This is a genomic window from Mycobacterium sp. DHQP2018-32-09 (genome assembly GCF_058148405.1).
The window spans coordinates 1-56970 of the sequence record NZ_JBYVYK010000009.1; the positions used below are offsets into that span (position 1 = coordinate 1).

At 70.1% G+C, this 56970-nt stretch carries 53 protein-coding genes, 1 tRNA gene and 1 other RNA gene (1 of these 55 only partly in view); 31 read left to right on the top strand and 24 right to left on the bottom strand.

All coding sequences use genetic code 11. The annotated features are described in order from the left end of the window. Nucleotides 1–453: hypothetical protein (locus AC30CM_RS06430; RefSeq protein ID WP_490116008.1), on the bottom strand; the 453-nt coding region annotated here is incomplete at its 3' end. On the opposite strand from AC30CM_RS06430, the gene AC30CM_RS06435 reads away from it, so the two are divergent. Both AC30CM_RS06435 and AC30CM_RS06440 read left to right on the top strand, forming a co-directional pair. Continuing rightward, nucleotides 437–1588 (top strand): hypothetical protein, encoded by a 1152-nt coding sequence (locus tag AC30CM_RS06435; RefSeq protein WP_490116009.1) that lies wholly within the window; start codon nt 437–439, stop codon nt 1586–1588. The two genes, AC30CM_RS06430 and AC30CM_RS06435, sit on opposite strands and share 17 nt — an antisense overlap. Next, nucleotides 1585–2328, top strand: coding sequence for a M15 family metallopeptidase (locus AC30CM_RS06440; protein ID WP_490116010.1), 744 nt, complete (start codon nt 1585–1587; stop codon nt 2326–2328). The genes AC30CM_RS06435 and AC30CM_RS06440 overlap by 4 nt, the downstream gene beginning before the upstream one ends. A 45-nt stretch (nt 2329–2373) precedes the next feature. Here the strand turns inward: AC30CM_RS06440 and AC30CM_RS06445 are convergent, their stop codons facing one another. From AC30CM_RS06445 to AC30CM_RS06455, 3 genes are read right to left on the bottom strand one after another with little or no spacing between them, the layout of a single operon-like run. Then, the gene (locus tag AC30CM_RS06445; protein ID WP_490116107.1) at nt 2374–2808 is read right to left on the bottom strand and encodes a DUF5078 domain-containing protein; all 435 of its coding nucleotides are present in this window, start codon (nt 2806–2808) and stop codon (nt 2374–2376) included. Nucleotides 2809–2858: 50 nt separating this feature from the next. Continuing rightward, complete coding sequence (locus tag AC30CM_RS06450) at nt 2859–5765, bottom strand: MMPL/RND family transporter (protein WP_490116011.1); 2907 nt, start codon at nt 5763–5765, stop codon at nt 2859–2861. Further along, the gene (locus tag AC30CM_RS06455) at nt 5762–6193 is read right to left on the bottom strand and encodes an MmpS family transport accessory protein (RefSeq protein WP_490116012.1); all 432 of its coding nucleotides are present in this window, start codon (nt 6191–6193) and stop codon (nt 5762–5764) included. Before AC30CM_RS06455 ends, AC30CM_RS06450 begins: the two co-directional genes overlap by 4 nt. A gap of 257 nt (nt 6194–6450) precedes the next feature. Here AC30CM_RS06455 and AC30CM_RS06460 point away from each other — a divergent pair, with 257 nt between their 5' ends. Next, entirely contained in the window at nt 6451–6825 is a 375-nt protein-coding gene (locus AC30CM_RS06460) for a DUF732 domain-containing protein (protein WP_490116013.1), read from the top strand. A 57-nt stretch (nt 6826–6882) separates the two neighbouring features. Here the strand turns inward: AC30CM_RS06460 and AC30CM_RS06465 are convergent, their stop codons facing one another. Then, nucleotides 6883–9378, bottom strand: a complete 2496-nt coding sequence (locus AC30CM_RS06465; protein ID WP_490116014.1) for a glycogen/starch/alpha-glucan phosphorylase — start codon at nt 9376–9378, stop codon at nt 6883–6885. Nucleotides 9379–9401: 23 nt separating this feature from the next. Here AC30CM_RS06465 and AC30CM_RS06470 point away from each other — a divergent pair, with 23 nt between their 5' ends. Genes AC30CM_RS06470 through AC30CM_RS06480 form a run of 3 tightly spaced genes read left to right on the top strand, consistent with a single transcriptional unit; the run spans nt 9402 to nt 11854 of the window. Further along, nucleotides 9402–10010 carry a hypothetical protein gene (locus tag AC30CM_RS06470; protein ID WP_490116015.1) on the top strand — a complete coding sequence of 203 codons (609 nt, stop codon included), beginning with the start codon at nt 9402–9404 and terminating at the stop codon, nt 10008–10010. Continuing rightward, a complete protein-coding gene (locus AC30CM_RS06475) occupies nt 10001–10759 on the top strand; it encodes a potassium channel family protein (protein WP_490116016.1) in 759 nt (252 codons plus the stop codon). Before AC30CM_RS06470 ends, AC30CM_RS06475 begins: the two co-directional genes overlap by 10 nt. A 21-nt stretch (nt 10760–10780) precedes the next feature. Next, nucleotides 10781–11854 (top strand): NAD(P)H-dependent amine dehydrogenase family protein, encoded by a 1074-nt coding sequence (locus AC30CM_RS06480; RefSeq protein ID WP_490116108.1) that lies wholly within the window; start codon nt 10781–10783, stop codon nt 11852–11854. Nucleotides 11855–11864: 10 nt separating this feature from the next. Here the strand turns inward: AC30CM_RS06480 and AC30CM_RS06485 are convergent, their stop codons facing one another. The 3 genes from AC30CM_RS06485 to AC30CM_RS06495 form a co-directional block, all read right to left on the bottom strand. After that, nucleotides 11865–12944 (bottom strand): class I SAM-dependent methyltransferase, encoded by a 1080-nt coding sequence (locus AC30CM_RS06485; RefSeq protein ID WP_490116017.1) that lies wholly within the window; start codon nt 12942–12944, stop codon nt 11865–11867. Nucleotides 12945–13163: 219 nt separating this feature from the next. Next, complete coding sequence (locus AC30CM_RS06490) at nt 13164–13769, bottom strand: MBL fold metallo-hydrolase (RefSeq protein ID WP_490116109.1); 606 nt, start codon at nt 13767–13769, stop codon at nt 13164–13166. A gap of 20 nt (nt 13770–13789) precedes the next feature. Continuing rightward, nucleotides 13790–14875: an S-(hydroxymethyl)mycothiol dehydrogenase gene (locus AC30CM_RS06495; protein WP_490116018.1), complete on the bottom strand. Its 1086-nt coding sequence runs from the start codon at nt 14873–14875 to the stop codon at nt 13790–13792. Nucleotides 14876–14973: 98 nt separating this feature from the next. Between AC30CM_RS06495 and AC30CM_RS06500 the strand changes: the two genes are divergently transcribed. From AC30CM_RS06500 to AC30CM_RS06515, 4 genes are all read left to right on the top strand, one after another. Next, nucleotides 14974–15750 (top strand): dioxygenase family protein, encoded by a 777-nt coding sequence (locus AC30CM_RS06500; RefSeq protein ID WP_490116019.1) that lies wholly within the window; start codon nt 14974–14976, stop codon nt 15748–15750. Nucleotides 15751–15760: 10 nt separating this feature from the next. Continuing rightward, on the top strand, nt 15761–16486 hold the full coding sequence (locus AC30CM_RS06505) for a chemotaxis protein CheY (RefSeq protein ID WP_490116020.1): 726 nt from the start codon (nt 15761–15763) through the stop codon (nt 16484–16486). Then, nucleotides 16483–17307: a serine hydrolase domain-containing protein gene (locus AC30CM_RS06510; protein WP_490116021.1), complete on the top strand. Its 825-nt coding sequence runs from the start codon at nt 16483–16485 to the stop codon at nt 17305–17307. The genes AC30CM_RS06505 and AC30CM_RS06510 overlap by 4 nt, the downstream gene beginning before the upstream one ends. Before the next feature lie 113 nt (nt 17308–17420). Then, entirely contained in the window at nt 17421–17936 is a 516-nt protein-coding gene (locus AC30CM_RS06515) for a DUF3145 domain-containing protein (RefSeq protein ID WP_490116022.1), read from the top strand. A 66-nt stretch (nt 17937–18002) separates the two neighbouring features. Here the strand turns inward: AC30CM_RS06515 and AC30CM_RS06520 are convergent, their stop codons facing one another. Together AC30CM_RS06520 and AC30CM_RS06525 are read right to left on the bottom strand one after the other, a co-directional pair. Beyond that, complete coding sequence (locus AC30CM_RS06520; RefSeq protein WP_490116023.1) at nt 18003–18920, bottom strand: diacylglycerol kinase; 918 nt, start codon at nt 18918–18920, stop codon at nt 18003–18005. Next, entirely contained in the window at nt 18921–20522 is a 1602-nt protein-coding gene (locus AC30CM_RS06525) for an FAD-binding oxidoreductase (protein ID WP_490116110.1), read from the bottom strand. It lies immediately after the preceding gene. 20 nt (nt 20523–20542) lie between these two features. Here AC30CM_RS06525 and AC30CM_RS06530 point away from each other — a divergent pair, with 20 nt between their 5' ends. Beyond that, nucleotides 20543–21130 (top strand): TetR/AcrR family transcriptional regulator, encoded by a 588-nt coding sequence (locus tag AC30CM_RS06530; RefSeq protein ID WP_490116024.1) that lies wholly within the window; start codon nt 20543–20545, stop codon nt 21128–21130. Then, entirely contained in the window at nt 21127–22662 is a 1536-nt protein-coding gene (locus AC30CM_RS06535; RefSeq protein WP_490116025.1) for a glycerol-3-phosphate dehydrogenase/oxidase, read from the top strand. Before AC30CM_RS06530 ends, AC30CM_RS06535 begins: the two co-directional genes overlap by 4 nt. Before the next feature lie 69 nt (nt 22663–22731). Here AC30CM_RS06535 and AC30CM_RS06540 read toward each other — a convergent pair whose 3' ends face one another. The 7 genes from AC30CM_RS06540 to aceE all read right to left on the bottom strand — a co-directional run bounded on the left by AC30CM_RS06540 (nt 22732) and on the right by aceE (nt 32292). Further along, nucleotides 22732–24153, bottom strand: a complete 1422-nt coding sequence (locus tag AC30CM_RS06540) for an acyl-CoA carboxylase subunit beta (RefSeq protein ID WP_490116026.1) — start codon at nt 24151–24153, stop codon at nt 22732–22734. 56 nt (nt 24154–24209) lie between these two features. Next, a complete protein-coding gene (kasB, locus tag AC30CM_RS06545) occupies nt 24210–25460 on the bottom strand; it encodes a 3-oxoacyl-ACP synthase KasB (protein ID WP_490116027.1) in 1251 nt (416 codons plus the stop codon). Nucleotides 25461–25495: 35 nt separating this feature from the next. After that, nucleotides 25496–26746 carry a 3-oxoacyl-ACP synthase KasA gene (kasA, locus tag AC30CM_RS06550; protein WP_490116028.1) on the bottom strand — a complete coding sequence of 417 codons (1251 nt, stop codon included), beginning with the start codon at nt 26744–26746 and terminating at the stop codon, nt 25496–25498. Beyond that, nucleotides 26743–27039 (bottom strand): meromycolate extension acyl carrier protein AcpM, encoded by a 297-nt coding sequence (gene acpM / locus AC30CM_RS06555; protein ID WP_490116029.1) that lies wholly within the window; start codon nt 27037–27039, stop codon nt 26743–26745. Before acpM ends, kasA begins: the two co-directional genes overlap by 4 nt. A 101-nt stretch (nt 27040–27140) precedes the next feature. Then, nucleotides 27141–28049, bottom strand: a complete 909-nt coding sequence (locus AC30CM_RS06560) for an ACP S-malonyltransferase (protein ID WP_490116030.1) — start codon at nt 28047–28049, stop codon at nt 27141–27143. Nucleotides 28050–28200: 151 nt separating this feature from the next. Next, on the bottom strand, nt 28201–29403 hold the full coding sequence (locus AC30CM_RS06565) for a PucR family transcriptional regulator (protein WP_490116031.1): 1203 nt from the start codon (nt 29401–29403) through the stop codon (nt 28201–28203). Nucleotides 29404–29502: 99 nt separating this feature from the next. After that, nucleotides 29503–32292, bottom strand: a complete 2790-nt coding sequence (gene aceE / locus AC30CM_RS06570; RefSeq protein WP_490116032.1) for a pyruvate dehydrogenase (acetyl-transferring), homodimeric type — start codon at nt 32290–32292, stop codon at nt 29503–29505. 148 nt (nt 32293–32440) lie between these two features. Here aceE and AC30CM_RS06575 point away from each other — a divergent pair, with 148 nt between their 5' ends. The 6 genes from AC30CM_RS06575 (at nt 32441) to AC30CM_RS06600 (ending at nt 37021) form a co-directional block, all read left to right on the top strand. Next, the gene (locus AC30CM_RS06575; RefSeq protein ID WP_490116033.1) at nt 32441–33025 is read left to right on the top strand and encodes a hypothetical protein; all 585 of its coding nucleotides are present in this window, start codon (nt 32441–32443) and stop codon (nt 33023–33025) included. 97 nt (nt 33026–33122) lie between these two features. Next, nucleotides 33123–33542, top strand: a complete 420-nt coding sequence (locus AC30CM_RS06580; protein WP_490116034.1) for a DUF3052 domain-containing protein — start codon at nt 33123–33125, stop codon at nt 33540–33542. Next, nucleotides 33542–34006 carry a peroxiredoxin gene (locus AC30CM_RS06585; RefSeq protein ID WP_490116035.1) on the top strand — a complete coding sequence of 155 codons (465 nt, stop codon included), beginning with the start codon at nt 33542–33544 and terminating at the stop codon, nt 34004–34006. The genes AC30CM_RS06580 and AC30CM_RS06585 overlap by 1 nt, the downstream gene beginning before the upstream one ends. Nucleotides 34007–34053: 47 nt before the next feature. Then, nucleotides 34054–34125: transfer RNA gene (locus AC30CM_RS06590), tRNA-Val, on the top strand. Nucleotides 34126–34213: 88 nt separating this feature from the next. After that, a complete protein-coding gene (locus tag AC30CM_RS06595; RefSeq protein ID WP_490116036.1) occupies nt 34214–34549 on the top strand; it encodes a hypothetical protein in 336 nt (111 codons plus the stop codon). 267 nt (nt 34550–34816) lie between these two features. After that, a complete protein-coding gene (locus AC30CM_RS06600) occupies nt 34817–37021 on the top strand; it encodes a S9 family peptidase (protein ID WP_490116111.1) in 2205 nt (734 codons plus the stop codon). Here the strand turns inward: AC30CM_RS06600 and AC30CM_RS06605 are convergent. Then, nucleotides 36972–37730: a MerR family transcriptional regulator gene (locus AC30CM_RS06605; protein ID WP_490116037.1), complete on the bottom strand. Its 759-nt coding sequence runs from the start codon at nt 37728–37730 to the stop codon at nt 36972–36974. The two genes, AC30CM_RS06600 and AC30CM_RS06605, sit on opposite strands and share 50 nt — an antisense overlap. A 315-nt stretch (nt 37731–38045) precedes the next feature. On the opposite strand from AC30CM_RS06605, the gene AC30CM_RS06610 reads away from it, so the two are divergent. From AC30CM_RS06610 to AC30CM_RS06625, 4 genes are all read left to right on the top strand, one after another. Next, nucleotides 38046–39425 carry an MBL fold metallo-hydrolase gene (locus AC30CM_RS06610; RefSeq protein WP_490116038.1) on the top strand — a complete coding sequence of 460 codons (1380 nt, stop codon included), beginning with the start codon at nt 38046–38048 and terminating at the stop codon, nt 39423–39425. 76 nt (nt 39426–39501) lie between these two features. Continuing rightward, a complete protein-coding gene (locus AC30CM_RS06615) occupies nt 39502–39876 on the top strand; it encodes a YidH family protein (RefSeq protein ID WP_490116039.1) in 375 nt (124 codons plus the stop codon). Further along, nucleotides 39873–40193 (top strand): DUF202 domain-containing protein, encoded by a 321-nt coding sequence (locus tag AC30CM_RS06620; protein WP_490116040.1) that lies wholly within the window; start codon nt 39873–39875, stop codon nt 40191–40193. The genes AC30CM_RS06615 and AC30CM_RS06620 overlap by 4 nt, the downstream gene beginning before the upstream one ends. 446 nt (nt 40194–40639) lie before the next feature. Further along, nucleotides 40640–42529 (top strand): glycoside hydrolase family 5 protein, encoded by a 1890-nt coding sequence (locus tag AC30CM_RS06625; RefSeq protein WP_490116041.1) that lies wholly within the window; start codon nt 40640–40642, stop codon nt 42527–42529. Nucleotides 42530–42538: 9 nt separating this feature from the next. Here AC30CM_RS06625 and AC30CM_RS06630 read toward each other — a convergent pair whose 3' ends face one another. From AC30CM_RS06630 to AC30CM_RS06640, 3 genes are read right to left on the bottom strand one after another with little or no spacing between them, the layout of a single operon-like run. Continuing rightward, on the bottom strand, nt 42539–43414 hold the full coding sequence (locus AC30CM_RS06630; RefSeq protein ID WP_490116042.1) for an SURF1 family cytochrome oxidase biogenesis protein: 876 nt from the start codon (nt 43412–43414) through the stop codon (nt 42539–42541). Then, on the bottom strand, nt 43414–43926 hold the full coding sequence (locus AC30CM_RS06635; RefSeq protein WP_490116043.1) for a low molecular weight protein-tyrosine-phosphatase: 513 nt from the start codon (nt 43924–43926) through the stop codon (nt 43414–43416). The genes AC30CM_RS06630 and AC30CM_RS06635 overlap by 1 nt, the downstream gene beginning before the upstream one ends. Next, nucleotides 43919–44566, bottom strand: coding sequence for an HAD-IA family hydrolase (locus tag AC30CM_RS06640; protein WP_490116044.1), 648 nt, complete (start codon nt 44564–44566; stop codon nt 43919–43921). The genes AC30CM_RS06635 and AC30CM_RS06640 overlap by 8 nt, the downstream gene beginning before the upstream one ends. Nucleotides 44567–44596: 30 nt before the next feature. On the opposite strand from AC30CM_RS06640, the gene AC30CM_RS06645 reads away from it, so the two are divergent. The 3 genes from AC30CM_RS06645 to AC30CM_RS06655 are packed head-to-tail and all read left to right on the top strand — an operon-like array spanning nt 44597 to nt 47579. Next, complete coding sequence (locus tag AC30CM_RS06645) at nt 44597–45730, top strand: Nif3-like dinuclear metal center hexameric protein (RefSeq protein ID WP_490116045.1); 1134 nt, start codon at nt 44597–44599, stop codon at nt 45728–45730. Beyond that, nucleotides 45727–46464: a zinc ribbon domain-containing protein gene (locus tag AC30CM_RS06650; RefSeq protein ID WP_490116046.1), complete on the top strand. Its 738-nt coding sequence runs from the start codon at nt 45727–45729 to the stop codon at nt 46462–46464. Before AC30CM_RS06645 ends, AC30CM_RS06650 begins: the two co-directional genes overlap by 4 nt. Continuing rightward, entirely contained in the window at nt 46461–47579 is a 1119-nt protein-coding gene (locus tag AC30CM_RS06655; protein WP_490116047.1) for a bifunctional RNase H/acid phosphatase, read from the top strand. Before AC30CM_RS06650 ends, AC30CM_RS06655 begins: the two co-directional genes overlap by 4 nt. A gap of 7 nt (nt 47580–47586) precedes the next feature. Here AC30CM_RS06655 and AC30CM_RS06660 read toward each other — a convergent pair whose 3' ends face one another. Next, entirely contained in the window at nt 47587–48162 is a 576-nt protein-coding gene (locus tag AC30CM_RS06660) for a helix-turn-helix domain-containing protein (RefSeq protein WP_490116048.1), read from the bottom strand. Nucleotides 48163–48209: 47 nt separating this feature from the next. On the opposite strand from AC30CM_RS06660, the gene AC30CM_RS06665 reads away from it, so the two are divergent. Together AC30CM_RS06665 and rnpB are read left to right on the top strand one after the other, a co-directional pair. Next, nucleotides 48210–49799 (top strand): FAD-dependent oxidoreductase, encoded by a 1590-nt coding sequence (locus tag AC30CM_RS06665; RefSeq protein WP_490116049.1) that lies wholly within the window; start codon nt 48210–48212, stop codon nt 49797–49799. A gap of 35 nt (nt 49800–49834) precedes the next feature. After that, nucleotides 49835–50239: RNase P RNA component class A (gene rnpB / locus AC30CM_RS06670), an RNA gene on the top strand. 6 nt (nt 50240–50245) lie between these two features. Here rnpB and AC30CM_RS06675 read toward each other — a convergent pair. Continuing rightward, complete coding sequence (locus AC30CM_RS06675) at nt 50246–51769, bottom strand: CYTH and CHAD domain-containing protein (RefSeq protein ID WP_490116050.1); 1524 nt, start codon at nt 51767–51769, stop codon at nt 50246–50248. A gap of 219 nt (nt 51770–51988) precedes the next feature. Between AC30CM_RS06675 and AC30CM_RS06680 the strand changes: the two genes are divergently transcribed. Continuing rightward, a complete protein-coding gene (locus AC30CM_RS06680) occupies nt 51989–52768 on the top strand; it encodes an enoyl-CoA hydratase/isomerase family protein (RefSeq protein WP_490116051.1) in 780 nt (259 codons plus the stop codon). Nucleotides 52769–52775: 7 nt separating this feature from the next. Here the strand turns inward: AC30CM_RS06680 and panB are convergent, their stop codons facing one another. Next, entirely contained in the window at nt 52776–53627 is an 852-nt protein-coding gene (gene panB / locus AC30CM_RS06685; protein ID WP_490116052.1) for a 3-methyl-2-oxobutanoate hydroxymethyltransferase, read from the bottom strand. Between the two features lie 154 nt (nt 53628–53781). Here panB and AC30CM_RS06690 point away from each other — a divergent pair, with 154 nt between their 5' ends. The 3 genes from AC30CM_RS06690 to AC30CM_RS06700 all read left to right on the top strand — a co-directional run. Then, entirely contained in the window at nt 53782–55191 is a 1410-nt protein-coding gene (locus AC30CM_RS06690) for a WS/DGAT/MGAT family O-acyltransferase (RefSeq protein ID WP_490116053.1), read from the top strand. 45 nt (nt 55192–55236) lie between these two features. After that, nucleotides 55237–56748: an alpha/beta hydrolase gene (locus AC30CM_RS06695; RefSeq protein ID WP_490116054.1), complete on the top strand. Its 1512-nt coding sequence runs from the start codon at nt 55237–55239 to the stop codon at nt 56746–56748. A gap of 102 nt (nt 56749–56850) precedes the next feature. Then, nucleotides 56851–56970: the beginning of an alpha/beta hydrolase gene (locus AC30CM_RS06700; protein WP_490116055.1), read on the top strand. Its footprint extends 1407 nt past the window's final position; 120 of the gene's 1527 nt are visible here — the first part of the coding sequence; its start codon is at nt 56851–56853; its stop codon lies off the right edge, out of view.

The following is a 56970-nucleotide window of genomic DNA, read 5'->3' on the forward strand; positions in this document are numbered from 1 at the left end:
CGCGCCGGCGGCCCCTGCCGCACCCGCCAAGCCCGTCGCGCCGGCGGAGCCCTCGGCTCCGGCCGCGTCGGTGGAGCCCGTCGCACCCGCGAAACCACCGGCAGCACCGGCAGCGCCGGCGCAGCCGGCCGAACCCGCCACACCGGCAGAACCCGTCACTCCGGCCAAACCGGCCAAGCCGGCCGAACCCGCCACACCGGCCCAGCCGTCGAATGCGGCCCCGGCGCCTGCGGCGCCGTCCACCACGTCGACCAATACGCCGTCCAACACGTCGACCAACACGACGGCGACGAAGGCGACCCAGGCCCCGTCGAGTGCGGCCCCGGCGACCCCTGCTACGCCGGCTCCGACGAGCGCAGCACCGACCCCGTCGGCCCCCGCGACGTCAGGCCCGGCGTCGACGCCCGCGGCGCCCTCCGACGCCGCGACGCCCTCCGTGACGCCACTGCCCACGACCGTCACGTTCCCCGAGTCGTCGCCCGACGCCAACCGCGCACCGGGCGCGCCTAACCCCACGCCCGGCAGCGCCGAGCCCGGACGCCCTGGCGGCGAGACGACCCCGTCGGCTGCCGACCCGTCGGACGGCGAGTCGTCGGCCAAGCCCGAACCCACCACGCCCGGCGGTCGGTCGTCGGAACCCACCGCGTCGTCGGACGTCTCACCGGCCGCCCGCGCCATCGAGACCGTCGAACCCCAGACCCTGCAGGCACCGGTGCAGGACGTGCAGATCGCGAAGACCGCGAAGGTGGTGGAACTGCCCGACCCGGCGCCCGCGCCCGTCGCCGACGTCAAGGCCCTCGCCGACGCCATCCAGCTGCCGAAGCTCGACGCCCCCGCACCGCGCCTGGCCGCGGCGTGGCAGCGCGACGTGCGGCAGTGGAGCCCCGACTGGATCGCCTACGACGAGTACTACCGGCCCGTGCTGGCCAACCCGTACCGGGACCCGGTGCGCATCGTCTACGAGTACCAGAACGCCCCGCGCATCGTGGACATCCCGCCGCTGTCACGCATCGTGCTGCAGGTCGCCGAGTACGCGGCCTACAGCTTCACCGCCGTCGTCATGAACGCCGTCAACACCGCGGTCTCGACCACCGTCAACACGGCCGTGAACCTCGCCGTGGGCACGTTCTTCGGCGGAGGCTTCCTGCCGGGCATCGGCCTGCCGATCCCGCTGCCCCCGCCGCCGCTGCTCAGCTACGCCAACGTGCCGGTGTTCGTGAACTACGCGCAGCAGCAGTACGAACCCTTCCGCGTGCAGCGCATCGTCGACATGGGACCCGACACCCGGTGGGGCGAGAACAAGGTGCTGCTCGACGGGGTCACCCCGGCGTGGGGCGAGTGGACCCAAACCCCGGCGGGCGAACGGCAATTCGAGGTGCACCGCACGCAGCAGTTCCCGGGACTGGATGCGCCCAGCCAGGCGCCGCTGCCTGGTGACTACAAGTTGCGGCTCCTCTCGGAACAGACACCCGCGGGTGGCATGAACCGCAGGGACGTCTACCTGATGGCGGCGGCCGGACTGTGCGCGGCACTCAGCGTCGGTGCCGTCTGCTGGGCCATGGCCCTGGGACGCCGCCGCGGCGCATGAGGTCGACGGTCGCGGTGGTGGGTGTCCTGATGGCCGCCGCCACGACCGTGCAGTGCTCGTCGCCGGACACGTCGACGGCACCCGCACCGCCGGCGGCGACGACCCCGGCCGCCCCGGCCGTGCGGCCGAATCCCGGGGCATCGCCGGAGTTCGCCACCACGGTCACCGCACCGCCCGACGTGCCCACGCCGGCGACGGTGTTCCCGGTCACCGCGGCCGAGTTGGGTGCCACGTGGCGGCCGGGTTGCCCCGTCGCGCCCGAGGACCTGCGGCGGGTGAGCCTGGACTACGTGGGGTTCGACGGCACGACCCATCGCGGGGACCTGGTGGTCCACCGAGACCGGGTGGATGCGGTGATCGACGTGTTCGGCGAGTTGTACCGCCTGCGGTTCCCGATCGAGCGAATGCAGACCGTCGACCACTATCCCGGCGCGCAGGACGAGCTGTCGATGCGCGACGACAACACGTCGGCGTTCAACTGTCGCGACCTACCGAACGGCGGTTTCTCGCAGCACGCCATGGGCCGGGCGGTGGACGTGAACCCGCTGCGCAACCCCTACCTGAGTGGTTCCGGCGACCTGCAGCCCGCCACCGCGGGCGAATGGCTCGACCGCAGCCGCTCCGACCCCGGCCTGCTGCACGACGGCGACCCGTACGTCACCGCGTTCACCGCACGCGGGTGGACCTGGGGCGGCCATTGGCGAGACCCCAAGGACTATCAGCACTTCGAGATGCCATGACTCGCCGACGGGAGCACCGTCGTGCTCCCGTCGACGAGCAGCTGCCTAGCGGGCGACGGGCCAGTCCCACACGGACATGTCGCCGCGCGGGTAGTTCATGCACACGTCGGTCGCCTTGGCGACCACGCCCTTGTTGTTGAAGAACACCTTCGCCCAGTTGCCCCAGCGGGTGGCCACCTGCTCGTAGTAGACGTTGGTGGCGGTGTCCTCGGAGTACTGGCGACGAGCCGCGGCATCCAGCGAGTAGAACCAATGGATGCGATCCTCGGCCATCTGCTGGACGTCGGCGGGCCGGTTGCTCTTGTCGATCATGTAGCGCTCGAAGTACACCGGGCTGGTGTCGCGCGCGGCCGCCAGGTACTGCTCGGCGTCGCACTGCGTCTCGATCTGCCGCTTCGGGATGGGGAAGTCGTCGGTGGCGTCCGCCGCCGCCGGACCGGCGAACGTGGTCGCCGCGACGCCGCAGGCGGCCACGATCATGCCGCCACGAAGTGCCCACTGGTGCATGTTCTTCATCTTGCTCCTCCTCGTCACGCGGTGTGCGCCGGTTCCGGATCTTTGGGGGGCGGTGTCGGCCACTTCGCCGGCAACGGTCGGTTGCGCACGTTGGTGGGCCACCAGAACCACTTGCCCATCAACGCGGCGATCGACGGCGTCATGAACGAGCGCACCACCAGGGTGTCGAACAACAGGCCGAGGCCGATGGTGGTACCCACCTGACCGATCACCGTCAACTCGCTCACCGCCATCGACATCATGGTGAAGGCGAACACCAGGCCGGCCGACGTCACGACCGTGCCGGTACCGCCCATCGACCGGATGATGCCGGTCTTGAGCCCCGCGTGGATCTCTTCCTTGAACCGGGACACCAGCAGCAGGTTGTAGTCCGCACCCACGGCCAGGAGGATGATCACCGACATCGCCAACACCATCCAGTGCAGTTCGATGCCCAGGATGTGCTGCCAGATCAACACCGACAGGCCGAACGACGCCCCGAGCGACAGCACGACGGTGCCGACGATCACCGCCGACGCCACGACGCTGCGCGTCAGGATCAGCATGATGATGAAGATCAGCGCGAGCGCCGAGATCCCGGCGATCATCAGGTCGTAGACGTTGCCGTCCTTCATGTCCTTGTACGTCGCCGCGGTACCCGCCAGGTAGATCGTCGACCCCTCCAGCGGCGTGCCCTTGATGGCTTCCTTCGCCGCGTTCTTGATCGCGTCGATGCGGGCGATGCCGTCGGGGCTCATCGGATCGCCCTCGTGGCTGATGATGAACCGCGCCGACTTGCCGTCGGGGGAGATGAAGTTCTTCATGCCCCGCTTGAAGTCCTCGTTGTCGAAGATCTCCGGCGGCAGGTAGAAGGAGTCGTCGTTCATCGAGGCGTCGAACGCCTCACCCATCGCCGAGGAGTTCTCCTGCGCGGCGTCCATCTGGTCCTGCATGCCCTTCTGCGTGGCATACATCGTCAGCATCATGGTCCGCATGGTCTTCATGGTCGAGATCATCTCGGGCATGAGCGCGACCATCTGCGGCATCAAGGTGTCCAGCCGCTCCATCAGCGGCAGCAGCTGCTGGATGTCGTCGGTCATGGTGTTGATGCCGTCGAGGGTGTCGAAGACCGACCGGATGGCCCAGCACACCGGGATGTCGTAGCAGTGCGGTTCCCAGTAGAAGTAGTTTCGGATGGGCCGGAAGAAATCGTCGAAATTGGCGATGTTGTCGCGCAATTCGGCGATGTCGATGGTCATGTCCTTCATCTTGGCGACCATCTCGTGGGTGGTGTCGGCCATCTGCTTGGTCAGGCTCGACATCTTCTCCATGGTGTTGACCGTCTTGGTCATCTCGTCGGCCTGATCGAGCATGTCCGACATCCGGTCCTGCAGGTACTTCTGGTTCATCGTCTGCGTCGTGCCCTGCATGGAGATCAGGAACGGGATCGACGTGTGCTCGATGGGCTTGCCCTCGGGCCGCGTGATGGTCTGCACGCGCGCGATGCCCTCGGTGCGGAAGATGGCCTTGGCGATCTTGTCGATGACGAGGAAGTCGGCCGAGTTGCGCAGGTCGTGGTCACTTTGGACCATCAGCAGCTCGGGGTTCATCCGGGCCTGGTCGAAGTGCCGGTCGGCGACCGCGTAGCCCTCGTTGGCGGGCAGGTCCTGCGGGAGGTAGTTGCGGTCGTTGTAACTGGTCTGGTAGCCCGGCAGCGTCAGCAGACCCACCAGGGACAGCGCGATGGTGGCGACCAGGATCGGCCCCGGCCAGCGGACCACGGCTGCGGCGATCCGCCGCCAGCCGCGCGTGCGCAACGTGCGCTTGGGTTCGAGGATCTTGCCGAAGCGGGTGGCGACGGAGATGATGGCCGACCCCATCGACAGGGCGGCGACGACGCACACCACCATGCCGAGTGCCAGCGGGACGCCGAGGGTCTGGAAGTAGGGCAGCCGCGTGAACGACAGGCAGGCGGTGGCGCCGGCGATCGTCAGACCCGAGCCCAGCACCACGTGCGCGGTGCCGCGGAACATCGTGTAGTACGCCTGCTCCTTGCTCTCGCCCATGCTTCGGGCTTCCTGATATCGCCCGATGAGGAAGATCGCGTAGTCCGTCGACGCTGCGATGGCCAGCGTCACCAGCAGGTTGGTGGCGAAGGTCGACAAGCCGATGATGTCGTGCCAGCCGAGGAAGGCGATGATGCCGCGTGACGCCGTCAGCGACAGCACCACCATGACCAGCACCAGCAGCACCGACACGATGGAGCGGTACACCAGCAGCAGCATCACGATGATGACCGTGAAGGTGGCCGCCTCGATCAGCCGCAGGCTGCGGTCGGCGGCGATCTGCTGATCGGCCATGAGCGCGGCCGGACCGGTGACGAACGCCTTGACACCCGGCGGCGCAGGCACGCTCTCGACGATGTTCTGGACGGCCTCGATCGACTCGTTGGCCAGCGATTCGCCCTGGTTGCCCGCGGTCTTGACCTGCACGTAGGCGGCCTTGCCGTCCGAGCTCTGGGCGCCGGCGGCGGTCAGCGGGTCGCTCCAGAAGTCCTGCAGCGACTGAACGTGCTTGGGGTCGGCGCGCAGCTTCTCGATGATCTGGTCGTAGTAGTCGTGCGCCGCCTGGCCGAGGGGCTGCTCGCCCTCGAGCACGATCATCACCGAGCTGTCGGAGTCACCCTCCTGAAAGGCCTTGCCGGTGGCCTTCATCGAGATCATCGACGGCGCGTCCTGCGGGCTCATCGAGACCGCGCGCGCCTTGCCGACATCCTCCAGCTGCGGCACCGACACGTTGAAGAACGCGATCAGTGCGATGCCGACGAACAGAACCGGGACCGCGAACGTCCGCAGGAACCGGGGGATGAACGGCTTGGGGAAGTCCGGCTCGGGCTGGGCGCCGAACGCGTCGGTGGTCGCGTCCGAGGTCGGGGAACTCATGCAGACTTCACCAAGCAGAAGGTCTGGGCGTTCACGCCGGTGGACGTCCTCTCGTCTTTGACCTCGTCGTCGACGGTCACGCGGCACGTGATCGAACTACCGTCACCCTGGGCGACGATGTTCGGCTGTGCGGCGGGGGCGGTGGTGCTCAGCGTCAGGCTCCACGGCAGCATGGCGCCGTCGATGCGCTGCGGCTTGGCGTCGAGGTCCAGGTAGTTGATGTCCGCGTAGGCGCCGGGCTCACCGAAGATCTCGTACTTGACGATCTTCGGGTCGAACGGCTCGGGATCGTCGGCGAATTGCACGGGCGTCACCGTGATGCCGTCGGCGCCGAAGAAGGTGCGCACCCGGTGCACCGTGAACCCCGCGACGGCGACCACGATGGCGATCAGGATGGGAATCCATGCCTTCTTCAGCAGGCCCGTCACCGTTCCACCTTTTCCGTCTCGTCGCCGTTCCACACGCGACTGCATGGTTCTGCATTGTCGCGGATGCCATCGATTAGCTAATGTAACCGAGAGCTTAGCTTGCTTAAGTTACTCGTGGCGACCACCACTCCCGCCGCTGTCCTGTGACACGGGCCACCGCCCGTGGGCGGCGATGAGCTGGGGTTGCGACCAAAGTCAATCACGTCGGCCGTCGGATGGGGAAAAGTCCACACATGCGTACACACGGAATCCGCTGGATGAGAGCAGTGACCTTCGCGACGCTCGGCGCCGCGGCCCTGGGCTTCGCCGCACCGGCGCACGCCGACCCGGACTCGGACTTCGCCAACGAACTGCACTCATACGGCATCTACGGGCAGAAGGACTACAACGCCTGGCTCGGGAAGATCGTCTGCAAGCGGATGCGCACCGGGCTCGACGGTGACGCCACCGCCGCGGCCCGCTTCCTGAAGATCAACCTGCACAAGGACAGCACCGAACAGCAGGTCTACGACTTCCTGGGCGCATCGATCCGCTACTATTGCCCCGACCAGCAGGTGGTCCTCGACCGCCTGGCGGGCGTGCCCGCTCCCGCGCCGGCGCCTGCGGGCGCGCCGCTGCCCGCCGAGGGCTGACCCCACCAGCGATCGACCCCGCCTCGACGCGTCGTAGGCGGGGTCGACCACTCGGTGCTATCGGCGCACCGTCACCGGGCCGACGTTCCAGATGTCGTCGCAGTATTCGGCGATGGCGCGGTCGGAGGAGAACGTGCCGCTGCGCGCGGTGTTGAGGATGGACATCCGAGTCCACGTCGCCGTGTCGCGCCAGGCCGCGCCGACACGGTCCTGGCAGTCCACGTAGGCGCGGTAGTCGGCGCACACCAGGAACGGGTCGTCGTACCGGAGATCGTCGACGAGCGGGCGGAACACCTCGGCGTCGCCACCCGAGAAGCGGCCGCCGGCGATCGCGTCGAGCGCCGCGCCCAACTCCGGATCGGCCGCGATGACGTCGGCGGGCCGGTAACCGTCCTGCAGCAGCCGCTGCACCTCGGTCACCGTCAGACCGAACAGGAAGAAGTTCTCGGCACCGGCCTGCTCGCGCATTTCGACGTTCGCGCCGTCGAGCGTGCCGATGGTCAACGCCCCATTCATCATGAACTTCATGTTGCCCGTGCCCGACGCCTCCTTGCCCGCCGTCGAGATCTGCTCGCTCAGGTCGGCGGCCGGATAGATCAGGTGGGCGTTCTGGACGTTGAAGTTCGGCACGAATGCCACCTTCAGGAACCGGTTGACGTCCGGATCGTGGTTGACGGTCTGGCCCACGGCGTTGATGAGCTTGATGATGCGCTTGGCCATGAAGTACCCCGGCGCGGCCTTGCCGCCGAACACCAGGGCCCGCGGCGCGATCTCCAAGCCCGGGTTGGCCTTCAGTCGGAGGTACTGCGTGACGACGTGGAGCACGTTGAGATGCTGCCGCTTGTACTCGTGGATGCGCTTGACCTGCACGTCGAACATCCAGTCGGGATCCAGGTCCACCCCGGTCTCGGTGCGGACGAAGTCGGCAAGGCGAGCCTTGTTCGCGTGCTTGACCGCTCGCCACCGAGCGCCGAACTCCGCGTCGTCGGCGAGCGGCTCGAGGCCCCGCAGCCGGTCCAGGTGGGTCAACCAGCCGTCACCGATGGTGCGGTCCAGCAGGCCGCGCAGACCCGGATTGGACAGCGCCACGAACCGTCGCGGTGTCACGCCGTTGGTCTTGTTGGAGAACCGCTCTGGCCACATCTCGTAGAAGTCCTTGAGCACGCTGGTCTTCAGCAGCTCCGAATGCAGCGCGGCGACGCCGTTGACGGCATGGCTGCCGACGGTGGCGAGATGCGCCATGCGCACGCTCTTGCCGCCGTCCTCGCCGATGAGCGACATCCGGCGCAGCCGGTCCTCGTCGCCCGGGAACGCCGCGCGCACCTGGTCGAGGAAGCGTCGGTTGATCTCGTAGACGATCTCCAGGTGCCGCGGCAGGCACTCGCCGAACATGCCCAGCGGCCACGTCTCCAACGCCTCGGGAAGCAGCGTGTGGTTGGTGTAGCCGAAGGTCGCGACCGTGATCGCCCACGCCTCGTCCCAGCCCATTCGCCGCTCGTCGAGCAGCAGCCGCATCAGCTCGGCGACGCCGATCGACGGGTGCGTGTCGTTGAGCTGGATGGCGAAGCGGCTGGGCAACTCTCGAACCGAGACGTCGGCGAGGTCGTCGACGATGTGCAACACGTGCTGCAGCGAGCACGACACGAAGAAGTACTGCTGCAGCAGACGCAGCCGCTTGCCCGCCTCGGGCTCGTCGTTGGGATACAGCACCTTGGTGACGGTCTCGGAGGTGACCTCGTCCTCCACGGCCCGGTAGTAGTCGCCGATGTTGAACGCGTCCAGCGCGAACGATTCCACCGCCTGCGCACTCCACAGCGTCAGCACGTTGCAGGTGTGCACGCCGTAGCCCTGGATGGGCGTGTCGTAGGCGACGCCCTTGATCACCCGGCCGGGCACCCAGCGCACCCGGTCGGCGCCGTCGTCGTCGACGTAGTGCTGGGCGAACCCGCCCCAGTTCACCCGGTAGCTCACGTCGGGCTTGGCGATCTCCCACGGGTTGCCGTTGCGCAGCCAGTTGTCGGTCTTCTCGACCTGCCACCCGTCCCGGATCTCCTGGTCGAAGATGCCGTACTCGTAGCGGATGCCGTACCCGATGGCCGGCCGCTCCAGCGTGGCCAGCGAGTCGAGATAGCAGGCGGCCAACCGGCCGAGGCCGCCGTTGCCGAGACCCGGTTCCTCCTCGCACGCCAGCACCTCGTCGAGATCCTGGCCCAGCTCGGTGAGCGCCTCGCGCACCGGCTCCTCGATGCCCAGGTTGATCAGGTTGCTGCCGAGCTGCGGGCCCATGAGGAACTCCGCCGACAGGTAGCACGTCACCTTGCGGCCGAGATCGAGCGACGTCTGCGTCGACGCGACGCGGTTGTCCTGCATGCGGTCCCGCACCGCCAGCGCCGTCGCGCGATAGAAGTGCTCGGGCCGCAGCGCGGCGGCCGGCCGCCCCACCGAGTACCTCAGGTGGTCGACGATGCCGCGCTTGAGCGCATCCGCCGACAGCCCGGTACGGCTCGGCTCGCGGGGAACGGTCTGGGCATCGATCGGCACGACGTCGGTCACGCGTGTCAGTGTGGCATCCGGGGGTGAACGCGACCTGGACGTCGAGTGTCACCATCTCGGCACCACCGGTGCCCCGCACTGCGATACTGCTGGGCATGACGATGCTGCGCGCCCTCACCGTGCTCGCCATCGGTGCGACGGCGGCCTCGGCGCTCACCCTCGCGCCCCCCGCCGCCGCCGACCAGGTGATCCAGGGCGTCTACGCCTACCAACAGGGTGACCTCGCCATGGAGTGGACCGTCACCCCCAGCTGCGTGCCGACCGTCGGCGACCTCCGCGAACCCTTGCAGTTGCCGGTGGCGTGCCGCCTGCACGTGACGCCGTCCTCGGACAAGATCGCCGGCGGCGACGCGCGGCTGACCAGCGGGCTCTGGCAGTACACCACCGGCCGCAAGGATGCGGTGACCTGCCCCGACGGCGAGGGCACGGCGACGGCGACCGAGACCATCGAGTTCGACGATCGCACGCTCACCGGCACCCGCATGGTGTCCTGGCCCGACGCCTGCGACGGCGCACTGGCCGCCGATCTGGTGAAGTATCCGTTCACGCTGAGCTACGTCAGACCGTTGGCCTCGCCCGTCGACCTGACCCCGCTCATCTGCGAGCCCGGCGGCCTCAGGAGATGTTTCTGAGTTCGGACGTCCGGCTGCACCGGTACGAACGCCGTGCCGAATGGCCCCTGGCCATCGTCGCGTTGCTGTTCCTCGCCGACTTCTCGGTGCGCGTGCTGGCACAACCCCAGGGCATCGCCCACCGCGTCGTCGACGCCGTCTTCTTCGCGACCTACGGCGTGTTCGTCGTCGACTACGCGATCCGGTTCTTCCTCGCCGAGCGGCGACTGCGGTGGTTCGTCCGGCATCTGCTGGACTTCGCGATCATCGCGCTGCCCGCTCTGCGGCCGCTGCGACTGCTGAGCCTGGCGGTCGTCGTCGAGGTGCTGCAACGCGCCATCGGCCACACCATCCGCGGCCGCGTCGCCGTCTACGCGGCGTGCGGCGCCGTCGTGATCGTCTACGGCGCGGCCCTGGCGATGCTCGACGCCGAACGCAACGCCCCCGGCACGCACATCCACGACTTCGGCGACGCACTGTGGTGGTCGGTGGTCACGGTGACCACCGTCGGGTACGGCGACATGGTCCCAGTAACGGTCGAGGGCCGACTGGTCGCGCTCGCGGTCATGGTCGCCGGCGTCAGCCTCCTCGGTGTCGTGACCGCGACGCTGGCGTCGTGGATCGTCGAGCGCGTGGCCGAGGAGGACACCGCCGCCCAGGCCGCGACCGTCGACCACATCGAGGCCCTGCGCGACGAGATTCGTCAACTGCGAGAGGCATTGCCGCCCGCTGCCTATCGTGAGGATCGGGTTCCGAACGAAGGGGTGTAGGACAGGCCGGTGAGCGAACGCATGGTCAAGCGGGTGGTGGTCTGGGGCACGGGCTTCGTGGGCAAGATGGTGATCGCCGAGATCGTCGACCACCCGCTGTTCGAGCTGGTGGGCGTCGGTGTCAGCAATCCGGCCAAGGTGGGCCGCGACGTCGGCGAGATCTGCGGGCTGGGGCGCACCCTCGGGCTACAGGCCACCGACGACGTCGACGCGCTGATCGCGCTGCGGCCCGACGCGCTGGTGCACTACGGCCCGACGGCGGCGCAGGCCGACGACAACCTGACCCTCATCACACGGTTCCTGCGTGCCGGCATCGACGTCTGTTCCACCGCCATGACGCCCTGGGTCTGGCCCGCCATGAAACTCAACCCGCCCAACTGGATCGAGCCCGTGACGCAGGCCTGCGAGCAGGGTGGGGCGTCGTGCTTCACCACCGGCATCGATCCCGGATTCGCCAACGACCTGTTCCCGATGACCCTGATGGGCCTGTGCGGCGAGGTGCGCACCGTGCGGGCCTCCGAGCTGCTCGACTACACCAACTACGAGGGCGACTACGAGTTCGAGATGGGCATCGGCAAGCCGCCCGAGCACCGGCCGCTGCTCGAGAATCCGGACATCCTGGTCTTCGCTTGGGGGGCAACGGTTCCCATGATCGCCCACGCCGCGGGCATCGAGCTGGACGACATCACCACCACGTGGGAGAAGTGGGTGACTCCCGTCGAGGTCGAGACCGCCAAGGGCATCATCGCGTCGGGCAACGTCGCCGCCGTGCGGTTCACCATCAACGGGGTGTACCGGGGAGACACCAGGATCTCACTCGTTCACGTCAACCGCGTGGGCGTCGGCTCGGCGCCGGACTGGCCGACGGGCAACGACCGCGACGTCTATCGCGTCGACATCGACGGCAGCCCCAGCATCTCCCAGGAGACGGCGTTCCGCTTCACCGACGGATCGGGCCGCGACGCCGCGGCCGCCGGCTGCCTGGCCACCGGGATGCGCGCACTCAACGCGGTGCCTGCCGTCAACGACCTACCGCCAGGGTGGGTCACCGCGCTCGACCTTCCGTTGATCCCCGGCCGCGGCACCATCCGCTGACCGCCCGACGTCAGCGGGTGGCGGCCTGCTTCTCGACCACCAACCGCACCAGGGGAATCCGCATCTCCACCGGATCGAGCGCCAGACGTTCGGCGACACCTCGCTCCACCTGCTCGAAGAACGTCTCGCGGTCACGCTCCGCGTCCAGGGCCGTGGCCAACGTCGTGAGCAGCACCGCCCGCAGGAACGCCGCCCACTGCCTGCCGAACGCCATCGCGTGCCCGTCGGAGCGGTACTGCCGGTAGAAGCGATCCTCTGCGTCGAAGGCCGACAAGTGGGTGATCGAACACTTCTCGAACGTGCCGGAAGGAGCGAACGGGGACTCGAAGTCCTTCGCGGACCGGCCCACGATGGGCACCGACATCCGTGACAGTTCCTCCTGCGTCAGCGCACCGGCGGACACCATGTCGGCGAGCGTGCCCAACAGCGCGTCCAGCAGCGGTCGGAACCCCAACTCGCCGTCGTCGTCGACGCCCAGCGTCAGCACCACCAACCGGCCACCGGGACACAGTTCGCGGCCCCGGAACGCCACGAACTCGTGCCAGTCGTGGGCCGCCTGACGTGCGTACGCCGAACGCACCGACGCGTCGGAACTGTAGGCGGCGAACAGGTGATCGCCCGCGGGGGCGGGGGTGCCGCCCACCCAGTGCAGCGCCCACGACGACCAAGCCAGGTTGACACTGTCCGATGGCAGGATCTGGGTGAAGTACGAACGCCCCACCGCCGAGGCGAAGGCCGCCCGATCGTGCTGCAGGTAGCTGTCCGGATCGTTGCCGAGCGTGCGGAACAGCGCCGTGAAGTCGTTGTCGGGCAAGTCGGTGTGCGTCACCAGGACCGACTGCTCGGGCCGAGTGCGCTTGCGCAGCACCGCGATCGCCGCGCAGATGGGCAGCACCGAATTGTGTCCGGTGCCCGCGCCGTAGTCGGCGATCACGATCGGCCGCGGCGACCGGGGGATCGGTACCTCGGCCGCCGCCGTCTCGAACAGCTCGATGGCCTGCCGCAACCCGGCCGCGCGCAGCCGGGAGGCGGCGCTGTAGAAACCACTGTCCCTCGACTCGGGACGGACGACGGGGGTCGACTCGGGCATGGAGAAACGGTAGCCGCCCCGCGCGGATCGCGTCGGACAGTCCGTGGCCGTGCCCGATGGGCGTCCGTGGTTGTGCCCGACGGGCCACTTCCTCCGTCAGTGGCCGTGCTCGATGGGCCACTTCCTCCGTCAGTGGCCGTGCTCGATGGGCCACTTCCTCCGTCAGTGGCCGTGCTCGATGGGCCACTTCCTCACGCTGCTCGTCCCTCGCAGCATTCGTCAGTGGCCGCGCGTCACCCACTCGTCGTAATGCACCAGCTCCCCACCCACCGTCGTCGTGTCGCCGTGCCCGGTGTACACCACGGTCTCCTCCGGCAGCACTCCCAGCCGGCCCTTGATCGACTCGAGGATGGTGCCGAAGTCCGAGAACGACCGCCCCGTGGCGCCCGGCCCGCCCTGGAACAAGGTGTCACCGGAGAAGACGGCGTTGAGTTCGGGAGCGAACCAGCACACCGAACCGGGGGAGTGCCCCGGGGTGTGGATGGCGCGGATCTCGATCCCGCCGACCTCCAGGGCCAAACCATCGTGCACGCCGCGGAAGTCCTTGTCCGGGTGCGTCATCCGCCACAGGACGTCGTCGGCGGGGTGCAGGAGGACGGGGGCGTCCAACGCCTCGCCGAGTTGGGGTGCGACCGTCACGTGGTCGTTGTGCCCGTGCGTACAGACGATCGCGACGACGTTGCGGCCGTCGACCGCTGCCACGATCGGCTCGGCGGTGTGGGCGGCGTCGAAGACGATGACGTCGTTGGCGTCGCCGACGAGCCAGATGTTGTTGTCGACGTCCCAACTGCCGCCGTCGAGTTCGAACGTGCCGCTGGTGACCAGACGCGAAACGTTGGTGGCGGTCACAGGATCACCACCGAGCGCAGCACCTCGCCGGCGTGCATCCGATGGAAGGCATCCTCGATGCCCTCGATGCCGATGCGTTCGGAGACGAACTTCTCCAGCGGCAGCCGGCCCTGGCGATACAGGCTGACCAGGGTGGGGAAGTCGCGCTCGGGCAGACAGTCGCCGTACCAGGACGACTTCAGCGAGCCGCCCCGAGAGAAGAAGTCGATCAGCGGCATCTCGAGGGTCATGTCCGGTGTCGGCACCCCGACCAGGACCACGGTGCCTGCCAGGTCGCGTGCGTAGAACGCCTGCTTCCAGGTCTCGGGGCGGCCCACGGCGTCGATCACGAGGTCGGCGCCGAAGCCGTCGGTGAGGTCGGCGATGGTCTCGACGACGTCGAGGTCGGAGGCGTTGATGGTGTGCGTGGCGCCGAACTGCCGTGCCCAATCCAGCTTCTTGTCGTCCCGGTCGACCGCGATGATCTTCTTGGCGCCCACCAGCGCCGCACCGGCGATGGCGGCATCACCGACACCGCCGCACCCGATGACCGCGACCGTGTCGTCGCGGGTCACCGCACCGGTGTTGATCGCCGCGCCGATGCCTGCCATCACGCCGCACCCCAGCAGCCCCACCACGGCCGGGTCGGCCTCGGGATCGACCTTGGTGCACTGACCCTCGTGGACCAGCGTCTTGTCGGCGAAGGCGCCGATGCCCAGCGCCGGCGTCAGCTCGGTGCCGTCGGTCAACGTCATCTTCTGGGCGGCGTTGTGGGTGTCGAAGCACAGGTGCGGACGGCCCCGCTTGCAGGCGCGGCACTGTCCGCACACCGCACGCCAGTTCAACACCACGAAGTCGCCGACCTCGACGGCGGTGACGCCCTCGCCGACGGCCTCCACGGTGCCGGCGGCCTCGTGGCCGAGCAGGAACGGGAACTCGTCGTTGATGCCGCCTTCGCGGTAGGTCAGATCGGTGTGGCACACCCCGCATGCGATGACGTCGACGACGACCTCACCGGGCCCGGGATCGGGGATGACGATGTCGACCAACTCGACGGGCTGCTGCTTGCTTCTCGAGATCACGCCGCGCACTGTCTGACTCATGCCTACAACCTAATGCCTCGTCGCGGGCCCGGGGCCGCGACGCGGGTCGCGAAATCGTGCCCGGGAAAAGACCGGCCGACGGTGTCGTTGTGGGTGCCGTGACGGCAGCCCCGGTCCTCTTCCTCTCGCATGGCGCACCCCCCTTGGTCGGCGACGCGACGTGGGTGGCGCAGTTGAGCGCGTGGTCGACCGAGTTGGCACGTCCCTCGGCGATTCTCGTGGTGTCGGCTCATTGGGAGGCCGCACCGCTGGCCATCGGGTCGACGGATCCCCGCACCCCGCTCACCTACGACTTCACGGGTTTCCCGGAACGCTTCGGCCGCGTCACGTACGCGCCTCCGGGCGCCGTCGGCCTCGCCGCCGCCGTCGCGGCCCTGATGCCCGACGGGGAGCCGGTGGTGCACGACCGCCGGCGCCGGCTCGACCACGGTGCCTACGTGCCGCTGACGGTGATGTACCCGGAGGCCGACGTGCCCGTGCTGCAGATCTCGCTGCCCACCCTCGATCCGGAACGCCTGCTCGCGCTGGGGCGCCGCCTGCGCCCGCTGCGCGACCAGGGCGTGCTGATCATCGGGTCGGGCTTCACGACGCACGGGCTGCCGTTCCTCGACGACTGGTCGCCGGCGGCCACGCCGCCGGGGTGGTCGGTCGAGTTCGACGGCTGGGCCGCCGAGACGCTCGCCGCCGGTGACGTGGACGCGCTCGTCGACTTCCGGGCCAAGGCGCCCGGCATGCCGTACGCGCACCCCACCGTCGAGCACTTCGCGCCGCTGTTCGTCGCGCTCGGCGCGTCGAACGATGCGGGACAGAGCCCGCGGCAGGTGGTGGACGGCTTCTGGATGGGGCTGGCGAAACGGTCGGTGCAGCTGGTGTGATGGCATCAGCATGGACACCGTGATCGACGACCTCACCGAAGCCCGCACCGCATGGCGGCGCGGCGACTGGCGCGGCAGCCGCGCCGCCTACGTCCGGGTCGACGGGGTGGGCAGCATGGCGCTCGACGACCTCGACGCGTTCGCCGCCGCAACCTGGCGGAGCGGCGACGTCGGGGAAGCGGTCCGGCTGGCCGAACGCGTCTACGACCGGTTGGCCAGGACGGACCCGGCGGCCGCGGCGCGCAAGGCCGCCGACGTCGCGCTGGCGTGGCACGTGCGCGGCCATGACGTGGTGGCGCGGACGTGGATCGACCGTGCCCGCCTGCTGCAGACGCGCGACGGCGCCGTCGTCGGCTATCTCGCCTACCTGGACGCGGCCGCGGCGTTGGCCCGCAACACCTCCGCCGACCGTGCCGCGCTGGCCCGTTCGGCGGAGGTGTTGCGGGCCACCGCCGCAGACTCCACGCTGGCAGTGCTCCGTGACGTCGTGGTGGGATTGGCGGCCCTCGTCGAGGCGCGCGCCGCCGACGGTGTGCGGCTCCTCGACGCGGTGCTGCTGCCCGTCATCGACGAGCGCGTGCCGCTGGAATGGGCGGGCGACGTCTACCGCACCGTGCTCGGTCCCGGGGCGCGCTTCGCCGACGACGACCACCTCGCCTCGTGGCGGCGGTCGCTGCGCGCGTGGTGCGACGACCGCGCGCTGACGGTCGACGCGGTACTGCGCGCGCCGCGATGAGTGCACTCGAGGCGCTGACCGGTTGGCCGGTGCCGACGTCGGCGGCCGCGGTCGTGGGGCCCGACGGCGTGCTGGCCTCGCACGGGGACGTCGACCGCCGGTTCGCGCTGGCCTCGGTGACCAAGCCGCTCGTCGCGCGCGCCGTGCACGTCGCGATCGAAGAGGGCGCCGTCGACCTCGACACGCCGGCGGGGCCGCCCGGCTCGACGGTGCGCCACCTGCTCGCGCACACGTCCGGGCTGGCGATGCGTTCGGGGGACGTGATCGCGGCTCCGGGCACTCGACGCGTCTACTCCAACGAGGGCTTCGCGGTGTTGGCCCGCACCGTCGCCGACGAGTCGGGCATCGAATTCGACGAGTATCTGACCGAGGCGGTGTTCGGCCCGCTCGGCATGTCGGCGACGGTCTTGCGCGGCGGGGCCGACGCCGCGGGGTACGGCGTCGAGTCGACGGTGGTGGATCTGGCCCGCTTCGCGGGCGAGCTGTTGCGTCCCGCGCTGGTGTCGGCGGAGCTGCATGCCGAGGCGACGACGGTGCAATTCCCGGGTCTGGACGGCGTGTTGCCCGGGTTCGGTACGCAGCGGCCCAACGACTGGGGCCTGGGCTTCGAGATCCGGGACGGCAAGTCGCCGCACTGGACGGGGTCGGCCAACGCGCCGGCCACCTACGGCCACTTCGGGCAGTCCGGCACGTTCCTGTGGATCGATCCCGCCGTTGACCTGGGGTTGGTGGTGCTCACCGACCGCGACTTCGGGGAGTGGACGTACCCCCTGTGGCCTGCACTTTCTGATGAGGTCCTGAGAGAATTCGGAGCACACTAGCGCAACAGGCGTCACACGGGGCACAATAGACACGCTCGACACAGCGAAGTCTATTTCTTCGTTACACCAGGCCGTTGGGGAAGACGTTCCAGGTGAACTCGAAGGAGCAGATGATGCGTGCGTCGAACCAATTCGCCGACGCGACGACCGGCGTGGTGTACATCCACGCCTCGCCCGCGGCGGTGTGCCCGCATGTGGAGTGGGCGTTGTCGTCGACCCTGTCGGCGCGCGCGAATCTCAAGTGGACGCCGCAGTCCGCCATGCCGGGACAGCTGCGTGCCGTGACGAACTGGCGCGGGCCGGTGGGCACCGGCGCACAGCTGGCCAACGCCTTGCGGGCGTGGTCGGTGCTGCGCTTCGAGGTGACCGAGGACCCGAGCGAGGGCGTCGACGGCCACCGTTGGTGCCACACCCCGCAACTCGGTCTGTGGAACGGCGCGATGAGCGCCAACGGCGACGTGATCGTCGGTGAGATGCGACTGCGCGCCATGATGGCCTCGGGCGCCGACGCGCTGGCCGCCGAACTCGACACCGTGCTGGGCACCGCGTGGGACGAGGCGCTCGAGCCCTACCGCGGTCACGGCGGCGACACCGGCGAGATGACCTGGCTCAACCGCGGCGTCGGCTGACCCCGCGAGCAGACGCAAACGTGCCCCGAAACCCCGGGTTTCGGGGCACGTTTGCGTCTGCTCGCGCTAGGGGGCGGGGCAGATGATGCGCAGCGCGCCAGGTACCACCGACACCTCGACGGGCAGCGGGCACACCAGCTCACCGTCGGCATAGGCGTTGATGCGCGGCGAGACGCCCGGGCAGTCCACCGTCACGGTCCTGGCCCGTGCCGTGCGGACCTCGTCGAGATGGACGTGCGTGCCCTTGAACACGGTGGGGAACAACCGGATCAACCGCGTCCGCGAACCCGACGCCACCATCGTCACGTCCAGCAACCCGTCGGTGGGATCGGCGTCGGGACAGATGAGCATGCCGCCGCCATAGCTGCGGGTGTTGCCGAACGCCGCCAGCGTCAGCTCGGTGGTCTCCTCCGGACCGCCGTCGAACGACAATCGGAACGGCAACGGCCGCAACCGAGACAGCTCGGCGAGCATCGCCACGTTGTAACGCATCCGGCCGTGCGGCCAGCGCATCCGATTGGTGCGGTCGGTGACCAGCGAGTCGAAGCCGGCCGCCATCACCGTGCCGAACCAGCGGTCGGTGCCGTCGGCGCCGCGGATCCGGCCGAGGTCGACGCGCGCGACGCGGCCGTCGACCACCAGGTCCGCGGCGGCGGCGGGATCACCCGTCGGAATGCCGAACTCGCGGGCATGGTCGTTGCCGGTGCCCGCCGGGACGATGGCGAGCGGGACGTCGGACTGCGCCAGCACCTGCAGGGCCAGCGACACGATGCCGTCCCCGCCGACGACGACGAGCGCGTCCATCTCGCGCTCCAGCGCGCCCGCGACGAGCCGGCGCGCATGCTCGGCGTCACTGCCCGCGATGGCCACCACGTCGACGCCGCGGCGGTGCAGGCGCGCCACCGCCCGTTCCGCGGCGTGCCGCGCGCTGCCGTGGCCGGACGCGGGGTTGGTCAGCACGGTCACCCGGCCGGCGCGCAGCATCTACTTTCCTCTCGCCTGCGCATCGGGAATCAGCTTGCCCGGGTTCATGATTCCCGCCGGATCCAGGACACCCTTCACCGCCCGCAGCACTTCGACGCCCAGCTCGCCGATCTCGTCGCGCATCCACGGGCGGTGGTCGGCCCCAACGGCGTGGTGGTGGGTGATGGTGGCGCCCGCCGCGACCATCGCCGCCGTCGCCGCGGCCTTGGCGGTGCGCCACTGCTCGACCGGGTTGCCGCGCTGGGCCGCGACCACCGTGAAGTACAGCGAGGCACCCGTCGGATACACGTGGGAAATGTGGCACATCACCAGTGCGGGCGTGCCGCTTTCGGTCAGCGCCGTGGTGAGTGCCTCGGTCACCGCCGCCTTCAGCGCCGGCACCCGCGCCCAGGTGGTCGCGGTCTCCAACGTCTCGCACAGGGCTCCCGCCGCCAGCAGCGAGTCGCGCAGATACGGGGCGTTGAACCGACCGTGTTCCCAGGCGCGCGCGGGAGCCTCGCCCAGTGACGTGCCGCCCGCGGCGGCCAGCACCGCGTGGGTTTCGGCGTGTCGGCTCTCCGCGTGAGCGGTGGTGCCCTCGAACGCGGTGATGGCCAGGCATCCACCGGTGATGGACTGCTCGCCGATGCTCTCGGTGGTCGCCAGGTTGACGCCCGTCTCGACCTCGTCGGACAGCCGGATCACCGTGGGTCCGGTGCCGGTCTGCACCACGGCGCGCAAAGCGGCTGCGCCAGTGGCGAAGTCGGGGAACGACCAGGCTTCGTAGCGGGTGGTCTCCGGCACCGGGTGAACCCGGACGCGCACACGGGTGATGACCCCGAACGTGCCCTCGGAACCCACCATCAACTGGCGCAGGTCGGGTCCGGCCGCCGACGCCGGGGCCCGGCCCAGGTCCAGGGTGCCGGCCGGGGTGACGACGCGGATGCCGCGCACCATGTCGTCGAAACGCCCGTACCCCGCCGAATCCTGACCCGACGAACGCGTGGCCGCGAAGCCGCCGATGGTCGCGAACTGGAAGCTCTGTGGGTAGTGCCCCAACGAGAACCCGTGCTCGCCGAGCAGGCGTTCGGCGGCCGGGCCGGTGACGCCCGCACCCAGATCGGCCTCGCCCGACACCTCGTCGAGCGCGTGCAACCGGTCCAGCCTGTGCAGGTCCAGGGAGATGACGGCGGTGAAGTCGCCGCGCACGGGGTCCAATCCGCCGACGACGCTGGTGCCCCCACCGAACGGCACCACCGCGATGCTGCGCCGGGCGCAGAGTGCCAGCACCGCGGCCACCTGGTCCTCGTCCGCGGGGCAGACCACGGCGTCGGGCGCGTCCTGTACGCCGGTGTCCTTGCGGCGCAACAGGTCCAGGGTGGACTTGCCGCCCGCGCGCAGCAGCCGGTCCCGGTCGTCGACGATGCAGTGTTCGGCGCCCACGACGTCGCGCAACCCGGCGACGTCCTGCGGACCGAGGGCCGACGGGCGCAGGCGCACCTGATCGGCGGTCAACTCGTCGCCGGGGGCCGCGTCGATGCCGAGCGCCTGGCTCAGCAGCGAGCGGATGCCGTCGGACAGGGGAGTGGCGGCGGCCGGGTCGCCCCAGGCGTTCCATGACATCATGCGTTACAGTATTACAGATGATGTCAATCAGTAACGACGAGCTGCGGACGGGATCGGTGGACGATCGCATCCTCGACGCCGCCGGCAGCTGCGTGCTGGCCTTCGGCGTCGACCGGGTCACCGTGGCCGAGATCGCGCGTCGCAGCGGGGTGAGCCGCCCCACCGTCTACCGACGTCACCCCGACACCCGCTCGATCCTGGCGGCGCTGCTGACCCGCAGGATCACCGCCGCCCTCGACGCCGAGCCCAGCCGCGGCGTGGGTCGAGAACCGTTGGTGGAGCGCGTCGTCGCCGTCGCCGCGCTGCTTCGTGACGATCCGGTCATCATGGCCGTGCTGCACCAGGCCCCCGATCTCGCGATGGTCTACCTGTCCGAACGGCTGGGCACCAGCCAGCACATCCTGCTCGACACCGTGGCGGCCGAGATCGGCGCCGCCCAGTCCCACGGCAGCGTGCGCGCCGGCGACGCCCGCCGGCTGGCCGCCATGTGCCTGCTCGTCACGCAGTCGACCATCCTGTCGGCCGACTCGATCAAGCCCATCCTCGACACCGGGCCCCTGGCCGTCGAACTGGCCCACGCCCTGAACGGATACCTCGCCCCATGACCGCATCCAGTGCCCTGTCCAGTGCCCTTTCCGGTGCCCGCCGACGGGCCGACCTCGACGCCCTCGGCAGCGGGATACCCGTCGACGTCGTGGTCATCGGCGGGGGCATCACGGGGACGGGCATCGCGCTCGACGCCGCATCGCGCGGTCTGTCCGTGGTGCTCGTCGAGAAGCACGACCTGGCGTTCGGCACCAGCCGCTGGAGTTCCAAACTGGTCCACGGCGGTCTGCGCTACCTCGCCACCGGCAACGTCGGCATCGCCAGGCGCAGTGCCGTCGAACGCGGAATCCTGATGTCGCGCACCGCCCCTCACCTCGTCACGGCCATGCCGCAACTGGTGCCGCTGCTGCCGTCGATGAGCCGCGCGTCGCGGGCGCTGGTACGCGTCGGCTTCGCCGCGGGCGACGGGTTGCGGGCCATGGCGGGCACGTCGGCGACGGTCCTGCCGCGCTCGCGCCGCGTCGACGCCGCGCGGGCCGTCGACCTGGCGCCCACCGTGCGACGCGCGGGCCTCGACGGCGCACTGCTGGCCTACGACGGCCAACTCGTCGACGACGCCCGCCTGGTCACCGCCGTCGCGCGCACCGCCGCGCAATACGGTGCCCGGATCCTCACGCGGGTGGCGGCGTCGGAGGCCACCGGCACGTCGGTGCGCCTCACCGACCAACTCGGCGGCGAAACCCTCGACCTCACCGCGCGCGCGGTCGTCAACGCGGCCGGGGTGTGGGCCGGCGACGTCGACCCGTCGATTCGCGTACGGCCCAGCCGCGGAACGCACCTGGTGTTCGACGCCGCGACCTTCGGCAACCCGACGGCGGCGCTCACGGTGCCCATCCCCGGCGAGCTGAACCGCTTCGTGTTCGCGATGCCCGAACAGCTGGGGCGCGTGTACCTGGGCCTCACCGACGAGGACGCCCCCGGGCCCATCCCCGACGTCCCGCAGCCCACTGCCGCCGAGATCGACTTCCTGCTGGACACCGTCAACACCGCGCTGGACGTCGCGGTCACCCGGGCCGACGTGCGGGGCGCCTACGCCGGACTGCGCCCGCTGGTGGAGTCCGCGGGCCGCACGGCGGACCTGTCGCGCGAGCACGCGGTCAGCGAGTCGGACAACGGCGTGCTGAGCATCGTCGGCGGCAAGCTCACCGAGTATCGCCACATGGCGCAGGACGTCCTCGACCGCGCAGTAGCGTTGCGCGGACTGTCCGCGGGGCCGTGCCGCACGCGGTCGCTGCCCCTGGTGGGCGCGCCGGCCAATCCCGTGTCGACCGCGCGCCCCGAGGGGCCCCTGCCTGCCTCGCTGGTGGCCCGCTACGGGGCCGAGGCAGCGCACGTCGTCGCGCAGGCCGACTGCGAGCGGCCGCTGGACCCCGTCGCCGACGGAATCGACGTCACCCGAGCCGAATTCGCCTACGCCGTGAGCCACGAGCTGGCGCTGGAGGCCGAGGACGTCCTGGACCGCCGCACCCGCATCGGCCTGGTGCCCGCCGACCGTGAGCGTGCGGTGCCCGCCGCCGCGGAATTCGTCTGACCCAACGATTTCGGCGCGCTTTCGATCGCTGAGCGAACGAAAGCGCGCCGAAATCGCGCACAGGCGGGGTTACAGCGGGATGTTCTTGTGGCGGCCGCGGCGGGCAGGCGCCTCGGCCAGCGCCTGGGTGAGCACGCTGCGGGTGTGCGACGGATCGATCTTGGCGTCGACGACGCCGATCTCGATGGCGCTGTCCACGCCGCCCGCGATCTTCTCGTGCTCGAGGGCCAGCTGCTCGTGCAGTGCCTCGCGCTCGTGCTCGGGCGCAGCGGCCAGCTTGCGCTTGTGCAGGATGCCCACGGCGGCCTTGGCGCCCATGACGGCGACCTCGGCGTCGGGCCACGCGAACACCTTGGTGGCGCCGAGCGAGCGCGAATTCATCGCGATGTAGGCGCCGCCGTAGATCTTGCGGGTGACCAGCGTGACGCGGGGGACGGTGGCCTCGCCGAACGCGTGCAGCAGCTTCGCGCCGCGACGCACCACGCCGCCCCACTCCTGGTCGACGCCGGGCAGATAGCCGGGGACGTCGACGATCACGACGAGCGGGATGCCGAACGCGTCGCACAGGCGCACGAAACGTGCCGACTTCTCGGCACTTTCGGAGTTCAGGCAGCCACCGAGACGCAGCGGGTTGTTGGCGATGACGCCGACGCTGCGACCGGCCAGCCTGCCGAGACCGACCACGATCGACGGTGCCCACTTGGCCTGGAACTCGTCGAACGGGGTGCCCTCGTCGAGCAGCGCGCTCACCAGTGGGTGCACGTCGTAGGCCCGTCGCGGGGAGTCGGGCAGCAGCGCGTGCAGATCGGTGTCGCCTGCCTCGGCCTTGGTGCGGTCGAAGTGGCCCTGCTGGCAGAAGATCCCCACCAGGCGGCGGCCGCGCTCGTAGGCGTCCAGCTCGTCGTCGGCGACGATGTGGCAGACGCCGGACTTCTTGTGGTGGGTGTCGGGGCCGCCGAGCGAGGCCATGTCGACGTCCTCGCCGGTGACGCTGCGCACCACGTCGGGGCCCGTCACGAACACGCGGCCCTCGGGCGCCATGATGACGACGTCGGTGAGCGCGGGGCCGTAGGCGGCGCCGCCGGCCGCGAAGCCGACGACGATGGAGATCTGCGGGACGAAGCCGGAGGCGCGGATCATGGCCTCGAACACCTGACCCACGGCGTGCAGCGCGCGCACGCCCTCGGCGAGGCGGGCACCGCCGGAGTGCCAGATGCCGATGATCGGGCTCTGCTCCTCGATGGCGGTGTCGTAGGCGTCGACGATGTGCTTGCAGCCCTCGATGCCCATGGCGCCACCCATCACGGTGCCGTCGGTGCAGAAGGCGACGGTGCGCACGCCGTTGACGGTGCCGGCCGCGGCCAGGACCCCCGACTTGTCGCGCTCGTGCAGCAGCTCGACGCTGCCGTCGTCGAAGAACGTGGACAGCCGCAACAGGGGGTCGCGGGGATCCAACGACTCGTCGACTACTTCGGGGGCCATGGTCGTCATGAGATCTCCTCGTGTTCCTTGAGCGCTGCGGGGCGGGTTCGTCGGGTTGGGAACGGTCAGTACTTCCCGAACGCGAGCGCAACGTTGTGCCCGCCGAAACCGAACGAATTGTTGATGGCGTACTGGTAGTTGCCTGGCCGGGGCTCGCCGGCGACGACGTCGAGGTCGATCTCCGGGTCGAGGTTGCGCAGGTTCAGCGTCGGGGGGATGACGCCGTCGCGCAGGGCCATCACGGTCAGGATGGACTCGACGGCGCCGACGGCGCCCACCGAGTGTCCGAGTGCGGACTTGGGTGCGTACACGGCGGGCCGGGTGCTGCCGAGCGCGTTGTTGATGGCCTTGCCCTCGGCGACGTCGCCGACGGACGTGCCGGTGGCGTGGGCGTTGACGTGGTCGATGTCGCTGGGGCTCAGGCCGGCCAGCTGGATCGCCCGGGTCATCGCCGCGCCGGCCTGCTGGCCGGTGGGATCGGGCGCCACGATGTGGTAGCCGTCGGAGGTGACCGCCGCGCCCATCAGCCGCGCGATGATCGTCGCGCCGCGGGCCTTGGCGTGCTCCTCGGTCTCGATCACCATGAGCGCGCCGGCCTCGCCGAACACGAAGCCGTTGCGGTCCTTGTCGAAGGGGCGGCAGGCGCCTGCCGGGTCGTCGTTGGTGGTCGACAGCACGATGCGCATCTGGGCGAACCCGGCGATCGGCACCGCCTCGATCCTGGTCTCGACGCCGCCACAGATGGCGACGTCGGCCTCGCCGAGCGCCAGGGAGCGCCAGGCGGTGGCGATGCCCTCCGAGCCCGACGCGCAGGCCGAGACGGGGGTGACCACGCCGGCCTTGGCGCCGCGTTCCAAACCGACCGCCGCGGCAGGCGAGTTGGGCATGTACATCTGAACGGCCAACGGGGACACGGCCTTCGGGCCCTCGGCCCGCATGCCGTCGTAGGCGTAGAGCAGCTCTTCGCTGCTGCCCATGCCGGTGCCGACGGACACCATGAGGCGGCGTCCGTCGACATCGGGGGAGCCGGCGTGCTCCCAGGCCCGGCGGCCCAGCACGGTGGCCATCCTCTGCAGGTACGAGAGTCGGTGTGCCTCGTCGGGCAACTCCTTCTCGAAGTCCTCCAGGAGATGACCACCGATGCGGACCGGCAGGTCGTACTCCTCCACGAACGGGTCGTCGAGCGTCCGGATGCCACTCTCGCCGGCGAGCAACCGTTTCCAGGTGCCTTCGGCATCGGTGGCCAGGGCAGTCGACATCGCAAAACCGGTGACGACGACGTTGGGGAAGCCGTTCCCCGTGCTGGGCCCTGTCATCAGTGTCCGAACGTTCCTCTCGTTACGTGGATCGATCAGTAACGGCCGAAGGCCAGGGCGACATTGTGTCCACCGAAACCGAACGAGTTGTTGATGGCGTACTGGTAGTCGCCATACCGAGGCTCACCCGCAACGACATCGAGATCGATCTCGGGGTCGGGCGTCTCGTAGTTCAGCGTCGGGGGGATGACGCCGTCGCGCAGGGCGAGCACCGTGAGGATCGACTCGAGGGCACCCACGGCGCCGATCGAGTGACCCAGCGCGGACTTCGGCGCGTACACCGCGGCATGACCCACACCGGCCACGCGCAGGGCGTTGGCCTCTGCGGTGTCACCGATCGGGGTCGCCGTGGCATGCGCGTTGACGTGGCTGATGTCCTTCGGGTCGAGGCCGGCGGTCTCCATCGCGCGCTTCATGGCGGATCCGGCACGCTGGCCGTCGGCCGCGGGGGCCACCATGTGGAACGCGTCGGAGGTGATGCCCGCGCCCATGAGGCGGGCCAGCGGCTTGGCGCCACGGGCCAGGGCGTGTTCCTCGGTCTCGATGATCATCATCGCGCCCGCCTCGCCGAACACGAAGCCGTCACGGTCCTTGTCGAAGGGCCGCGACGCGCCCGTGGGATCGTCGTTGCGGGTCGACATCGCGCGCATCATCGAGAACGCCGCGATCGGCAGCGCCTCGATGCCGCCTTCGACGCCGCCGACGACGGCGAAGTCCGCGTCACCCATGACGATCTGGCGCCAACCGTGGGCGATGGCCTCCGACCCGGACGAGCACGCCGACACCGGGGTGATGACCCCGGCGCGGGCGCCCAGCTCCAGGCCGGCGACCGCCGCCGCACCGTTGGGCATGATCATCTGAACGGCGAGCGGGGACACCTTGCGGGGCCCGCCCTCGTTCATCGCGTCGTAGGTCTCGACGATCTTCTCGCCGCCACCCAGACCGGTGCCGATGATGACGGCGAAGCGGTCCGGATCGACCTCCGGCTTGCCCGCGGTCTCCCACAGCCGACCGGACAGCAACTTCGACATGCGCTGCACGTACGACATGCGGCGCATGTCGATGCGAGTCATGTATCCGTCGATGTCGTCGACCAGGTGGCCGCCGATGCGCACCGGAAGGTCCCACTTGGTGACGAAGTCATCCTCGAGGACGCGGATGCCGCTTTCGCCTGCCAGCAGACCCTTCCACGTGCTCTCGATGTTCGCCGCGAGGGACGTGGTGGCCTCTACGGCGGTCACCACGACACTCGGGAACCCGCCGTTAGCAGTGGAAGGCCGGCTCATTCTGCCGAGAACTTCTCGCGCAGCGCGGCAGCAGCCTCGGGGTTCTCTTCCTCGAGCTTCTGGATGTAGGCGACGACGTCACCGACGGTACGCAGGCCCGCGAGGTCCTCGTCGGGGATCTTCACGCCGTACTTGTCCTCGGTCTGCACGGCGATCTCGACCATCGACAGCGAGTCGATGTCCAGGTCGTCGACGAAGCTCTTCTCCGGGGTGACCTCGGAGGGCTCGATACCGGTGACCTCTTCGATGATCTCGGCGAGACCGGCGATGATTTCTTCCTGGCTGGCGGCCACTATGGGCTCCTTCTTCTCTCTGGTTCGGCGCCTCCACGGTGGAGGCGCCGGTGTGCTCGATGGGTGGTACGTCTCGGGTGGTGCGTCTGGTCGGGCGCGGGCTACAGCTCCGCGAGACCGTCCAGGTCTGCGGGGGTCTTGACGGCGTGCGTCGGGACTCCCCGAAGTTCTCTCTTGGCGATGCCGACGAGGGTGCCGGCAGGCGGGAACTCGACGAGCGCTGCGGGCTCGGCGGCCTTGAGGGTGGCGTTGCACAGGTCCCAGCGCACGGGCTGGGTCAGCTGTGCCACCAGCTTGGTCATGGCGTCGGCCGCCGAGGCGACGGGCTGACCGTCGGCGTTGGACAGCAGCGTCGCGGTGGGCTCGCTGGTCGCCACCGCCTGCGCGGCGGCGGCGTAGCCCTCGAGTGCCGATCCCATGTAGTGCGTGTGGAACGCGCCTGCGGTGGCGAGCTTGCGCACGCGGGCCTTCTCCGGCGGATCCTCGGCCAGCTTGTCCAGTGCCGAGACCGCGCCTGCGGCGACGATCTGACCCGCGGCGTTGCGGTTGGCGGGCACCAGGTCCAGGGCGTCCAAACGAGCGAGGACCTCGGCCTCGTCGCCGCCGAGGACGGCGGCCATGCCGGTGGGCTCCAGCGCGCAGGCCTTGGCCATCTCGGCGCCGCGGGTGGCGGCGAGCTTGACGGCGTCGTCGGCCGAGATGACGCCGGCGATGGCGTAGGCGGCGATCTCACCGACGGAGTGCCCGGCCACGATGGTGGGCGTGTCGGCCAGCAGGCCCCGCTTGGTGAGTTCCTCGTGCGCCAGCAGCGTGGCGGCGACGACGAGGGGCTGCGTGACCGCGGTGTCGGTGATCTCCTCGGCGGTCGCGGTGGTTCCCAGCGTCGCGAGGTCGAGGCCCGCGATCTGCGACCAGGTCGCCAGACGATCCGCCGCGCCGGGCAGTTCCAGCCACGGCGTCAGCATGCCGGGGGTCTGCGATCCCTGTCCCGGCGCAAGCAGAGCAAGCACGGCTTTTTGAGGCACGGATTAAGAAAACACTGTGAAGACGGTTTTGCGCCGTGTAAGAGATTATGAACCTCGTCTTATGTTTTTGTGGAGACTCCACAAAAGTGCATGTGATGGGACGACATCGAGACCCCGCCGCAACGTCCCTGGGGTCTCATTCCCGGCTCAGCCGGCCCACCGTGGTGGCCACGCGCAGCACGTAGGCGTCCCGCGGCTGCGTCGGATCGCGCCCCGTGAAGTCGGTGATCCGCTTCAGGCGATAGCGGACGGTGTTGGGGTGCACGAAGAGGCGGCGCGCGCACGCCTCGATGGCGCCCCCGGAGTCCAGGTACGCGTCGAGCGTCTCGGTGAGCGCCGGTCCGGCGTCGGCCAGCGGCCGCATGACCTCCGACGACAGCGCCGCGATGGCCGTCGGATCGCCCATCAGCGCGCGTTCGGGCAGCAGCTCGCGCGCGGCCACCGGACGCGGCGCACCGCTCCAGCCGACGACGGCGTTCATGCCGGCGACGGCCTCGGTGGCGCTGCGGTGCGCGGCGGCCAACGACGTCGCCGTGGGACCCACGACCACGGGTCCCTCGGCGAACACGTCGAGCAGCTCGCCCAGCACGCGGTCGGTCGCGGTGAGCTGACCCGAGACGATGGCGACCAGCCAGGTGCCGTGGACGTCGGCCAGAGCCGCGCGCGCGTGCCGCGCCACGATGGCGTGCACGTCGTGGGCCGCCAGGTCGGCGCGGCCGGGATGGGGCAGTCCGATGATGACGGTCGCCGGCGCCGTCGCGTCCCAGTTGAGTGCCGCCGCCTGGGACTGCAGCTGCGGCCCCACGTCGCCGCGCACCACGGCGTCGACCAGGTTGGCCTCCATGCGGGTGTCCCACGCGCCGCGCGCCTCGGCGGCGTCGGCGTACGCGGTGGCCGCGGCGAAGGCCAGGTCGCGGCTGTAGCGGAGGATGCCCGCGGTGAGCGCGGTGAGCTGCTCCTCGTTGCGGGCCAGCAGCGGCACCACCTGCTCGAAGTACTCCATGGTGACGCGCACCATCTCCACCGTCTGCCGCAGCGCGATGCGACGGGTCAGGTCCTGCGGCACCATCTCGAAGGCCTGCGCGGTGTAGCTGACGTCGCTGCGCGGGTCGCGCATCCACTCCACGAAGTTGACCACCGCGGTCTGCACCACCAGTTGCACGCTGGCGCGCTGCGATGCCTCGAGGTCGGCGAAGAACGGCAGCCGATCACCGAGGGCCTGCACGGCCTCGGTGGCCAGACGTCCCGAATACTGCTTCAACCTGCGCAGCGTCGACTCGGGAATGCCTTCGAGCACCTCGAGCGTCGACGCCGGGGGAACGAACCGGTTGTCGGTCACCCCTAAACGTTACGCCGCGCTCGTGGAAGAAACCTCCAAAGAACACCACCGAGGGACTGCGGGGAGCACCACGTACCCGGCTCCCCGCAGCCCGACGGGTCAGGCGCTGCCGGTGTCGGCGTAGGAGACCCCGGCCGCCAGCACGTCGTCGATCTGGTACTCCTTGGCGGCCGCCACCGCCACCGACGGGTCGATTTCGCCGTCGCGGGCCAGCGCGGCGAGCACCGCCACCACCACCGACTCGGCGTCGGTGTTGAAGTAGCGGCGCGCCGCGGGCCGGGTGTCGGAGAAGCCGAAGCCGTCGGCGCCGAGCGTCACGTAGGTGTTGGGCACGTACGCGCGGATCTGCTCGGGTACCGCGCGCATCCAGTCCGACACCGCGACGACGGGGCCCACCGTGTCGGCGAGGGCCTTGGTCACGTACGCCTCGCCGGCCGGCTTGTCCGGGTGGCGCAGCGCCTCGCGGTCCACGGCGACACCATCGCGGTTCAACTCGCCCCAGCTGGTCACCGACCAGACGTCGGCGGCCACGTCCCACTTCTCGGCCAACATGTCGGCCGCGCGCAGCGCCTCCGGCATGGCGACGCCGGACGTCAGGATCTGCGCCGTGCTGGAGCGCTTCTCCGTGGCCCGCCGGTAGCGGTACATGCCGCGCAGCAGACCCTCCGGGTCGAAGTTCTCCGGCTCGGCGGGCTGCGGGTAGGGCTCGTTGTAGATCGTCACGTAGTAGAAGACGTTCTCGGGCTCCGGGCCGAACATGCGGCGCAGCCCGTCCTCGACGATGTAGGCGATCTCGTAGGCGAACGCCGGGTCGTAGGTCACCGCGGCCGGGTTGGTCGACGCCAGCAGCAGCGAGTGCCCGTCGGCGTGCTGCAGCCCCTCGCCGGTCAGCGTGGTGCGCCCGGCCGTGGCGCCCAGCACGAAGCCCTTCGCCATCTGGTCGGCGGCGGCCCACAGGCCGTCACCGGTGCGCTGGAAGCCGAACATCGAGTAGAAGATGTAGACCGGGATCATCGGCTCGTCGTGGGTGGCGTACGACGTGCCGACGGCGGTGAACGACGACGTCGAACCCGCCTCGTTGATGCCCTCGTGCAGGATCTGGCCGATCTCGGATTCCTTGTACGCCAACATGAGTTGCGCGTCCACCGACGTGTACAGCTGGCCGTTGCGGTTGTAGATCTTCAGGCTCGGGAACCACGAGTCCATGCCGAACGTGCGCGCCTCGTCGGGGATGATCGGCACGATGCGCTTGCCGATCTCCTTGTCGCGCAACAGTTCCTTGAAGGTACGCACGGTGGCCATGGTGGTGGCCACGGCCTGGTTGCCCGAGCCCTTCTTCAGCGCGTCGTAGGTGTCGCGCTTGGGCAGGGGCAGCACCTTGGGCTTGGTGCGGCGTTCCGGGAGGAAGCCGCCGAGGGTCCGCCTGCGATCCAGCATGTAGCGGATCTCGGGGGAGTTGGGGCCCGGGTGGTAGTACGGCGGCAGGTAGGGGTTCTCCTCGAGATCGGCGTCGGACACCGGTACCCGGGTCGCGTCGCGGAAGCTCTTGAGGTCCTCCAACGCCAGCTTCTTCATCTGGTGGGTGGCGTTGCGGCCCTCGAAGTGCGTGCCCAGGGTGTAGCCCTTGATGGTCTTGGCCAGGATGACCGTGGGCTGACCCTTGTGCTCCACGGCGGCGCGGTAGGCGGCGTACACCTTGCGGTAGTCGTGGCCGCCGCGCTTGAGGTTCCAGATCTCCTGATCCGACATCGGCTCGACGAGCGCCTTGGTGCGCGGGTCGCGACCGAAGAAGTGGTCGCGGACGTAGGCGCCGTCGTTGGCCTTGTAGGTCTGGTAGTCACCGTCGGGCGTCGTGTTCATCAGGTTCACCAGCGCGCCGTCCTTGTCGGCGTGCAGCAGCGCGTCCCACTCGCGGCCCCAGACCACCTTGATGACGTTCCAGCCGGCGCCGCGGAAGAACGACTCCAGCTCCTGGATGATCTTGCCGTTGCCGCGCACCGGGCCGTCGAGGCGCTGCAGGTTGCAGTTGATGACGAACGTCAGATTGTCGAGGGCCTCGTTGGCCGCCACCTGGATCAGGCCGCGGCTCTCCGGCTCGTCCATCTCGCCGTCGCCGAGGAACGCCCAGACGTGCTGGTCGGAGGTGTCCTTGAGGCCGCGGTCGTGCAGGTAGTGGTTGAACCGGGCCTGGTAGATGGCGTTCATGGGGCCCAGCCCCATGGACACCGTGGGGAACTCCCAGAAGTTCGGCATGAGCCGCGGGTGCGGGTAGGAGGGCAGGCCGCCGCCGGGATGGCTGTGTTCCTGCCGGAAGCCGTCGAGCTGGTCGGCGGTGAGCCGGCCCTCGAGGAACGCGCGGGCGTAGATGCCGGGGGAGGCGTGCCCCTGGATGAACACCTGGTCGCCGCCGCCGGGGTGGCTCTTGCCGCGGAAGAAGTGGTTGAAGCCCACCTCGTAGAGCGCGGCCGACGAGGCGTAGGTCGAGATGTGGCCGCCCACACCGACTCCCGGCCGCTGCGCACGGTGCACCATGATCGCGGCGTTCCAGCGGATCCAGGCGCGGTAGCGGCGCTCCACGTCCTCGTCGCCGGGGAACCAGGGCTCCAGCTCGGTGGGGATCGTGTTGACGTAGTCGGTCGACGTCAGCGCGGGGATCGCGACGCGCTGTTCGCCGGCGCGTTCGAGCAGGCGCAGCAGGAGGTACCGCGCCCTTGCGGGGCCGGATCGCTCGACCATGTCGTCGAACGACTCCAGCCATTCGGCCGTCTCGTCGGAGTCGATGTCCGGCAGATAGGACGCCACACCCTCACGGATCACTCGCACGCGGTCGCGGTCATTGGAACTACTTGAGTTTTGGGCCAGGTCTTGGCGCGCGAACTCGGTGGTCAACCCACTACTCCTCGGTAGGCGGAAACGGGTGCTCGTGACACCCGTGAACTGCATCTCCATCCTGCCCCCTCAGCCCCGCCGCGCACCACCTGGGTGGGTCGTGCAATGCCCGCCCGACCGGTCGTTCGACCCGGTAGCGTCGGTGTCCGTGACGAGTCGGGTAAGGCAGCCGGACCTGCGGCGCAGCGCCTCCAGGACCGTGCGCGCGACGGGGTGTGTCGCGGCCCTGGCGATGGTCGTCGTCGGGTGTCAGAGCATCACCCGCGGCTCCGCGACGGCCGACCGCGCCGACGTGCCGGCGTACCGGGCATCGGTGTCGTCGTCGGTGGAGGCGTCCGCGTCGCGCTCGGCCGCCAAGGAGGCGGAGCGGCAGGCCCGCCTGGCCAAGGAGGCCGTGCACCGGACGTGTGACCTGTTGAGTTCCAGCAGCGTCGACGCCGTGGCGGCGGTGAACGCGTACGTGTCGGCCTACAACGACAACGCCTCGGACCTGGTGGCCAAGGCCGGGCCTGCCATCGTCGCGCTGAACGGGTCGGCGGCCCAGGTCGAGGGCTCGCTGTCGGATCTGCTGGCGCCGGAGCTGACCGCTGCGCTGCGGGCGTGGGTAGACGCGTCGCGCGCCCTGGCGGGCGCCATCGCGGCCGATGTGGGGATGACCGAATTCAACGCCGCCGTCGAGGGTCTGAACACCGCGCAGCAGACCGCGTTGGACCGCTGCGACGCCGCGTACTGACCGACTTCGCGCGCCAGCCCACGTCGATGCGGGTCGGCGTGCGACTATAGGGCCGACGGAACGGGTCGGCGAACCCGCAGGCTGAAGGAGGACGACGGTGGTTGCGGCGGATTCGCCGAGCTACGCCCGAAGGTTGGGCATCGAGAAGAGTCAGGTCATCCAGGAGCTTGGCTGGGACGAGGACACCGACGACGACATTCGCGTCGACATCGAGGAGGCCAGCGGGGGTGAACTCCTCGACGAGGACTCCGACGAGGTCGTCGACGTCGTGCTGCTCTGGTGGCGCGACGACGACGGCGACCTGGTGGACCGCCTGATGGATGCGATCACCCCGCTGGCCGACGACGGCGTCATCTGGGTGGTCACGCCCAAGACGGGCAAGCCCGGACACGTCCAGCCCGCGGAGATCGCGGAGTCGGCGCCGACCGCGGGGCTGGTGGTGACGTCGTCGGCGAACCTGGGGGACTGGATCGCGAGCCGCCTCGTGCAACCGAAGTCGAAGGGCAAGACTCGCTAGTGCTGGAACCTGGCGCTCCGGCGCCGGACTTCACACTCGACGATCAGGCCGGGCAACCGGTGACCCTGCGGACGCTGCGGGGCGCCAAGAGCGCGCTGTTGGTGTTCTTCCCGCTGGCGTTCACCCCGGTGTGCCGCGGCGAACTGGCCGAGATCCAGCAGAATCTGGCGGCCTATCAGAACGACGCCGTGCAGGTGCTGACGATCTCGGTGGGGCCGCCGCCGACGCATCGCGTGTGGGCCACCGAGAACGGGTTCGCGTTCCCGGTGCTGTCCGACTTCTGGCCGCACGGCGCGGTGGCCGACGCGTACGGGGTGCTGGACCGCGACCGCGGCTATCCGATGCGCGGTACGTTCGTCGTCGACCCGGCAGGGGTGGTCGCGTTCGCGGAGTGCAAGCAGCCGGGCGAACTGCGAGATCAGGCGGTGTGGGCCGCGGCGCTGGAGGCCGTCGCGCGGGTGTGACGGGATTTCCGCTCGGAGGCCGAGGCCGTGTAGCCTCCCCCGAGCACGGGCGTGTAGCTCAGTGGTAGAGCTCTGGTTTTACACACCAGCGGTCGGGGGTTCGAAACCCTCCGCGCCCACCGCGTGAACGGTGCCGAGCTGGGCGCCGCCATTCCTCGGGCGCCTCCAGCACGGCAGCCTTGGCCCGGGGTGCCGAATCTCGCGGCCGTGCCCACGGCGCTGCTCGACTACCTGCCCCCGTTGCGGTGGGAACTGGCCGGCCTTCTCGGTCGGGATGGGGTTGACCTGCTGCTCGCCGGCCTCAACACGCTGAACGCGGCACTGCCGGAGGAGCCGACGACCGCGATTGCCGAGACCGCGATCCGTTCGATGCCGGCCGTGGAGGACTGGAACGGGCGGCTGGCGTGCGTCGGCACGCGGCCGAGCCGTCGCGCGCGTGCGCCCACGAGGTCGCCGACTAGACACCCGTCGAAAAACCGTCGTTCGCAGACGGTTTCGGCGAACGGTTCATCGTGCGTTCGGGCGCCGCCGCCCCCACGCTGAGCGGATTCCCGGTGGTCTGCAACACGATCAGCGGCAAAGCGACGGCAAGGGAGCCGTTTCCCAGGACGCTCGAGAAATGCGAACCCAGCTAGGTGACGGCGACGAGTGACATGGAATCAGCACGGACCGTGCCGTCGCGGTCGGGTCAACCGCGTCCTTGACTGTGCCGTTACGTCCTGCTGTTCCATCGTGGCCGTGAATCCCGACACCGCGACGGCCCTCGACGAGACGACCGTGACCGCCGCCGACTACGCCCGCGCCGAACAGATGCTGGCCCCGTACCGGGCCCGCCGCGTGCCCGGGGCGGCGCTGCAGCCGCAGTGGCTTCCGGACGGTCACCGCTTCTGGTACCGGGTCGGGTCGCGCTTCGTCGTGGTGGATCCCCGAAATGGCACCCGAGACGACGCGTTCGACCACGACCGGTTGGCCGCCGCGTTGTCCGTGGCTTCCGGTCATGCGGTCAGTGTTGACGATCTACCGATCAGCGCCGTCGAGTTCGGCGACGACGGCACGGTCGGCTTCTCCGCGTTCGGGTCATCCTGGGTGTGGTCGGCGGGGCCGGGCACCTGCGAACGGGTCGACCGCGGTGACCGCGTGCTGCCCTGGGAGCTGGAGTCGCCCGACAAGTCGTGGGTGGCGTTTCGCCGCGACGGCAACATCTGGGTCCGATCCCGGGACGCTCAGCGGGAATTCGCGCTCACCGACGACGCCGAACCGCACGTCGAATACGGCGGGATGGCCGACGCGACCGGCGGGCGAGCGCTGATGCGGGTGCTGGGGTTGCCGCCCCTGTTCGCCGTGCAGTGGTCACCGGATTCGACCCGGATACTGGCCCAGCGCATCGACCAGCGTGCGCTGCCCGAGCTGGTGCTGGTCGAATCGTCGCCCCCCGACGGCGGCAGGCCAGTGGAGCACCGTACCCGGTACTCCATGCCGGGCGAGGAGGCGCAGGCGATGATGACCTGGAACGTCCTGCACGTAGCGGACCGCACCGTGGTCCGGCAGGCCGAACCCACCGTCATCATGCACGGCACCGCCGTCATGTACGCCTGGTGGACCGGCGCATCGGGGGACGCGGTGCACTTTCTGCACCATTCCCGCGACGCCCGCAGGCTGGAGCTGCGCCGCCTGGACCCGGACACCGGAACCGTCGCCACCCTGATCAGCGAATCCGGTGAGACGCGGGTGGACCCGACGCCGCAGCTGGGAGAACCGACGATGACCCGGGTGCTGGACTCCGGTGAGATCGTGTGGTGGTCCCAACGCGATGGCTGGGGCCACCTCTATCTCCATTCGCCCGACGGACGACAGGTCCGGCAGATCACCACCGGGCAGTGGCCCGTGCGGAAGGTGCTCTGGGTCGACGAACAACGCCGGCAGGTGTGGTTCGTCGCTGCCGGACTCGTCGCCGACGATCCCTACATCCGCCAGATCTGCCGAATCGGGCTCGACGGGCAGGGATTCGTGCGGCTCACCGAGGACGACACCCTCGACCACGACGCGGTCAGTCCCGACGGCGGCGACTACTTCGTCCAACGGGCATCCTCACCCAGCCGCCCTCCGCACACGGTGGTACGCGACGGGGACGGCCAACTCCTGGTCGAACTCGAGGCGCCGACCGCCGCAGCGCTGCAGGAGCAGGGCTGGACCGCGCCGGAGCGGTTCTGCACCACCGCCGCCGATGGTAGAACCCGCATCTACGGATTGCTCTGGCGTCCACATGGTTTCGATCCACGGCGCCGCTACCCGGTCATCGAGCACATCTATCCGGGTCCGCAGATCTGGAACGCGGGGGCCGCATTCGACTCGCCGCACGTCGGCCAGCCCGAGGCGCTGGCAGCGTTGGGTTTCGCCGTAGTGGTCATCGACGGACGCGGAACTGCCGGCCGGAGCAAAGCGTTTCACGACCACTCCTACCGCGACATGGGCAACGCAGGCGCCCTCGACGACCGCGTCGCCGCGATTCGCGAACTGGGCCGGCGCCACAGCTGGTTGGACACCGAGCGCGTCGGGATCACCGGTCTGTCGGCCGGTGCCTTCGCCGCCGCCAGGGCATTGCTCACCTACCCGGACTTCTACCGGGTTGCGGTCGCGGTCTCCGGCAACCACGACAACACCGTCAACCTCGCCATGTGGGCCGAGCACTACCACGGCGACCTCAGCGACAGCGGCAGGAAGGCGATCTCGAACACCCACCTGGCCGCCGAACTGCGGGGCAAGCTCCTGTTGATCCACGGCGAACTCGACGACAACGCCCACCCCTACCAGACGATGCGCCTGGCGCATGCACTCATCAAGGCGGACAAGGACTTCGACCTGGTCCTCATTCCGGGTGGCGAGCACGCGCTGGTCGGCTACCAGCACTACGCCTACCGCCGCACCTGGGACTACTTCGTGGCCCACCTCCACGGGACCGAACCACCTAGCTACCGCCTGGCTCCGTTGCCACTCCCGCAGTGGTCGCTCGAATGATGGCGCGGCTGCGACGCAGCACGTCGAGCTGCGCTTCGTTGTAGAGCTCCTCCATGGCGTCGTCGATGGCCCTGTCGGCGAACTGCGCCCCGCCGGGGGCGTCGGCGCGCGACTCCACGAGCCCAGGATGTGCCGCAAGCACCAACCGCAGGTAGGGCACCAGGCGTTCGGCGAGGTCCTCGCGGGTGCGCTCGTCGGCGTCAGAGGCCAGATCGTCGAACTCATGAGCCACAGGCTCGTCCGGGGCGTTCTCGAGCAGCCGGGCGTAGACCTGCCGGCCATTGGGGCCCAGGACACGCGACAACAGCACGACGAGGGAGCGGTCGGCCTCGGACAGTCTGGCGACCGCCTGCGGAGACACGAACTCCGTCGGTAGGTCGGTCGGCGCCTTCTGATCCAGGATCCGACGCACTTCGCTGCGCGCCCGCTGCAGTCGTTCGATGGTCGCTGACAGCTCCTCGTCAAGGGCGCGCAGTTCGGCTGCCGGGTGGTCGTCGGCATCGCCCATCGCGGCGATCTGGGGAAGTGAGAAGCCCAGGTCGACAAGACGTTTGATGCGCACGAGGCGCACCAGATGTGCCACCCCGTATTGCTTGTAACCGTTGCTCCGGCGTTCGGGCTCGGCGAGCAGGCCGACGTCGTGATAGTGCCGCACCGCCCGCAGGCTGGTACCGGCCAATTCGGCGATCTCACGGGTGCTCCAGGCCATGGTCGACATTCTGGCCGACGGCGACACGCGACCGTGCCGTTGCGGCCGGACATCGCCGTTGGCATGGCAGCACTCGAGCGTGCGCTGGCAGGTGCTCGCCGACGGTGCGAGACGTCCCGGTATCGATGGCTAAAGGGGCGAGGGCCCCGCCTACGTCACTCTGGCCCAGACGGCCCAGACGGTGGTGTCGGCGGCCGACGCACCCCGCGCTCCACGCGCTCCCACGGGTGATGCCAGAGGGCCCTAGGCGGGTCCACGGCGGCGACTCCACAGTGAACGTTCACCGTTCGGACCAGGCGACGATGGAGGAGCGACGTGAAGTTCGTCCAGTACTACCTGGACTGCCTGTCTCAGGCGTCCTATCTCATCGGCGACGAGACCACCGGTCGGGCCGTGGTGGTCGACCCGCAGCGCGACGTGTCCCAGTATCTCGACGACGCGACCACCTTCGGACTCACCGTGGAATTGGTGATCGAGACGCACTTCCACGCCGACTTCGTCTCCGGGCACCTGGAGTTGGCGAAGGCCACCGGCGCGAAGATCGTGTACTCGTCGGTGGCCCGCGCCGAATTCGACGTCATGGGTGTCGAGGACGGCGAGCGGTACTCACTCGGTGACGTGACCCTGGAGTTTCGGCACACACCGGGGCACACTCCGGAGTCGTTGAGCATCGTCGTCTACGAACACCCCGACGACACCGTGCCGTACGGCGTGCTGACCGGTGATGCGCTGTTCATCGGAGACGTCGGCCGGCCGGACCTGCTGGCGTCCATCGGGCACAGCCGCGAAGAGCTCGCCCACTGCCTCTACCGCTCGCTGCACGACAAGCTGATGACCTTGCCGGCTGCCACGCGTGTCTACCCCGCGCACGGCGCGGGTTCGGCGTGCGGCAAGAACCTCTCCACCGAGCGCTGGTCGACGATCGGCGAGCAGCTGGAGACGAACTATGCGCTGCGCACGCCGGACGAGGACACCTTCGTCCGGTTGATCACCGGTGGGCAACCACCGGCGCCGGAGTACTTCGGGTACGACGCCGTGCTCAACCGCAAGGCGCGCGCCCTGCTCGACGAAGGCGCTGCCCCGCCGCCGATGACGTACTCCGAGGTCCGAGCGGCCATGGCCGCCGGGGCGGTGTTGATCGACGGCCGCGGCCCCGAGGAATTCGCCAGGGGCCACCTGCGCGGTGCCGTCAACGTCGGCCTCGACGGGCGTTACGCGGAGTTCGCCGGCTCCGTCGTGCCCGCAGACGTCGACATCGTGGTGTGCACCGAGCCGGGACGAGAACTCGAGGCGAAGATCCGGTTGGCGCGCATCGGATTCGACCGGGTGGTGGGCTACCTGGCCGCACCGGCCGAAGCGATGCTCGGCCACCAGGAGGACGTCGAGCGCGCCTCGCGGTTGACCGCCTGTGCCCTCCGGGAACGCATGGCCATCGTGGCGAACCTGCAACTCATCGACGTCCGCAACCCAGGGGAGGTCGAGGCGGGCGCGATCGCCGGCGCCGTCAACATCCCGATGAGCCAGTTGCCCAGCCGTATCGCAGGTCTCGACCCCCAGGCGCCCACGGTCGTCTACTGTGCGGGCGGGTACCGCTCCTCGGTGGCCGCGAGCCTGTTGCGACAGCACGGGTTCGGGGACGTCAGCGACGTGGTCGGCGGTTACGCAGCCTGGCGCGACACGGTAGGGGAGCCGTGAATGACGGGTCGCCGGACCCGCGATGATGCAGACTGCGTGGGATGGACTCGCCCAATGCACATTCGAGCCGTCCCTGATGCGGGGACGACGCCGGTTGCCCCTACGTGAGGTCGGCAGCGACCCGGACTATCGCTTCACGCTGGCCAACGAACGCACGTTCCTGGCATGGCTGCGCACGGGCCTCGCGCTGCTCGCGGGTGCCGTGGCACTCGCCAGCCTGGTGCACGACTTCGGGCCCCGCCCGTTGCGGCTGGCGATCATCGCCGCGCTGCTCGTCCTCTCGCTGATCGTCGTGGTCGGCGCCTACGTGCGGTGGGACCGGGCCGAACGGGCCCTCCGCGAGCAACGCCCGCTGCCGGCCGACCCCTTGCCGAAGGTGATCGTGGCGGGGGCCGCGATCGTCGTCGTCGCCGCTGCGGTGCTGGTGCTGCTCGCCGAGGCAAGGACGTGACCGAACCGTTCGACGGAGGCGCGCAGGCCGAGCGAACCACGTTGTCCTGGCAGCGAACGGGTATCGGGGCGTTGGCGATCGGAGCCCTGCTCTGCCGGTGGCACATCGCTGCGGGCCGATCGCCCTGGCTGCCGGTGCTGCTCGTCGCCGTCGCGGGTCTGGCGGTGCTCACCCTGGTGCCCGCGCGCTACCGCACGATCATGCGCGACGTCCGCAGCGGCCGCTCACCGCTGCCTCGCGTCGCGGTGCCCGCCGCCGCATTGAGCGCGGCCGCCGTCGTGATCGGGGTCGCCATCGAGGTGTTCCTGCTCGCCTGAGCGGTTGCCGTACCGCTGGCGACCGAGGGTCGGTTACCTGCAGTTGTTTGCCATTAAAAAGGTCAACACTCGTTCACCGATAGGGACGACCGACGTTTCACGATCAATTCCCCGACGTTTTGCCTAAAAACCTCAAATTTTCAAGTAGTGGCTCTTGGCAAACGCAATACATGGTCCGGCAATATTGTCGACGCAACTATTCACCGCCATCGACAGTTTGCTGAAATTTCATGATTGGGGAACGAAACGCGGATGCCGACCGTCTAGTTTGTAGTAAACGTGCACTTCAGGACGTTTTTACTTGCGTGTCACGTGATTGATCTTCGCCACCCCTGGGAATCGCACTGAACGTAGGAGGCTTCGGCGGGGCGGGGCCGGATGATCAGGCGAAGGCAAGGGGATGTGCCATGCGGCAAAGTGATAATGGTTCGGTTCGAGCGCCGATCGTGAAGGTATTCGTCGCGGGAATGACGACGGTGGCGGTCTCTGCGCTCGGCGTGGCCACGTTCATGCCGAGTTTGCGGACCGCCACGATGGACGTCGCGCAGATGGCGGCGATCGACGAGTCGAGCACCACCATCGGGTTCGCCGACTCCGATCTGTACGGGATGACGCCCGCGCAGATCGATGCCGCGCTGGACCAAATGCAAGCGATGGGCGTGAACAACGTGCGCGTCATGGTGCCGTGGGCCGGTGTCGAACCGCTGCCCGGCTACTACAACTGGGCGACGACGGACTACATGATCAACGCCGCCGACTCCCGCGGCATGGGCGTGCTCGCGGTCGTCAACGCGACCCCCTTCTGGGCCGTGGAACCCGGCACCGCACCCATCAGCGGGCGACCGGCCTCGGCCGCGCAGTACGGTGACTTCGTCGGAACCGTTGCCGACCGGTACGCGGGAAAGGTTGGCGCATACGAGATCTGGAACGAGCCGAACGCGGCGTTCTTCTATGGTCCCGAGCCGGATCCGCAGAGCTACACCGACCTGCTCAAGGCGGCGTACCCGGCCATCAAGGCCGCTGACCCCGACGCCACGGTCATCGGCGGTGTCACCGGTTCGGTGGTGGACTACGGCAACATCACCATGAATCCCGTGACGTTCGTCGAGGGCATCTACGACGCAGGCGGGCAGGACTACTTCGACGCGCTGTCGTTCCACCCCTACCTGTACTCGCTGCCGTTCTCGCAAGGGGAGCCCTATCCGGAGTCGCCACTCAGTCAGTTGGAGCGCATGCGCGCGGTGATGGTCGACAACGGCGATGCCGCCAAGACGATCTGGGCCAGCGAGTACGGCGAACCCACCTCGGAGGTCGACGAGCCGACGCAGGCCGCCTACCTGAACGACATGCTGACGACGTGGCGGGACCTCGGGTATACCGGCCCGGCCTTCGTGTGGACGCTGCAGGACCGGGCCACCGGCAGTAGCGATCCCGAGGACACCTTCGGCGTGATCCGCAGTGACGGCACCTGGAAGCCGGCGGCCTACGTCATCCGCGACCTCGCGACGTCGCCGACGACGACACCGGAGATCGCCCGCATGGCCCTGGCGATGCCCGATGTCGAGCAGGCCGCGGCGCCGGCGGATCTGGCCACGCTGGCCAGCCTCGCGACGACGGCGCCGGAGGCCGCCACGGCTCCCACCGCCGCGGCCCCCGCTCCCACGGCGCCGACCGCGCCGGCGTCGCCGCTGGAGGCGATCGCCCAGACCGCCGCCACCACCATGGCCGGCATCAGTCAGGCGGCGGCGCAACAGATCCAGCAGATGAACGAGATGATGGCGACCTCGATGGCGCAACTGGCGGCGACCCAGCCGGCGAGCATTCCGGCCACCATCCCCAGCCTCGACGGCGCGCGGCCCGGCGGCAGCGTCACACCCGCGGTTCCGGCCACACCCGCGGTTCCGGCCACGCCTGCGGTTCCGGCCACACCGGTGACCCGCGGCACGGCCGTCCCGGCGGTTCCGGCCGTTCCTGCGGTTCCGGCCACCCCAGCGGTTCCGGCCACGCCGGTGACCCCCGCCGCGGAGGACGTGGCCGACACCGTGTCGGAGGCCACGGGCCCGCAGTCCGACACCGCGTCAGACCAGGTGCCCGACGGCGACGGCGCCGACCCGGTCACCGCGGGTGCGACGCCCGCGCAGACCGACCGGCAGCAGGCGCAAGCCGATCGGCAACAGCGGCGCCAGCAGGCGCAAGAGCAGCGTCAGCAGGCGCGTGACGACCGCCAGCAGGCAAGGGACGACCGGCAGCAGGCGCGGGCGGATCGGCAGCAGGCCCGCGACGACCGCTCCGACCGGCGGGCGTCCGACCGCGAGCGTCCGCGTCGCGGACGGTGATCGGCAGAATCAGCGGCGACGGCCGTAGCGATCGGCGAGCTTCTCGTCGGTGGTCCGAGGCTTCGGACCCTCGCGCTCGGCCGTCGTCGGCCGTCCCGGCGACGCTGGTGCCGCACCCGCAGCGGCGGGCCGGGACGCGGCCCGCTCGCTCTTGCGTTGCTTGTACTCGGCCCGCACGAAGTACCCCACCCCGAGGGGCGCCACGATGCCGAAGGCGATCCACTGGATGCCGTAGGACAGGAAGGGCCCGGAGTCCAGGTGCGGCAACGGGATGACGCCGAGCCCGCCGGGCTGGCCGTCGACGAGCTGCAGGTAGCCGTCCGTCAGGGGGATGCCCACCAGTGACGAGATCTGCCCGGGGTTGATCGAGTAGACCTGCAGGGCCCCGTCCTGGCGGAACGGCTCCTTGCCGGTGGCCAGTAGTTCGGCGTTGCGCATCCGCGCCGTGATGGTGACGGTGTCGGTGGGGGCAGGGGCGATCGCGGGCACCTTGGAGCCCTCGTCGGGCCGCACGTACCCCCGGTCGACCAGCACCGTGGGCCCGCCGTCGACGGCGAACGGCACCAGCACCTCGAACGCGGCGTCGCCGTCGACCGATCGCAGCCTGGCCAGCACCTGCCCCTGCGGCAGGTACCGGCCCGTCGCCGTCACGCGCTTCCACGTGTCGTCCTGGGCCACCGTCGAATCCTGCCGCGGCAGCAAGGACGTCACGGGAACCGGATCGGCCTTCAGCGACGCGGAGATCTGCGCGTTCTCCCGCGACGTCTTGGTGTTCTTGCCCAGCTGCCACGGCGCGAGCACGGTGAAGCAGAGGTACGCGAACCCGAGCACCACGACGTACAGTGCCAGCCACTGCGGCTTGACCAGGAACGCGAACTTGCGCATCAGCCCACCGCCTCGTCTTCGCCGCCCTCGCTCAACCGCTCGTCGACCCACCGGTGAAGGCCGGGCAGCGCCGCGTCGATCACGGCGAACACGTCCTCGAAGTCCGCGTGCGTGCCGTAATACGGGTCCTCGACGTCCAGCGGGTGGGCGGGGGAGCGGACGTCGAACGACCGCAGCATGCGCAGCCGCTCCGCGGGGACGCCCAGGTCGCTCAGGATGCGTGCGTGATTGCGCCCCATCGCCACCACCAGGTCGGCGGCCAGGTGATCGTCGTCGACCTGGGCGGCCCGATGATCGGTGGGGTAGCCGTGCGCCGCCAGCACGTGTCCCGCGCGGTCGTCGGCGGGATCACCGGCATGCCAGCCCCCGGTACCCGCGCTGCTGACTCGCACCACGTCGGCGAGCCCACGCTCCTCGATCTGCTGGGCGAACATCTTCTCGGCCATGGGGGAGCGACAGATGTTGCCCGAGCACACGAACGTCACGTGCAACGCGCCACCGGAGTCAGACACCCAGCACCTCCCGCAGCTCGGCGACGGTGGCCGCGTGACCGGCCGGCTGGACGGCGCCGGGAGAGCCGAAGTCGTCGGCGCCGTAACCCCAACCGACCACCACCGTGTCGATGCCGTGCGCGGCCGCCCCGAGGACGTCGTGGTCGCGATCGCCGACCATGAGCACGCGGTCGGGGACGTCGCCCAGTTGGCTCAGCGCGTGCGCGATGACGTCGGACTTCGCCGACCGCACACCGTCGGGGCTGGCGCCCGCGACGACCTCGAAGTGCTCGTCGATCCCGAAGTGCTCCACGATGCGCTTGGCCATGGGCTCCGACTTCGACGTGGCGACGGCCAACCGCACTCCGGCGCCGCGCAGGTCGGCCAGCAGCGCCGGGATGCCGTCGAACACCCGATTCATCGCCCACCCCCGCGCCCCGTAGTCGGCCCGGTACGCGGCGATGGCGTCGTCGGCGCGGGCGCCCAACCCCATGCCCGCCAGCGTCAGATGCATCGGCGGTCCCACCACCAGGGCGGCGAGGTCACCCTCGGGGATCTCCGCGCCGATCTCGGTCAGCGCGTGGCGGAAGCTCGACACGATGCCCTCCGCGGAATCGGTCAGCGTGCCATCCAGGTCGAAGATCACCAACTGGGCACTCACCGCTCCATTGTCGCCGACTAGGGTCGTGATGTGGCAAACCGGACCCGCCTCGCCGACGTGATCGCGGTGCTCGACGCTGCCTACCCGCCCGCGCTGGCGCACGACTGGGACGCCGTGGGCCTGGTGTGCGGCGATCCCGACGAACCCGTCGAGTCCGTGACCGTGGCCGTGGACGCCACCGCCGACGTCGTCGCCGACCTGCCGCCGCGCAGCCTGCTGCTGGCGCACCACCCGCTGCTGCTCCGCGGTGTCGACACCGTCGCCGCCGACACCGGCAAGGGGGCGCTGCTGCACCGCCTGATCCGCTCGGGCAGCGCCCTGTTCACCGCCCACACCAACGCCGACGCCGCGGTCCCCGGCGTGTCCGACGCCCTGGCCGATGCGCTCGGCCTGGTGGTCGACGACGTCCTGGCGCCCGACGCCCAGGCCCGTCGCCTGGACAAGTGGGTGCTCTACGTCCCCACCGCCCACACCGATGCCGTGCGCGCGGCGGTGTTCGACGCCGGCGCGGGTACGCTCGGCGACTATTCGCAGTGCAGCTGGACCGTCGCCGGGGCCGGTCAGTTCCTCCCCGGTGCGGGGGCGACGCCCGCGATCGGGCGCGTCGGCGCCGTCGAACACGTCGCCGAGGACCGCATCGAGGTGATCGCGCCCGCCGCACGGCGCGCGGCGGTGCTGGCCGCGCTGCGGGCCGCCCACCCCTACGAGGAACCCGCGTTCGACGTCCTCGAGCTGGCGGACCTGCCGAGCGGTGTCGGCATCGGACGCATCTGCACGTTGCCGCAGCCCGAGACGCTCGCGGCGTTCGTCGCCCGTGTCACCACCGCGTTGCCCGCCACGACGTGGGGCGTGCGCGCCGCCGGTGATCCAGACGCCGTGGTGTCCCGCGTGGCGGTGTGCGGCGGCGCAGGCGACTCGCTGCTGGGCGCCGCCACGGCCGCAGGCGTGCAGGCGTACCTGACGTCGGACCTGCGCCACCACCCCGCCGACGAACACCGCCGCGGGTCGACGATGGCCCTCGTCGACGTGGCGCACTGGGCCGGCGAATACCCTTGGTGCGCCCAGGCGGCCGGCGTCATCAGCCGACGGTTCGGCGAATCGCTTCCGGTGCGCGTCAGTTCCGTGCGCACCGACCCCTGGAACGTGGAGCAGAGAAACACATGAAGGCAGATGCCGCACACCAACGTTCGCTGGCCGAACTCACCGTCCTGGACGCCGAGATCGGCCGGCTGAACCACCGTGCCAAGAACCTGGCCGAGCAAGCCCGCGTCGACGAGGTCGCCCAACAGCACCGTGCCGTCGCCGACCAGGTGACCGCGCTGCGCCTCGCGATCGAGGACCTCGACGCCGAGGTGGCCAAGTACGAACACGAGATCGACGCCGTCCGCCAGCGCGAGGACCGCGACCGCGCGCTCATGGAGTCCGGCACGTTGAACGCGAAGGCCCTGGCCGACGTGCAGCACGAGCTGCAGACGCTGGAACGTCGTCAGGCCAGCCTGGAGGACGATCAACTGGCGGTCATGGAGCGTCGCGAAGGCCTGCAGGCCGACCGCGACGCGCGGCAACGCGACCTCGACGAACTGCAGGCCACGCTCACCACCGCCCAGGTCGAGCGCGACCAAGCGCTCGTCGCCATCGACGAGGCCACGCAGGTGAGCGCGCAGCGACGGACCGAGATCGCCAGCCACGTCGGCGCCGACCTGCTGGCCGTCTACGAACGGCAACGGGCCGGAGGCGGCCCGGGTGCGGGCCTGCTGCAGGGCAGGCGCTGCGGCGCCTGCCGCATCGAAATCGACCGCGCCGACATGGCGCGCATCTCCGCCGCAGCCGCCGACGACGTGGTGCGCTGCCCCGAATGCGGCGCCATCCTGCTGCGCCAAGGAGATTCGCTGACGTGAAGGTCCTCGTCGAAGTCGATGGCGGCTCCCGCGGCAACCCCGGGCCTGCCGGTTACGGTGCCGTCGTGTGGTCGGGTGACCACGCCGACGTCCTCGCCGAACGCCGGGACGCCATCGGCGTCGCGACCAACAACGTCGCCGAATACTGCGGCCTGATCGCAGGCCTGGAGGCGGCCGCCGACGTCGGTGCCTCAGAGGTGGCCGTGGCGATGGACTCCAAGCTGGTGGTGGAACAGATGTCGGGACGCTGGCGCGTCAAGCATCCCGACCTGGTGCCGCTGCACGCGCAGGCCCGCGATCTGGCGGCGCGCTTCGAGCACGTCACCTACGCGTGGATCCCGCGCACCCAGAACGCCCACGCCGACGCCCTGGCCAACGCAGCGATGAACGACGCTGCCGGGCTTGGTGATTCGGCTGCCGTGCCGGAACCCGCGGATGCGCCTGCGGTGGCGCCGACGGGCGCCGAGGCCGCGCGCACGTCGCCGGGCTGGACCGGGGCCCGCGGCGCCCCCACCCGCTTGCTGCTGCTGCGTCACGGACAGACCGAGCTGTCCGTTCAGCGGCGCTACTCCGGCCGGGGCAATCCGCCGCTGACTGACCTGGGCCGTCACCAGGCCGAGGCGGCCGCCGCCCACCTCGCCGAGTCGGGCGGCATCAGCGCCGTGCTCAGCTCGCCGCTGCAGCGCGCGCTCATCACCGCCGAGGCCGCCGCGCGGGGACTGGGGCTCGACGTCCGGGTGGACGACGACCTGATCGAAACCGACTTCGGGGCCTGGGAGGGCCTGACGTTCGGCGAGGCGGCCGAGCGCGACCCCGACCTGCACCTGCGCTGGCTACGCGACACCAGCCTGCCGCCGCCCGACGGGGAGAGCTTCGACCAGGTGGCCGTCCGGGTGCGCCGCGCCCGCGACCGCATCGTGGAGCAGTACGCCGGGCAGACGGTGCTGGTGGTCTCGCACGTGACGCCCATCAAGACCATCCTGCGGATGGCCCTCGACGCCGGGGAGGGCGTGCTCTACCGGCTGCACCTCGACCTCGCGTCGCTGTCCATCGCCGAGTTCTATCCCGACGGGGCCTCCTCGGTGCGGCTGGTGAACCAGACGGCCTACCTGTAGCCGGCCGTCATTCGCGCAGGTGGAACTTCTCGCCGTGCACGCCGAAGATCGCCACGGCCTCGACCGGTCCCTCGACGGTGCCGAACCAGTGCGGCGTCCACGTCGAGAACTCCACTGCCTCACCGGGTTTGATGACGAAGTCGCGATCACCCAGCAGTAGCCGCAGCTTGCCGGAGAGCACGTAGAGCCACTCCTGCCCGTCGTGGGTGGGCAGCTCCTCGGGGGGCGTGCGCCGCCGTGCACTGACCCGGATCTTGAACGCGTGCAACCCGCCAGCCGGACCGCTGCGCGTCAGCGGCCAGTACGTGACGCCGTGGGCGGTGTGCGACGACCCCCGCACCCGCGGGTCGGGTGTCTCGGGTGCGCGCAGCAGGTCGTCGGTGCTGACCGACAGAGCCGACGCCAGCCGGGGGAGGTGGTCCAGCGCCAGCCTGCGCTTGCCGGACTCCAACCGGCTCAGCGTCGACACGTCGATGTCGGCGCGCGTGGCGACCTCCTCGAGCGTCAGCCCGCGCTGGGTGCGCAGCTCCCTGAGCCTGCGTCGCACCCGGAGGTCGACGTCGTCGTGCGCGCTTGCCTGCATGGCAAACCAGCTTGGCATCCGGACGCCCCGGCGGCAAGCTCGATGGCATGGAACACGTTGGCAGGGAACACGGTGGCATGAAGGACGTCTGGGACTGCATCGTCGTCGGAGGCGGAGCAGCGGGGTTGAGTGCGGCGCTGGTACTGGGCCGCGCGCGGCGCCGCACGCTCGTCGTGGACGCCGGTGCGCAGAGCAACCGCGCCGCGCACGGCATCGGCGGCCTGCTGGGCCACGACGGCAGGCCACCCGCCGAGCTCTACGCCCAGGGACGCGCCGAGCTGGGCGCCTACCCGAGCGTCGAGGTCCGCGACGACGAGGTGGTGGGTGGTACCAGGGCGCCCCACGGTTTCGCGCTCGACCTCGCCGACGGCACCGTCGTCCGTGCTCGCACCGTGCTGCTGGCCGCCGGGATGGACTATCGCGCACCGCAGATCCCGGGCATCGCCGAGGCGTGGGGCGTCTCGGTGTTCCACTGCCCGTTCTGCCACGGCTGGGAGGTGCGCGATCAGCCGCTGGCCGTGCTGGCCACCGGTGAGCGCGCCGTGCACTCGGCGCTGCTGCTGCGCAACTGGAGCGACGACGTGGTGGTGCTCACCAACGGCGCGGCGCTCGACGATGGCCACCGTGCCACGCTGACCGCGGCCGGGCTGCGCGTCGACGACCGCGCCGTGACGCGCTTCGTCGTCGCGGGTGACGCCCTGGAAGCCGTCGAGTTCGCCGACGGCCAGCGGCTGGCGCGGCGCGGCGCGCTGGTCGCCACCACCCTGCACCAGCGGTCCCCGCTGGCCGCGCAACTGGGCGCGATCGCGGTACCGGGCCCGGTGGCCGCGGACGCCCTGGTGGTCGACGAGTTCCAGCGCACGTCGGTACCCGGGCTGTTCGCCGCGGGCGACCACGCCGCGGGACTGCCGCAGGTGGCCACGGCCGTGGCGACCGGAAGCCTGGCGGGGGTCGCGGTGGTGCAGACCCTGCTGGCCGAGGAGGTGGGCCTGCCGGTGCCGCCGTGGCCCACGCACGCGCTGCCCGCCCAGGAGTACTGGGAACGGCACTACGGATCGCGCGAACGCATTTGGACCGGACGCGTCAACGCCCGCCTGGCCGCCGTCGTCGCCGACCTGCCCGCCGGCCACGCCCTGGACCTCGGCTGCGGTGAGGGCGGTGACGCGGTCTGGCTGGCCGAGCACGGGTGGCGGGTGACCGCCGTCGACATCTCCGAGACGGCGTTGGGCCGGGCCCGGGCCGAGGCCGACGCCCGCGGCGTCGCGGACCGCATCGCGTTCGCGCAGCACGACCTGTCCGACGACTTCCCCGAAGGCACCTTCGACCTGGTCTCGGCGCAGTTCCTGCACTCCACGGTGCGGCTGGAGCGGCCCACCATCCTGCGCAACGCCGCGGGGGCCGTCGCCCCCGGCGGGCACCTGGTGATCGTCGACCACGGCGCCATGCCGTCGTGGACGACCGGCGTGCCGCACGACCACCCGTTCCCGAGCGCCGAGGAGGTGCTCGCGCAGCTCGACCTTCCCGACGATCGGTGGGAACGGGTGCGGGTGGAGGCGCTCGAGCGCGAGGTCACCGGCCCCGACGGCGCGGCGACGACGCTGACCGACAACCTGATGGTGCTGCGCAGGCGCGCCTGACGGAGCGCCGGCGTGCGGTACCGTTGGCGGGCGGACGAGTTGGCCGGGCGGCCGCGGACACCGGGGGTCACCCCGGTGTTCGAGGAAAGTCCGGACTTCACAGAGCAGGGTGATTGCCAACGGCAATCCGAGGTGACTCGCGGGAAAGTGCCACAGAGAACAGACCGCCACCCCGCCCTCGGGCGGGCGGTAAGGGTGAAACGGTGCGGTAAGAGCGCACCAGCATTCCGGGTGACCGGAGTGGCTCGGCAAACCCCACCCGAAGCAAGGTCAAGCAGGCCGCGATCCGTCGCGGCTGCGCAGGCGCTCGAGGGTTGCTCGCCCGAGCCTGCGGGTAGACCGCTCGAGGCACCCGGTGACGGTGTGTCCAGATGGATGGTCGCCGCCATCCGTCCTCGCGACGGATGGAACAGAATCCGGCTTACAGGCCAACTCGTCCGCCCACCTCAGGTGGCCTTCTTGACCGCCTTGCGCAGCTTCGCCAGCGCCTCGTCGAGGGCGGCCTCCGACGTGCGCGCCACCTCGTCCTCGGCGGCGAACAGCAGCCCGTAGGTGAACGTGTCCTCGCCGGCGGCGTGCGCGGCCGTGGCCTCGTGCAGCAGGTGGGTGCGGCTGACGACGCTGTCCTGGTGGTCGCCGAGCAGCGTCTGGATGGTCTTGGCGCCGTCGGCGACGGCGACCGCGCCCGTGGCCGCAGCCGTGTACCGAAGTCGCTTGGCGCGCTTGCGGATTCGGTGCAGCGCCTCGTCCTTCTCCGCCGCCGACAGGTCGGGAGAGTCCTTGGCCTCGCGCGCCTGCTCCTCGGCCTTGCGCACCTTGCGGTAGGCCGACGCGACGCTGGCCTGCTTCGGCGGCTCTCCGCCTGCCGTGGCGGCCGGTTCGGCGTACTTCAGCTCGTCGAGCGCATCCAGCAGCCGGAAGTAGCGCTCCGAGCGCATCGCCGTCAGCGAGCGCTTGTGGCCGGCCGCGTAGCGGCGCTTGGCGCCCTCGACCAGGCGCTCGCGCACCGGCCCGCGCACCAGGTGAGCGGGCAGGGCGTCGAGCGTGCGCTCGTACTTCTCCGCCAGCACCTCGGCGTCCCGGGCGACGCCGAGCACCCCGGCCAGCAGCTTCAACTCCTCGAGCACCCAGGCGTCGTCGGTGATGCCGAACGACTCCTCGGAACCCTGGACCAGGCTGCGGATCTTGCGGGTGATCACCCGCATCTGATGCACCGCGTCCCACGCGTCGGCGCGCACGGCCCGGTCCCACACCAGCAACTCGCCGATCTGCTCGGCCACCGCGCGGTGCACCGGATCGTCGGGCAGCGGCCGCTCCTCGGCCGGGGCGACCGCCAGCACCTTCGCCAGCTTCGACCCGTGCCCGGCCGGCCGGGCGCCGGCATCGTGCAGGCGGTTGGCCAACCGGTCCAGCACCGCGGCGTCGACGCCCTCGGCCAACTCCAGTTCCCACTCCCGCCACGTCTGCTCGTCGCCGCCGGTGGCCGCGGCGGTCACCTGGTCGTCGCAGAACTCGGCGACCTGGCTGCCGTCGTGGCCGTACAGCCGCTCGACCCGGCGCACCGTGTCGATGCGCGCGACCGGCCGCAACGGACGGTCGCGCACGATCGCCAGCACCACGTCGCGCAGTTCCTCGGGCACCTCCGCGGAGTCAGCCGCGCCGTCACCGGCCCCGTCGGGACCTTCGTTCAAGGGCAACCGCACCTCCGTGCGGGCGTCGGCGCCCGCAGGCAGCTTCAGATGCCATCCCGCGTCCTCGCCGCCGGTGCGCCTGCGCAACGTCACGCGCTGGTTGGCGAGGTCCTGACCGGGGGTGTCGAAGTACACGGCCTGAAGGTGCTGCGGCTCGGACTGCTCGACGCGCGCCACCGACGACAACCCCTCGAAGGAGGGGTGGACGGTGTCCTCGGTCACGGCGAACTTGCGTTCCACCTCGACGTGACGGGACGCCTTGCGCTTGTCGGCTGCCATCTTCACCTTCGGTCGGCGGGGGACCCCGCAGTGCTGAATCGGCGGGGGACCCCGCGGTGCTGAATCGGCGGGGGACCCCGCGGTGCTGAATTCGTGAACAGGGTGCCACACCAAGGTTAACGACTCGGACCGTCGCCGGCGGCCGCTTCGACGGGTCGCCGACCGGCGTCGCCGCGCAGACCCGCCGGCGGTCGTCGGGGCGTGCGCTACCTTTGCGCCATGCCGGAATTCGACGCGTTGACCTTCACCCGGACCGGACCCGTGGCGGCCATCGTCTTGAACCGGCCCCAGGCCGCGAACGGCATGAACGACGTGCTCACCCGCGAACTCGCGACGGCCGCGGCCCTGTGCGACACCGCCGCCACCAAGGTCGTCACCATCACCGGCGCGGGCCGCTTCTTCAGTGCGGGTGGCGACCTCAAGGCCATGGCCGCCGCCGACGACGCCGGTGCCTTCGTCAAGGGCATCGCCGACGACCTGCATCGCGCGCTGTCGACGTTCGCACGCATGGACGCCGTCGTGATCACCGGCGTCAACGGCGCCGCCGCGGGCGCCGGCCTGAGCGTGGCCGCCGCCGCCGACCTCGCGATCGCCGCCGAATCCGCGACCTTCACCTCGGCCTACACCAAGGCCGGGCTGAGCCCCGACGGCAGCTCCAGCTACCACCTCCCGCGGCTCATCGGCATCCGCCGCACCCAGCAGCTCATGCTGACCAACCGCACGCTGACGGCGGCCGAGGCCCTCGACTGGGGACTGGTCACCGAGGTGGTGCCCGACGCCGACCTGCCCGCACGGCTGGAGCAGTTGGCCCGGGAGATGGCCGCCACGTCCCGCACGTCCAACGCCGCGGTGAAGCGCCTGCTGCTCGACACCTACGGCAACGGGCTCGAAGCGCAGCTCGAACTCGAGGGCCGCCAGATCGCACGGTGCGCGCGCTCCGCCGACGGTCAGGAGGGCATCGCCGCGTTCCTCGGCAAGCGCGCCGCCAGTTTCGAGTGACCGTCCGTCAGTAGGAGTGCGCCTCGTCGGGGAACGTGCCGCTGGCCACCTCGGCCGCGTAAGCCGCTGCCGCACGGCGCAATTCGCCGCCCACGTCGGCGAAACGCTTGACGAACTTCGCGGTCTTGCCCGCCGTCATACCAGCCATGTCCTGCCACACCAGCACCTGGGCGTCGCAGTTGGGGCCCGCGCCGATGCCGACGGTCGGGATGGTGAGCTTGCCGGTGATCTGCGTGGCGAGTTCGGCGGGCACCATCTCCAGTACCACCGCGATGGCACCGGCCTCGGCGACGGCGATCGCGTCGTGGATGGTCTGCTCCGCGGCGTCACCGCGGCCCTGCACGCGGAATCCGCCGAGGGAGTTGACGCTCTGCGGCGTGAACCCGATGTGGGCCACCACCGGGATGCCCGCCTGCGTCAGCGTGGCGATCTGCTCGGCCACCCGCTCGCCGCCCTCGAGCTTGACCGCCGCCGCGCCGGTCTCCTTCATGATCCGCGTCGCCGACTGCAGCGCCTGCTGCGGGCCGGCCTCGTAGCTGCCGAACACCAGGTCCGCGACCACCAACGCGTGCGGCGCCCCCCGCACGACCCCGCGGATGAGCGGGATCATCTCGTCCAGGCTCACCGGCACCGTGGTGTCGTAGCCGTAGACGACGTTGGCGGCGGAATCGCCCACCAGCAGCACCGGGATCTCGGCGTCGTCGAAGATGCGGGCGGTGGAGAAGTCGTAGGCGGTGAGCATCGCCCACTTGTGCCCTTCGGACTTCCACTTCTGCAGGTGATGGGACCTGACCTTGGTCCGCGACGGGCGCTGGTCGGCGGTCTCGCGGGCAGCACCGTACAACGTTTGCTCAGACATCGTCGTCCTTCGTCGTGTCGTCGTCCTCGAGGCCCATGCCGGGTCCCCGGGTGTGGTGACCCACCAAGTGTGGCACCGCTCGCCCGCCAGGTGAACGGCCGGTGAAGTGGGTTTCCTCACACCGTGGTGCCTCGAGCGGCCTACCATCGGCGGCATGGCAGGTCTTCAGCGGCTCAGCGGCCTCGACGCGAGCTTCCTCTACCTCGAATCCGCCGCTCAGCCCCTCCACGTGTGCTCGGTCCTCGAGATCGACACCGCGACGATCCCGGGTGGCTACACGTTCGACCGGATGCGCGACGCCCTGGGGCTGCGCATCAAGGCCATGCCGGAGTTCCGGGAGAAGCTCGCCGACAACCGCCTCAACCTCGACCATCCGGTGTGGGTGGAAGACCGCGACTTCGACGTCGACCGCCATCTGCACCGCATCGGGTTGCCCTCCCCGGGCGGGCGGGCCGAGCTGGCCGAGATCTGCGGCCACATCGCCTCGTTGCCGTTGGACCGGTCTCGCCCGCTGTGGGAGATGTGGATCATCGAGAACGTCGCGGGCCCCGACGGCCGGTCGGCGCAAGACGGCGGGCGCCTCGCGGTGATGACCAAGGTGCACCACGCCGGTGTCGACGGCGTCACCGGTGCCAACCTCATGTCGCAGCTGTGCTCCACCGAACCCGATGCGCCGCCGCCGGATCCGGTCGAGGGCGCCCGCCAGGCATCCGACCTCGAGATCGCCGTCACGGGTGCGGTGCGCTTCGCCACCCGGCCGCTCAAGCTGGTCAACGTGCTGCCCGCGACGCTGAACACCGTCGTGGACACCGTCCGACGCGCGCGCCACGGCATGACCATGGCGGCGCCGTTCGCCGCGCCCAAGACCGCGTTCAACGCCAACGTCACCGGCCATCGCAACGTCGCGTTCGCCCAACTGGACCTCGAGGACGTCAAGACGGTCAAGAACCACTTCGGCGTCAAGGTCAACGACGTCGTGATGGCGTTGGTGGCCGGCGTGCTGCGGCGGTTCCTGCTCGACCGCGGCGAACTGCCCGACTCCGACCTGGTCGCCATGGTGCCGGTCTCGGTGCACGACAAGTCCGACCGGCCCGGCCGCAATCAGGTGTCGGGCATGTTCGCCGGGCTGGCCACCACGATCGCGGACCCCGCCGAGCGCATCAAGGTGATCGCCGAGGCCAATTCCGTTGCCAAGCAACACAGTTCGGCCATCGGGGCCACGCTGCTGCAGGACTGGACGCAGTTCGCCGCACCGGCGGTCTTCGGCGTCGCCATGCGGGTGTACGCAGCCAGCCGGCTGACCAGCGCCAAGCCGGTGCACAACCTGGTGCTCTCCAACGTGCCCGGCCCGCAGGTGCCGCTGTACTTCCTGGGCGCCGAGGTCAAGGCCATGTATCCGCTCGGACCCATCTTCCACGGATCCGGGCTCAACATCACGGTGATGTCGCTCAGCGGGGGACTGGACGTCGGCCTGATCTCCTGCCCCGAGCTGCTGCCCGACCTGTGGGACATGGCCGACGACTTCCAGGTGGAACTCGACGCCCTGTTGGCCGCCACGCGGTAACGCGCTGTGCAGCGACTATGCCGCCTCATGGCAGCATGGTCAGCCATGAACCTCAGGAGCGGGCTCCTCTCGGCAGCCATGGTGATGACGGTGGCGACGGGCTGCAGTCAGGTGGTCGACGGGCAGGCGAAGATCGGCGTGCCCGCTCCCGGTTCCCCCATCGATTGGGCCCAGTGCGAGAGCGGCGAGACCGGCGACGCCCAACTCCCCTCCGGGGCGGAATGCGGCATGCTGTCGGTGCCCGTCGACTACGACAAACCCGACGGCGACGTCGCCCAGATCGCGATGATCCGTTTCCCCGCAACGGGAGCCAAGATCGGATCGCTGTTCATCAACCCCGGCGGACCCGGTGAATCCGGCATCACCGCCGCTGCCTCGATGGTGAGCGGCCTGCCCGAAACGGTGCGGGAGCGCTTCGACCTCGTCGGCTTCGACCCGCGCGGAGTCGGCGATTCCACGCCCGCGGTGTGGTGCAACTCCGACGAGGACAACGACCGGCAGCGCGCCGACCCCCAGGTGGACTACTCGCCCGAGGGCGTCGAACACATCGAGTCCGAGACCAAGGACTTCGTGAACCGCTGCGTCGACAAGATGGGCAAGGAGTTCCTGGCCAACGTCGGAACCAAAAGCGTCGCAAAGGATCTCGACGCCATGCGCGTCGCGGTGGGGGACGACAAGCTGACCTACCTGGGCTACTCCTACGGCACGCGCATCGGCGCCGCCTACGCCGAGGAGTTTCCCGACAAGGTGCGCGCCATGATCCTCGACGGCGCCGTCGACCCCAACGCCGATCCGCTCGAAGCCGACATCCGGCAGGCCGCCGCCTTCCAGACGGCCTTCAACGACTACGCCGCCGACTGCGCCAAGAACCCCACCTGCCCGCTGGGCACCGACCCCGCCAAGGCCGTCGACGTCTACAAGTCCATCGTCGACCCGCTGGTCGACAAGCCCGCCAAGACCGCCGACCCCCGCGGGCTCAGCTACGGCGACGCCATCATCGGCACCATCCTGCCGCTGTACTCGCCCAACCTGTGGCGCCACCTCACCCAGGCGCTCACCGAACTGCGTGCCGGCCGCGGCGACACCATGCTGGCGCTGGCCGACCTCTACATGGGCCGCGATCCCGATGGCCACTACAACAACTCGACCGACGTGCGCGTCGCCGTCAACTGCGTCGACGAACCCGCCGTCAAGGACCGCGACCGCATCGTCGAACAGGACAAGAAGGCCCGCGAGGTCGCCCCGTTCATGAGCTACGGCGAGTTCACCGGACACGCCCCGCTGGGCACCTGCGCCTTCTGGCCCGTACCGCCGACCTCGGAACCGCACGAGATCTCGGTCAAGGGCCTGCCGCCCATCCTCGTCGTGTCCACCACCAACGACCCGGCCACGCCGTACCAGGCCGGCGTCGACCTGGCCAAGCAACTCGGCGGCACGCTGCTGACGTTCGAGGGCACCCAGCACACCGTGGTGTTCCAGGGTGACTCCTGCGTCGACGACATCGCCGCCACCTACCTCGTCGACGTGCGCGTGCCCCCGGCGGGCGCCCGCTGCTGACCCAGCCGGCGACCGCGGCACCGCCGGTCAGATCACCGTCGCGTCACCGAAGGGTCACCGCTTCGCACCCGGTGCGACGGCGAACCCCTTACGCGTGCAAGCATGTCTGCCATGTGGCGGGTGGGCAGGCTCATGACGGCACCGCTCGCCCTCCTGACGGCCGCGGGCATCCTCGGCGCACCCACTGCCGCCGCCGAGCCCGACGTCGCCGCCGTCACCCCG

Excerpts from the sequence above, each read along its gene's own strand:
- AC30CM_RS06440 (WP_490116010.1), top strand. The coding sequence starts at position 1,585 with ATGAGGTCGACGGTCGCGGTGGTGGGTGTCCTGATGGCCGCCGCCACG.
- AC30CM_RS06445 (WP_490116107.1), bottom strand. The coding sequence starts at position 2,808 with ATGATCGTGGCCGCCTGCGGCGTCGCGGCGACCACGTTCGCCGGTCCG.
- AC30CM_RS06450 (WP_490116011.1), bottom strand. The coding sequence starts at position 5,765 with ATGAGTTCCCCGACCTCGGACGCGACCACCGACGCGTTCGGCGCCCAG.
- AC30CM_RS06460 (WP_490116013.1), top strand. The coding sequence starts at position 6,451 with ATGAGAGCAGTGACCTTCGCGACGCTCGGCGCCGCGGCCCTGGGCTTC.
- AC30CM_RS06475 (WP_490116016.1), top strand. The coding sequence starts at position 10,001 with ATGTTTCTGAGTTCGGACGTCCGGCTGCACCGGTACGAACGCCGTGCC.
- AC30CM_RS06480 (WP_490116108.1), top strand. The coding sequence starts at position 10,781 with ATGGTCAAGCGGGTGGTGGTCTGGGGCACGGGCTTCGTGGGCAAGATG.
- AC30CM_RS06485 (WP_490116017.1), bottom strand. The coding sequence starts at position 12,944 with ATGCCCGAGTCGACCCCCGTCGTCCGTCCCGAGTCGAGGGACAGTGGT.
- AC30CM_RS06495 (WP_490116018.1), bottom strand. The coding sequence starts at position 14,875 with ATGAGTCAGACAGTGCGCGGCGTGATCTCGAGAAGCAAGCAGCAGCCC.
- AC30CM_RS06505 (WP_490116020.1), top strand. The coding sequence starts at position 15,761 with ATGGACACCGTGATCGACGACCTCACCGAAGCCCGCACCGCATGGCGG.
- AC30CM_RS06510 (WP_490116021.1), top strand. The coding sequence starts at position 16,483 with ATGAGTGCACTCGAGGCGCTGACCGGTTGGCCGGTGCCGACGTCGGCG.
- AC30CM_RS06515 (WP_490116022.1), top strand. The coding sequence starts at position 17,421 with ATGCGTGCGTCGAACCAATTCGCCGACGCGACGACCGGCGTGGTGTAC.
- AC30CM_RS06520 (WP_490116023.1), bottom strand. The coding sequence starts at position 18,920 with ATGCTGCGCGCCGGCCGGGTGACCGTGCTGACCAACCCCGCGTCCGGC.
- AC30CM_RS06525 (WP_490116110.1), bottom strand. The coding sequence starts at position 20,522 with ATGTCATGGAACGCCTGGGGCGACCCGGCCGCCGCCACTCCCCTGTCC.
- AC30CM_RS06530 (WP_490116024.1), top strand. The coding sequence starts at position 20,543 with ATGATGTCAATCAGTAACGACGAGCTGCGGACGGGATCGGTGGACGAT.
- AC30CM_RS06535 (WP_490116025.1), top strand. The coding sequence starts at position 21,127 with ATGACCGCATCCAGTGCCCTGTCCAGTGCCCTTTCCGGTGCCCGCCGA.
- AC30CM_RS06540 (WP_490116026.1), bottom strand. The coding sequence starts at position 24,153 with ATGACGACCATGGCCCCCGAAGTAGTCGACGAGTCGTTGGATCCCCGC.
- kasB (WP_490116027.1), bottom strand. The coding sequence starts at position 25,460 with ATGACAGGGCCCAGCACGGGGAACGGCTTCCCCAACGTCGTCGTCACC.
- kasA (WP_490116028.1), bottom strand. The coding sequence starts at position 26,746 with ATGAGCCGGCCTTCCACTGCTAACGGCGGGTTCCCGAGTGTCGTGGTG.
- AC30CM_RS06600 (WP_490116111.1), top strand. The coding sequence starts at position 34,817 with ATGCTGGCCCCGTACCGGGCCCGCCGCGTGCCCGGGGCGGCGCTGCAG.
- AC30CM_RS06605 (WP_490116037.1), bottom strand. The coding sequence starts at position 37,730 with ATGGCCTGGAGCACCCGTGAGATCGCCGAATTGGCCGGTACCAGCCTG.
- AC30CM_RS06615 (WP_490116039.1), top strand. The coding sequence starts at position 39,502 with ATGCGGGGACGACGCCGGTTGCCCCTACGTGAGGTCGGCAGCGACCCG.
- AC30CM_RS06630 (WP_490116042.1), bottom strand. The coding sequence starts at position 43,414 with ATGCGCAAGTTCGCGTTCCTGGTCAAGCCGCAGTGGCTGGCACTGTAC.
- AC30CM_RS06650 (WP_490116046.1), top strand. The coding sequence starts at position 45,727 with ATGAAGGCAGATGCCGCACACCAACGTTCGCTGGCCGAACTCACCGTC.
- AC30CM_RS06660 (WP_490116048.1), bottom strand. The coding sequence starts at position 48,162 with ATGCAGGCAAGCGCGCACGACGACGTCGACCTCCGGGTGCGACGCAGG.
- AC30CM_RS06665 (WP_490116049.1), top strand. The coding sequence starts at position 48,210 with ATGGAACACGTTGGCAGGGAACACGGTGGCATGAAGGACGTCTGGGAC.
- AC30CM_RS06675 (WP_490116050.1), bottom strand. The coding sequence starts at position 51,769 with ATGGCAGCCGACAAGCGCAAGGCGTCCCGTCACGTCGAGGTGGAACGC.
- AC30CM_RS06680 (WP_490116051.1), top strand. The coding sequence starts at position 51,989 with ATGCCGGAATTCGACGCGTTGACCTTCACCCGGACCGGACCCGTGGCG.
- panB (WP_490116052.1), bottom strand. The coding sequence starts at position 53,627 with ATGTCTGAGCAAACGTTGTACGGTGCTGCCCGCGAGACCGCCGACCAG.
- AC30CM_RS06690 (WP_490116053.1), top strand. The coding sequence starts at position 53,782 with ATGGCAGGTCTTCAGCGGCTCAGCGGCCTCGACGCGAGCTTCCTCTAC.
- AC30CM_RS06695 (WP_490116054.1), top strand. The coding sequence starts at position 55,237 with ATGAACCTCAGGAGCGGGCTCCTCTCGGCAGCCATGGTGATGACGGTG.